This is a genomic window from Paraburkholderia nodosa, assembly GCF_001718195.1.
Taxonomy (GTDB): domain Bacteria; phylum Pseudomonadota; class Gammaproteobacteria; order Burkholderiales; family Burkholderiaceae; genus Paraburkholderia; species Paraburkholderia nodosa_A.
This window is the reverse complement of the sequence record NZ_MCNV01000004.1, coordinates 115,344-170,803: the sequence shown is the minus strand read 5'-3', so window position 1 is coordinate 170,803 and position 55,460 is coordinate 115,344. Positions and strand designations below refer to the sequence as shown.

General features: G+C 64.6%; 55 protein-coding genes (2 of these 55 cut by a window edge). 32 read left to right on the top strand and 23 right to left on the bottom strand.

Annotated elements, in window-relative coordinates:
* The 3 genes from BFD71_RS09990 to BFD71_RS09980 form a co-directional block, all read left to right on the top strand.
* Positions 1-805, top strand: partial view of a ligase-associated DNA damage response exonuclease gene (locus tag BFD71_RS09990; protein WP_069263519.1) — the 3' portion only. It extends 242 nt beyond the left edge of the window; 805 of the gene's 1,047 nt are visible here — the last part of the coding sequence; its start codon lies beyond the left edge, outside the window; the stop codon is at positions 803-805.
* A complete protein-coding gene (locus BFD71_RS09985) occupies positions 802-2,469 on the top strand; it encodes an ATP-dependent DNA ligase (protein WP_069263103.1) in 1,668 nt (555 codons plus the stop codon). The genes BFD71_RS09990 and BFD71_RS09985 overlap by 4 nt, the downstream gene beginning before the upstream one ends.
* Before the next feature lie 200 nt (positions 2,470-2,669).
* Positions 2,670-3,584: a DUF72 domain-containing protein gene (locus BFD71_RS09980; protein ID WP_069263102.1), complete on the top strand. Its 915-nt coding sequence runs from the start codon at positions 2,670-2,672 to the stop codon at positions 3,582-3,584.
* Here BFD71_RS09980 and BFD71_RS09975 read toward each other — a convergent pair.
* Entirely contained in the window at positions 3,569-4,078 is a 510-nt protein-coding gene (locus BFD71_RS09975) for a CinA family protein (RefSeq protein WP_069263101.1), read from the bottom strand. The two genes, BFD71_RS09980 and BFD71_RS09975, sit on opposite strands and share 16 nt — an antisense overlap.
* Before the next feature lie 351 nt (positions 4,079-4,429).
* Here BFD71_RS09975 and BFD71_RS09970 point away from each other — a divergent pair, with 351 nt between their 5' ends.
* Positions 4,430-5,095 (top strand): UdgX family uracil-DNA binding protein, encoded by a 666-nt coding sequence (locus tag BFD71_RS09970; RefSeq protein ID WP_083245162.1) that lies wholly within the window; start codon positions 4,430-4,432, stop codon positions 5,093-5,095.
* A gap of 9 nt (positions 5,096-5,104) precedes the next feature.
* Here BFD71_RS09970 and BFD71_RS09965 read toward each other — a convergent pair whose 3' ends face one another.
* Entirely contained in the window at positions 5,105-6,343 is a 1,239-nt protein-coding gene (locus tag BFD71_RS09965; RefSeq protein WP_256094610.1) for a DNA topoisomerase IB, read from the bottom strand.
* 351 nt (positions 6,344-6,694) lie between these two features.
* Between BFD71_RS09965 and BFD71_RS41380 the strand changes: the two genes are divergently transcribed.
* Positions 6,695-7,006 carry a phasin family protein gene (locus BFD71_RS41380; RefSeq protein ID WP_069263099.1) on the top strand — a complete coding sequence of 104 codons (312 nt, stop codon included), beginning with the start codon at positions 6,695-6,697 and terminating at the stop codon, positions 7,004-7,006.
* A gap of 139 nt (positions 7,007-7,145) precedes the next feature.
* On the opposite strand, the gene BFD71_RS09955 is transcribed toward BFD71_RS41380, so the two are convergent.
* Positions 7,146-7,688 (bottom strand): DUF4142 domain-containing protein, encoded by a 543-nt coding sequence (locus BFD71_RS09955; RefSeq protein ID WP_069263098.1) that lies wholly within the window; start codon positions 7,686-7,688, stop codon positions 7,146-7,148.
* Positions 7,689-7,868: 180 nt separating this feature from the next.
* On the opposite strand from BFD71_RS09955, the gene BFD71_RS09950 reads away from it, so the two are divergent.
* Positions 7,869-8,399: a hemerythrin domain-containing protein gene (locus BFD71_RS09950; RefSeq protein ID WP_069263097.1), complete on the top strand. Its 531-nt coding sequence runs from the start codon at positions 7,869-7,871 to the stop codon at positions 8,397-8,399.
* 70 nt (positions 8,400-8,469) lie between these two features.
* On the opposite strand, the gene BFD71_RS09945 is transcribed toward BFD71_RS09950, so the two are convergent.
* Both BFD71_RS09945 and BFD71_RS09940 read right to left on the bottom strand, forming a co-directional pair.
* Positions 8,470-8,955, bottom strand: coding sequence for a GNAT family N-acetyltransferase (locus tag BFD71_RS09945; RefSeq protein WP_069263096.1), 486 nt, complete (start codon positions 8,953-8,955; stop codon positions 8,470-8,472).
* A 310-nt stretch (positions 8,956-9,265) separates the two neighbouring features.
* The gene (locus BFD71_RS09940; RefSeq protein ID WP_069263095.1) at positions 9,266-9,520 is read right to left on the bottom strand and encodes a DUF6723 family protein; all 255 of its coding nucleotides are present in this window, start codon (positions 9,518-9,520) and stop codon (positions 9,266-9,268) included.
* A gap of 388 nt (positions 9,521-9,908) precedes the next feature.
* Here BFD71_RS09940 and BFD71_RS09935 point away from each other — a divergent pair, with 388 nt between their 5' ends.
* The 4 genes from BFD71_RS09935 (at position 9,909) to BFD71_RS09920 (ending at position 12,053) form a co-directional block, all read left to right on the top strand.
* The gene (locus BFD71_RS09935) at positions 9,909-10,106 is read left to right on the top strand and encodes a hypothetical protein (RefSeq protein WP_069263094.1); all 198 of its coding nucleotides are present in this window, start codon (positions 9,909-9,911) and stop codon (positions 10,104-10,106) included.
* Between the two features lie 63 nt (positions 10,107-10,169).
* Positions 10,170-10,373 carry a hypothetical protein gene (locus tag BFD71_RS09930; RefSeq protein ID WP_069263093.1) on the top strand — a complete coding sequence of 68 codons (204 nt, stop codon included), beginning with the start codon at positions 10,170-10,172 and terminating at the stop codon, positions 10,371-10,373.
* A gap of 254 nt (positions 10,374-10,627) precedes the next feature.
* The gene (locus BFD71_RS09925) at positions 10,628-10,879 is read left to right on the top strand and encodes a hypothetical protein (RefSeq protein WP_069263092.1); all 252 of its coding nucleotides are present in this window, start codon (positions 10,628-10,630) and stop codon (positions 10,877-10,879) included.
* A 409-nt stretch (positions 10,880-11,288) separates the two neighbouring features.
* The gene (locus BFD71_RS09920; protein WP_069263091.1) at positions 11,289-12,053 is read left to right on the top strand and encodes an inositol monophosphatase family protein; all 765 of its coding nucleotides are present in this window, start codon (positions 11,289-11,291) and stop codon (positions 12,051-12,053) included.
* A gap of 282 nt (positions 12,054-12,335) precedes the next feature.
* Here the strand turns inward: BFD71_RS09920 and BFD71_RS09915 are convergent, their stop codons facing one another.
* Together BFD71_RS09915 and BFD71_RS09910 are read right to left on the bottom strand one after the other, a co-directional pair.
* The gene (locus tag BFD71_RS09915) at positions 12,336-14,405 is read right to left on the bottom strand and encodes a hybrid sensor histidine kinase/response regulator (RefSeq protein WP_069263090.1); all 2,070 of its coding nucleotides are present in this window, start codon (positions 14,403-14,405) and stop codon (positions 12,336-12,338) included.
* On the bottom strand, positions 14,392-15,906 hold the full coding sequence (locus tag BFD71_RS09910) for an ATPase domain-containing protein (RefSeq protein ID WP_069263089.1): 1,515 nt from the start codon (positions 15,904-15,906) through the stop codon (positions 14,392-14,394). Before BFD71_RS09910 ends, BFD71_RS09915 begins: the two co-directional genes overlap by 14 nt.
* A gap of 274 nt (positions 15,907-16,180) precedes the next feature.
* On the opposite strand from BFD71_RS09910, the gene BFD71_RS09905 reads away from it, so the two are divergent.
* Positions 16,181-16,402 (top strand): dodecin family protein, encoded by a 222-nt coding sequence (locus BFD71_RS09905; RefSeq protein ID WP_069263088.1) that lies wholly within the window; start codon positions 16,181-16,183, stop codon positions 16,400-16,402.
* Positions 16,403-16,474: 72 nt separating this feature from the next.
* Here the strand turns inward: BFD71_RS09905 and BFD71_RS09900 are convergent, their stop codons facing one another.
* Positions 16,475-17,518 carry a lysylphosphatidylglycerol synthase domain-containing protein gene (locus BFD71_RS09900; RefSeq protein ID WP_069263087.1) on the bottom strand — a complete coding sequence of 348 codons (1,044 nt, stop codon included), beginning with the start codon at positions 17,516-17,518 and terminating at the stop codon, positions 16,475-16,477.
* 131 nt (positions 17,519-17,649) lie between these two features.
* Positions 17,650-18,255 carry a hypothetical protein gene (locus tag BFD71_RS09895; RefSeq protein ID WP_069263086.1) on the bottom strand — a complete coding sequence of 202 codons (606 nt, stop codon included), beginning with the start codon at positions 18,253-18,255 and terminating at the stop codon, positions 17,650-17,652.
* Between BFD71_RS09895 and BFD71_RS40395 the strand changes: the two genes are divergently transcribed.
* Positions 18,254-18,745: a hypothetical protein gene (locus BFD71_RS40395; protein ID WP_141710622.1), complete on the top strand. Its 492-nt coding sequence runs from the start codon at positions 18,254-18,256 to the stop codon at positions 18,743-18,745. The genes BFD71_RS09895 and BFD71_RS40395 overlap by 2 nt on opposite strands.
* Positions 18,746-18,842: 97 nt before the next feature.
* On the opposite strand, the gene BFD71_RS09885 is transcribed toward BFD71_RS40395, so the two are convergent.
* Positions 18,843-19,148, bottom strand: a complete 306-nt coding sequence (locus tag BFD71_RS09885) for a hypothetical protein (RefSeq protein WP_141710621.1) — start codon at positions 19,146-19,148, stop codon at positions 18,843-18,845.
* A gap of 153 nt (positions 19,149-19,301) precedes the next feature.
* The gene (locus BFD71_RS40390; protein ID WP_141710620.1) at positions 19,302-19,541 is read right to left on the bottom strand and encodes a hypothetical protein; all 240 of its coding nucleotides are present in this window, start codon (positions 19,539-19,541) and stop codon (positions 19,302-19,304) included.
* 169 nt (positions 19,542-19,710) lie between these two features.
* Here BFD71_RS40390 and BFD71_RS09880 point away from each other — a divergent pair, with 169 nt between their 5' ends.
* The 3 genes from BFD71_RS09880 (at position 19,711) to BFD71_RS09870 (ending at position 22,944) form a co-directional block, all read left to right on the top strand.
* Positions 19,711-20,544, top strand: coding sequence for an alpha/beta hydrolase (locus tag BFD71_RS09880; RefSeq protein WP_069263083.1), 834 nt, complete (start codon positions 19,711-19,713; stop codon positions 20,542-20,544).
* Positions 20,545-20,625: 81 nt separating this feature from the next.
* Positions 20,626-21,516 (top strand): alpha/beta fold hydrolase, encoded by an 891-nt coding sequence (locus BFD71_RS09875; RefSeq protein ID WP_256094586.1) that lies wholly within the window; start codon positions 20,626-20,628, stop codon positions 21,514-21,516.
* Between the two features lie 15 nt (positions 21,517-21,531).
* Positions 21,532-22,944, top strand: a complete 1,413-nt coding sequence (locus BFD71_RS09870) for a hypothetical protein (RefSeq protein WP_069263081.1) — start codon at positions 21,532-21,534, stop codon at positions 22,942-22,944.
* A gap of 38 nt (positions 22,945-22,982) precedes the next feature.
* Here BFD71_RS09870 and BFD71_RS09865 read toward each other — a convergent pair whose 3' ends face one another.
* Both BFD71_RS09865 and BFD71_RS09860 read right to left on the bottom strand, forming a co-directional pair.
* The gene (locus BFD71_RS09865) at positions 22,983-23,273 is read right to left on the bottom strand and encodes a DUF4148 domain-containing protein (RefSeq protein ID WP_069263080.1); all 291 of its coding nucleotides are present in this window, start codon (positions 23,271-23,273) and stop codon (positions 22,983-22,985) included.
* 142 nt (positions 23,274-23,415) lie between these two features.
* Positions 23,416-23,610, bottom strand: a complete 195-nt coding sequence (locus BFD71_RS09860) for a hypothetical protein (RefSeq protein ID WP_069263079.1) — start codon at positions 23,608-23,610, stop codon at positions 23,416-23,418.
* Between the two features lie 329 nt (positions 23,611-23,939).
* Between BFD71_RS09860 and BFD71_RS09855 the strand changes: the two genes are divergently transcribed.
* Positions 23,940-25,076 (top strand): glutathione-independent formaldehyde dehydrogenase, encoded by a 1,137-nt coding sequence (locus BFD71_RS09855; RefSeq protein ID WP_069263078.1) that lies wholly within the window; start codon positions 23,940-23,942, stop codon positions 25,074-25,076.
* Between the two features lie 88 nt (positions 25,077-25,164).
* Positions 25,165-26,028: an SDR family oxidoreductase gene (locus BFD71_RS09850; protein WP_069263077.1), complete on the top strand. Its 864-nt coding sequence runs from the start codon at positions 25,165-25,167 to the stop codon at positions 26,026-26,028.
* Positions 26,029-26,042: 14 nt separating this feature from the next.
* Here BFD71_RS09850 and BFD71_RS09845 read toward each other — a convergent pair whose 3' ends face one another.
* A complete protein-coding gene (locus BFD71_RS09845) occupies positions 26,043-28,733 on the bottom strand; it encodes an ATP-binding cassette domain-containing protein (protein ID WP_069263512.1) in 2,691 nt (896 codons plus the stop codon).
* Between the two features lie 381 nt (positions 28,734-29,114).
* Here BFD71_RS09845 and BFD71_RS09840 point away from each other — a divergent pair, with 381 nt between their 5' ends.
* The 9 genes from BFD71_RS09840 to BFD71_RS09800 are packed head-to-tail and all read left to right on the top strand — an operon-like array spanning position 29,115 to position 39,220.
* A complete protein-coding gene (locus BFD71_RS09840) occupies positions 29,115-30,404 on the top strand; it encodes a glycosyltransferase family 4 protein (RefSeq protein ID WP_069263076.1) in 1,290 nt (429 codons plus the stop codon).
* Positions 30,405-30,416: 12 nt separating this feature from the next.
* On the top strand, positions 30,417-31,073 hold the full coding sequence (locus BFD71_RS09835) for a D-glycero-alpha-D-manno-heptose-1,7-bisphosphate 7-phosphatase (RefSeq protein ID WP_069263075.1): 657 nt from the start codon (positions 30,417-30,419) through the stop codon (positions 31,071-31,073).
* Positions 31,070-32,269 (top strand): glycosyltransferase family 9 protein, encoded by a 1,200-nt coding sequence (locus tag BFD71_RS09830; RefSeq protein ID WP_069263074.1) that lies wholly within the window; start codon positions 31,070-31,072, stop codon positions 32,267-32,269. The genes BFD71_RS09835 and BFD71_RS09830 overlap by 4 nt, the downstream gene beginning before the upstream one ends.
* A 36-nt stretch (positions 32,270-32,305) precedes the next feature.
* A complete protein-coding gene (locus BFD71_RS09825) occupies positions 32,306-34,063 on the top strand; it encodes a carbamoyltransferase family protein (protein ID WP_069263073.1) in 1,758 nt (585 codons plus the stop codon).
* A complete protein-coding gene (locus BFD71_RS09820; protein ID WP_083245160.1) occupies positions 34,060-35,121 on the top strand; it encodes a glycosyltransferase family 2 protein in 1,062 nt (353 codons plus the stop codon). Before BFD71_RS09825 ends, BFD71_RS09820 begins: the two co-directional genes overlap by 4 nt.
* Before the next feature lie 11 nt (positions 35,122-35,132).
* Positions 35,133-36,263, top strand: coding sequence for a glycosyltransferase family 9 protein (locus BFD71_RS09815; protein ID WP_069263072.1), 1,131 nt, complete (start codon positions 35,133-35,135; stop codon positions 36,261-36,263).
* Positions 36,260-37,216: a glycosyltransferase family 4 protein gene (locus BFD71_RS09810; RefSeq protein ID WP_069263506.1), complete on the top strand. Its 957-nt coding sequence runs from the start codon at positions 36,260-36,262 to the stop codon at positions 37,214-37,216. The genes BFD71_RS09815 and BFD71_RS09810 overlap by 4 nt, the downstream gene beginning before the upstream one ends.
* A 37-nt stretch (positions 37,217-37,253) precedes the next feature.
* Positions 37,254-38,297, top strand: a complete 1,044-nt coding sequence (locus BFD71_RS09805) for a UDP-glucuronic acid decarboxylase family protein (protein ID WP_069263071.1) — start codon at positions 37,254-37,256, stop codon at positions 38,295-38,297.
* Positions 38,276-39,220, top strand: coding sequence for a glycosyltransferase family 2 protein (locus BFD71_RS09800; RefSeq protein ID WP_069263070.1), 945 nt, complete (start codon positions 38,276-38,278; stop codon positions 39,218-39,220). Before BFD71_RS09805 ends, BFD71_RS09800 begins: the two co-directional genes overlap by 22 nt.
* Positions 39,221-39,234: 14 nt before the next feature.
* Here BFD71_RS09800 and BFD71_RS09795 read toward each other — a convergent pair whose 3' ends face one another.
* On the bottom strand, positions 39,235-39,957 hold the full coding sequence (locus BFD71_RS09795; protein ID WP_176732853.1) for a PIG-L deacetylase family protein: 723 nt from the start codon (positions 39,955-39,957) through the stop codon (positions 39,235-39,237).
* A 133-nt stretch (positions 39,958-40,090) separates the two neighbouring features.
* Positions 40,091-41,134: a flavodoxin family protein gene (locus BFD71_RS09790; RefSeq protein ID WP_370684266.1), complete on the bottom strand. Its 1,044-nt coding sequence runs from the start codon at positions 41,132-41,134 to the stop codon at positions 40,091-40,093.
* Between the two features lie 273 nt (positions 41,135-41,407).
* On the opposite strand from BFD71_RS09790, the gene BFD71_RS09785 reads away from it, so the two are divergent.
* Entirely contained in the window at positions 41,408-42,025 is a 618-nt protein-coding gene (locus tag BFD71_RS09785) for an SAM-dependent methyltransferase (protein WP_069263069.1), read from the top strand.
* A 14-nt stretch (positions 42,026-42,039) separates the two neighbouring features.
* Here BFD71_RS09785 and BFD71_RS09780 read toward each other — a convergent pair whose 3' ends face one another.
* The gene (locus BFD71_RS09780; RefSeq protein ID WP_069263068.1) at positions 42,040-42,723 is read right to left on the bottom strand and encodes a glycosyltransferase; all 684 of its coding nucleotides are present in this window, start codon (positions 42,721-42,723) and stop codon (positions 42,040-42,042) included.
* A 386-nt stretch (positions 42,724-43,109) separates the two neighbouring features.
* On the opposite strand from BFD71_RS09780, the gene BFD71_RS09775 reads away from it, so the two are divergent.
* Positions 43,110-44,639 (top strand): FAD-dependent oxidoreductase, encoded by a 1,530-nt coding sequence (locus BFD71_RS09775; protein WP_176732852.1) that lies wholly within the window; start codon positions 43,110-43,112, stop codon positions 44,637-44,639.
* Between the two features lie 126 nt (positions 44,640-44,765).
* Here BFD71_RS09775 and BFD71_RS09770 read toward each other — a convergent pair whose 3' ends face one another.
* Positions 44,766-44,927: a DUF1328 domain-containing protein gene (locus BFD71_RS09770; RefSeq protein ID WP_069263066.1), complete on the bottom strand. Its 162-nt coding sequence runs from the start codon at positions 44,925-44,927 to the stop codon at positions 44,766-44,768.
* A gap of 157 nt (positions 44,928-45,084) precedes the next feature.
* Between BFD71_RS09770 and BFD71_RS09765 the strand changes: the two genes are divergently transcribed.
* Together BFD71_RS09765 and BFD71_RS09760 are read left to right on the top strand one after the other, a co-directional pair.
* Positions 45,085-45,552, top strand: a complete 468-nt coding sequence (locus BFD71_RS09765; protein ID WP_069263065.1) for a PRC-barrel domain-containing protein — start codon at positions 45,085-45,087, stop codon at positions 45,550-45,552.
* A 464-nt stretch (positions 45,553-46,016) separates the two neighbouring features.
* Positions 46,017-46,622, top strand: a complete 606-nt coding sequence (locus BFD71_RS09760) for a hypothetical protein (protein ID WP_069263064.1) — start codon at positions 46,017-46,019, stop codon at positions 46,620-46,622.
* Positions 46,623-46,633: 11 nt separating this feature from the next.
* On the opposite strand, the gene BFD71_RS09755 is transcribed toward BFD71_RS09760, so the two are convergent.
* The 5 genes from BFD71_RS09755 to BFD71_RS09735 all read right to left on the bottom strand — a co-directional run bounded on the left by BFD71_RS09755 (position 46,634) and on the right by BFD71_RS09735 (position 54,798).
* The gene (locus BFD71_RS09755; protein ID WP_069263063.1) at positions 46,634-48,973 is read right to left on the bottom strand and encodes a PAS domain S-box protein; all 2,340 of its coding nucleotides are present in this window, start codon (positions 48,971-48,973) and stop codon (positions 46,634-46,636) included.
* A gap of 334 nt (positions 48,974-49,307) precedes the next feature.
* Entirely contained in the window at positions 49,308-50,048 is a 741-nt protein-coding gene (locus BFD71_RS09750) for an endonuclease/exonuclease/phosphatase family protein (RefSeq protein ID WP_069263062.1), read from the bottom strand.
* Entirely contained in the window at positions 50,045-52,084 is a 2,040-nt protein-coding gene (locus BFD71_RS09745) for a VTT domain-containing protein (protein ID WP_256094582.1), read from the bottom strand. Before BFD71_RS09745 ends, BFD71_RS09750 begins: the two co-directional genes overlap by 4 nt.
* A gap of 338 nt (positions 52,085-52,422) precedes the next feature.
* Positions 52,423-53,661 carry a phosphatidylserine decarboxylase family protein gene (locus BFD71_RS09740; protein ID WP_141710618.1) on the bottom strand — a complete coding sequence of 413 codons (1,239 nt, stop codon included), beginning with the start codon at positions 53,659-53,661 and terminating at the stop codon, positions 52,423-52,425.
* Positions 53,662-53,796: 135 nt separating this feature from the next.
* Positions 53,797-54,798 carry an SDR family oxidoreductase gene (locus BFD71_RS09735; RefSeq protein WP_069263059.1) on the bottom strand — a complete coding sequence of 334 codons (1,002 nt, stop codon included), beginning with the start codon at positions 54,796-54,798 and terminating at the stop codon, positions 53,797-53,799.
* Between the two features lie 215 nt (positions 54,799-55,013).
* Between BFD71_RS09735 and BFD71_RS42085 the strand changes: the two genes are divergently transcribed.
* Positions 55,014-55,205: a hypothetical protein gene (locus tag BFD71_RS42085; protein WP_083245188.1), complete on the top strand. Its 192-nt coding sequence runs from the start codon at positions 55,014-55,016 to the stop codon at positions 55,203-55,205.
* A gap of 235 nt (positions 55,206-55,440) precedes the next feature.
* Positions 55,441-55,460, top strand: the start of a protein-coding gene (locus BFD71_RS09725) for a DUF421 domain-containing protein (RefSeq protein ID WP_069263057.1). Its footprint extends 493 nt past the window's final position; 20 of the gene's 513 nt are visible here — the first part of the coding sequence; it begins with the start codon at positions 55,441-55,443; the stop codon falls past the right edge of the window.

Below are 55,460 nucleotides of genomic sequence, written 5' to 3'. Positions count from 1 at the left end.
TGGCGTGCGCGTGTCATTGCATCCGGCAGGACACGTGCTCGGCTCGGCCCAGGTGCGGCTCGAGCATGCCGGGCGTGTATGGGTCGCATCGGGCGACTACAAGATCGAACCGGACCCGACATGCACGCCGTTCGAACCGGTCCGGTGCGACACGTTCATCACGGAATCGACTTTCGGCTTGCCTGTCTACCGGTGGGAACCGTCGCATGCCGTATTCGACGGCATCAACGCCTGGTGGCGGCATAACGCGGCCCAAGGGCTGGCGTCGGTGCTGTTTTGCTATTCCTTCGGCAAAGGGCAGCGTGTGCTCGCCGGCGTGGACCCTGGCATCGGCCCGATCTTCTGCCACGGTGCCGTCGAAACGTTGAATCGAATCTATCGTGATGCGGCAGTCGACTTGCCCGCGACGCGACGCGTCGGCGAAATCCCGATGCACGACAAGGCCGCATTCAGAAACGCGCTGATCATTGCGCCGCCCTCCGCGAAAGGCAGCGCGTGGACACGGCGTTTCGGCGAGCATCGCGACGCATTGGCATCTGGCTGGATGCGTTTGCGCGGTGCGAGACGCAGGCGCGGAGTCGACCGGGGATTCGTCTTATCGGATCATGCGGACTGGCCCGGTCTCAACGATGCCATCAAAGCAACTGGCGCTGAGCGCGTGATCGTCACGCACGGTTACATCGAGCCGATGGTGCGATGGCTTCTCGAACATGGATTCGATGCCGGCACCTTCGCAACCGAATATGGCGGCGACGCGATCGAGGCAGACGTCGATGCCGCCACGACGGAGGACGCGCCGAAATGAAACGGTTTGCGGCACTCTACGCAGCGCTCGACGCGACGACGTCAACCAACGACAAGCTCGAAGCATTGGTTGCCTATTTTTCCGGCGCCGAACCTGAAGACGCGGCATGGGCGGCGTACTTCCTCGCAGGTGGGAAGCCTCGCCAGTCGGTGCCTACGCGAATGCTGATCGAATGCGCACGCGATTGCGCCGGCCTGCCGCAATGGCTGTTCGACGAGTCATATCAGGCAGTCGGCGACCTCGCAGAGACGATCGCGCACGTGCTGCCGCCAGCGTCGCGTGAATCGGAACTGGGTCTGGCGCAATGGGTCGGGCAGCGCCTGCTGACGTTGCGAGGCAGCGAGCCGGACGCCGTACGCGAGCGTTTGACCGCCTACTGGGACGAACTGAACTGGAGCGAGCGGTTTTTGCTCACCAAGCTCATCGGCGGCGGTTTCCGCGTCGGCGTCTCACGGCAGCTCGTCGTGCGCGCGCTCGCGCAGGTCGCGGGCGTCGACCACAAACGCATCGCGCAGCGCTTCGTCGGTTGGACGCATTCGCACAAGACACCGACAGCCGCCGGGTATCTCCGGCTAATCACCGCTTCGGCCGATGGCGACGACACCGACACGCCGCAAGCCACCGACATCGGCTTGCCCTATCCGTTCTTTCTCGCGCATCCGTTGCAGGCCGACCCCACAACGCTCGGCCCGACCGCGGACTGGATCTTCGAATGGAAATGGGACGGCATTCGCGCACAACTCGTCAAACGCGCAGGACGCGTCTGGATCTGGTCGCGGGGCGAAGACCTCGTAACCGAACGTTTTCCGGAGCTGGAGGCGATGGCTGCTGCGTTGCCGAACGGCTCGGTCATAGACGGGGAAATTCTCGCGTGGGAACCGGGGGCGAGTGCACCATTGCCATTCGCGCGTCTGCAGCCGCGTATCACGCGCAAGTCGCTGACCAGAAAGGTGCTCAGCGAGTCGCCCGCGGCGATGGTCGCATACGACCTGCTCGAAGCCGAGGGTCGCGATCTGCGCACGCAACCGCTCGAAATACGACGCGCGCGACTCGACGCGCTTGTCCAGTCGTTGTCGCAATCGCCCGCGACCGAATTGCTGCGCGTATCGCCGGTCGTGGCCGCCGAAGACTGGAACGCGATCAGGCAATTGCGCGAGGAGAGCCGCGCGCGCAGCGTCGAAGGGTTGATGCTGAAACAGCGGACATCGATGTACGGCGTCGGACGTACCAAGGCATCGGGTACGTGGTGGAAATGGAAGATCGATCCGTTTTCGATCGACGCCGTGCTGCTGTACGCCCAACGTGGTCACGGCCGGCGGGCGAGCCTCTTCACGGACTACACGTTTGCGGTCTGGGACGAAGCAGACGGCGTGCGCACGCTGGTGCCGTTCGCCAAGGCGTACTCAGGACTCACCGACGAAGAAATCCGCAAAGTCGATGCAATCGTGCGCAAGACGACAATTGAGAAGTTCGGACCGGTGCACGGCGTCACACCAACCCTGGTGTTCGAGATCGGCTTCGAAGGAATTCAGGCAAGCTCGCGGCATAAGTCGGGCATCGCAGTGCGCTTTCCCCGGATGCTGCGTTGGCGCACCGACAAGTCAGTCGAGGACGCGGATACGCTCGGCATGCTCAAGGGCTTCTTGAGCGAGGCACAGACATGAGCGCGTTCGCACCTGGCGCCTGAGTGTTGCGAGCGAGCCGCTTTCGTTGCGACGACGCCGCGGCCGCCATTACGCATGACTCGTACCTGTCAGGTCTTCGTTGCGTGCGCGGGAACAGGCTGTGCTGAGTGTCAGCAAACACCCGACTGGGATGAACCGCGGCAGCGCTCCCCGTTCGCAAGATCGAAGAGGAAACCATCATGGGCAAAGTGCGGATCGGCATTTCCGGCTGGCGCTATGATGGTTGGCGCGGCACGTTCTATCCGCCCGGCTGGCCGCAAAAGCGCGAGCTCGACTTCGCGTCGCGCGCCGTGCAGACCATCGAAATTAACGGCACGCACTACAGTCTGCAATCGCCGGCATCGTTCGAGCACTGGCGCGACGAAACGCCGGAAGGTTTCGTCTTCAGCATCAAGGGCGCGCGCTATCTCACACACATGCTGCGCTTCCGCGACGAAACGGCAACCATTGCGTGCGCGAACTTCTTTGCGCAAGGGTTGCTCGCGCTGAACGACAAGTTGGGGCCTTTACTCTGGCAGTTCCCGCCAAATTACACCTTCCATGTCGAGCGCCTCGAACGCTTCCTCGCACTGCTGCCGCCCGACACGGAAGCCGCACTGCGTCTGGCGAGGCGCCACGACGCGCGGGTAAAGGCTCCGTGGCTCACCATCGACCAGAACCGGACCATGCGCCACGCCATCGAAATCCGTCATGCGAGTTTCGTTGTCCCTGCGTTCGTGGATCTGCTACGACGCTATCGGGTCGCGCTCGTGGTGTCCGACTCCACCGAGCCGTGGCCGTATGCCGAGGACGCCACGGCCGACTTCACCTACGCGCGGCTGCATGGCTCAACCGGAAGATATGCGGGCGCCTACAGCGACGCGTCGCTGGACAAATGGGAAGCCCGCTTCAGAGCATGGAGCGAGGGGAAATCCGCCGCGCACGCGCGACTCATCGCTCCGGAACTCGGTGCATCTGAGCGCAAGCCGCGCGACGTGTACTGCTATTTCGACAACGATCAGAAGACCGAAGCCCCTTTCGACGCTCGCCGGCTGATGACCCGGTTTGGTTGCGCGCAAGAAACGCCGCCACGTCGCGACTATACGGATTGCTGAGGAAGCCGGTTGAAGTAATGCTCAATACGCGAGAACGCGTATTGAGCGGCCGCGGCGCGAATCTCGTTGCGCGATCCCACAAAGCGCTCGGTTTCGGTGAAGGTCACGCATCGCCCATCTTCAAGACGCCATGACCAGCCGAAGCACTGGGTGCCGGCCGGCGGCCCATTGCCGTCGCAGACCGCGTCGGCAACCCCGGTATTGGAGACGGCTACATCCGCGCTGCACCCATCCGCCGCCAGCGCTCCTTCGGCCATTTCGCGCGCGACCTCTTCGCTCGTGAGCCCGTAACGCTCCATCGTTTCTTCGCGCACGCCGAGGAAACCGGCCTTTCCCGTGGGCGAGTACGCGACGAACCCGACGTCCAGGCACCCACCGCTTCCCGGCACGGCAGCCAGTGTGGCGGCCATCAGTCCGCCCGTGCATGACTCCGCGGTGGCGAGTTTGCGACCCACGGAGGTCAGAAATGAGACGACGTGCTGTTCGATACCCATCGCAAGTCTCCACGTTTTCCGGCACATCGCTCATTCCGGAACGACGGCGCTCACGGGCAACGTCCGCTTATGGCGCGTCGCTGCATGGAATCGCCGCATCATCAAACTCCCTTCGGATTTTTGAGCCGCGCTTTTCGCTCCCTCGCCTTCGTTCGCTCGGGTGCTGTCGTGTCCGCGCAAGCAGCGTGCCCTGGCTGCCGCCCGCGCGGTACGCCAGTTGCGCATCCTCCTGGACCGCAATAGCGATTCGCGTTTGTCGCGCGCGTCGCCCACCGTTTGGGGAGCAACGATGAAACTGGCCAGTCCGCGTTTCGTTCCAGTCAGCGCTCTCGCCGTGCGCGAGGCAACGCAGTGACATCGCGCACACCGCACGGCCATCGGGATCGCGACGAATCGCACCCCGCGCGCCGCACCGTTAGCCCGCAGGCCGATCCTCATCAGGAACCCGATTCGCTGGAAGCATGTCGGCGCTGCACGTTGTGGAAAGACGCCACCCACGGGGTGCCGGGCGCGGGCAACGCGCGCGCCACGCTGATGCTCGTCGGCGAGCAGCCCGGCGACAGCGAGGATCGCGCGGGTCTGCCGTTCGTCGGCCCGGCAGGCGCGCTGCTCGACACCGCGCTCGAAGAGGCGGGCATCGAACGGAAGGCCGTCTATGTGACCAATGCGGTTAAGCACTTCAAATGGGAACTGCGCGGCAAGCGCCGCCTGCACAAGACGCCTGCCCAGCGCGAGGTGGAAGCCTGCGCATACTGGCTCGAACGGGAACTTGCGCAAATCAGGCCGAAGGTCGTGGTCGCGCTCGGCGCAACCGCCTTGCGCGCGATTTTGCGCGACCCGAACGCGCGGCTGAAGGCCTACATGGAACACGCGGGTCGCATCGGCGATCTCGTCATCGTGGCAACCTGGCACCCTTCGTACGCGCTACGGGCGCCGAACGTCGAGGCGCGCGACAAAGCGCGCGCGCAGATCGTCGAGGCACTGCGTCTCGCAGACGCGCTTGCTGGCAAACGTTGACGAGCCGCGTCATGCAACGGTGTCGGCACGCGCGAATCGAGTCGAAGCAGACGAGCGCACGTGCCGCGACGCTGTCTTGCTCGTCTCCGGTTTCTGTGTCTTTGTCGCGCCGCCATTAGCGCGGTCCTTCGCCCCCTTCGCGCGTACTTTACGGCTCGTTTGCGCGAGCAGGCGGACGAGGCTCGCGTCGCTTGACTCGCCAGCGCGATCGCGGCGCGACATCTCACGCGTCCGCCGCTTCGCGTCGCGCTTCAGAAAGACGACGAGCGCCGCCTCGTCTGCCTTCAGTCCGCGCAGGCGCACTGCGGGTAGCGCCTGCGCGAGGGCGCCCGCCTCGAACGCTTCGATCACGGCCGGATGGATATAGCACTTGCGGCAAACCGCCGGCGTATTGCGCAGCATCTGGGAGATCTGCTTGACGGTGTCGGCGACGTGCTTGCGCGCCTGCGTCGCCGTTTGCCACTCCAGCTTGCGCAGCGCCGCAAACGCAAACACGCTGCCCGCCCACGTGCGGTAGTCTTTTGCGGTGAAATCGGCGCCCGTGACCTCATGCAAATAGTCGTTGATGTCCGAGGAGGTGACAGAATACCGCGCGCCATCGGCATCGAGATACTGAAAGAGGTCCTGGCCCGGCAGTTCCATACAGCGCCTGACGATGCGCGCAACCCGTGCGTCGCTGACCGCGACGTCGTGCTCGATGCCGCTCTTGCCGCGAAACCGGAAGCGCAGCCGGTCAGACGACACTTCCAGATGCCGCTTGCGCATCGTGGTCAGGCCGTACGAGCGGTTCTCCCGCGCGTACTCCTCGCTGCCCACGCGAATCAGTGTGCTATCGAGCAGGCGCACGACGGTCGCCAGCACTTTGTTTCGCGGCATGCCGTCGAGCGCGAGATCGCGCGCCAGCCGGGCGCGCAGTTTCGGCAGCGCGGTGCCGAACCCCAGCAAGCGCTCGTACTTGGTCGCGTCCCGTGTTTCACGCCAATACGGGTGATAGCGGTACTGCTTGCGACCCCGCGCGTCACGGCCCGTCGCCTGCAAGTGGCCACGCCCATCCGGGCAGATCCACACATCGGTATAGGCAGGCGGAACCGCCAATGCGTTGATACGGCGAATCTCGGCAGCGTCCTTGATGCGCTTGCCTCGCGTATCGAAGTAGACGAACGCTCCGTCGATCCGCTCGCGCGTGTACCCGCGATGCGAGTCATCGACATAGCGCAGGCCGCAAGGCCCGAGGTCAGTCGGCGATATGCCGCTCGCGCGCGCAGTACTTTTGCGGCCCGGCTTTCCTGAATTTGCGTGATTCTTTGCCACGGCTTGCCTCGGTCGGATTCCCTTGTTTGGGCACGAGGAGCAATAGCCATGCCGCCAACGCCGGAGCGTAATTCTCCGCCGAGGCAGCGCGCAGCCGAGCGTGCCGCCCTTCGGTGCGAACCACCGGCCGAATCGGGAACAGGCAATGCGGCGATGCAGCAAGACCGCGGAACCCTATCTGCCCGGTCAAACCTCAAATCGGAGCCGATGATGATTGAACCACCGATCGCACTACCCGACGCAGGCCCAGGCAACGCGCCTGAACGAGTTACGTCCCTGGGCACGGAAATGAACGAGCTGGCACGCCTGTGTGTTGAGACCGCTGGCCGCATCGCAGAACTGAATAGCCATGCGTTCAGTACAACCCTGGATGAGCAGCGCGCAATCGCAATCGAATCGGCTAGCGAACGTTCGCCATTTGACGCATGGCGCTTGAACGCAGGCTACGCTTTAGCGGGCACAGTAAAGACTGCAGCCTACTGGCGGCACATCAACGAGATCATGCTTGGCGCGATCGTCGATTGCGTTAGCGGTATCGAAAGCCGCCTGAACCGCGACTTAATGGCCTGGAGTAACGCGTTCGAGGGCACCACCTCGTAAGGGCATGCGGGGGGGGGGCCCGTGCGAGGGACACACGCCCCGCTCCCAACCGGTGCTGCGCGGGGTCAACAGAAGGCCTCGCGCGCACCGCCGCAATGTTTCCTGCTGCAACGGCTGCCCCCGGGACGAAGCCGTTCACTCAGGAATGCGTACCGACTTTCTGGGCCAGTGCCTGGGCCATCCGGTAATGTTCTTCGACGGTTGGCAACGCCTTGCGCGCCGCCGCCTTCAGGCTGTCGTTCTTGCCGTCGCTGATTTCCTTCTGGAACGCGGCCACCGCTTCCTTGTGGCCTTCTATCCCCACCTTCTGCGCGTATGCACTGTCAAATTGCTCATCCTTGAGCGGCCGTAACGAATCGAGAATCGACGTATCGGAATTGTCCTTCGGCACCGTGACACCGTGCGGCGCCGCGAGCTTTAATTGCGCTGCAAGCTTCATATGATCGGCGATCATGTGCTCTGCAAATTTGTGCACGTCCTTGTTCTTCGTGTTATGCATGGCGAGCTTCGCGGCGTCGATTTCCGTCGATCCAGACATCGATGCCGCCTGAACGAAATCGCGATCCACATCCGGCAGCGGATTTGCCGCGGTGGCGGAAGCCGCTTGGGATTCTTGTGCTGTGGCCGCGAGCGGAAGACTGCATGCCATGGCCAAACCGAGAATAGCGAAAAGGAGTTTCATGGTGGACATCCTTGGGTCGTTGAACGGTCGCGGGGCCCATATGGACCGCGCATGGGCCGTCGCGCACGGTGCGTGCCGCGGCGCATGCGGCCTCGCGCACCGCCCGGCCTGCCTTCATCGAGAGACCGGGAGCTGGGTACGCGCGCTGCGCAACACGGGCATGTCCCGTGGAGACCTGTCATGAACGAACCGAAACAGACCAGCGATGCGCTCGCGCTGCTGATCGCCGACCACCGCGCCGTCGATAAACTTTTCGATGCCTACCGGGGTGCCGGCGAGGCCACCGAAGATGCGCGCTTCACGATCGCCAAGCGAGCGTGCGAGCAACTCGCCGTGCATACGATGCTTGAGGAAGAGTTGCTCTACCCCGCAGCGAGCGAAGCACTACCCACAGAGGCGCTTGATGTGGACGAGGCTCGAGTCGAGCACTATCTCGTGAAAACGCTCATCCAGCGCTTCACCACGCTGACACCCGCGCATGCTGGTTTCGACGCGACGTTCCGTGTGCTGGCCGACCTGGTTCGCCACCATGTCGAAGAAGAAGAGAAAGAGCTATTCCCGCTCTTGCGCCGCAGTAATCTGGACCTCGAAGCGCTGGGCCGCCGTCTCGCGTCGCGCAAGACCGAGCTCGATGCAAAGCTCGAGGCCGCCGGGGTGAAGAGCACCGGCGACAAGACGTTGGTGCTCTCGCACCTCGATATGCCGCTTTGAGATACCGCCCGATGACGATGCTTCAAACACGGCGCAAATGAGAGGGATCACCGCGAAGAAGCGATGCCGCTCAAGGCTGCGGTTTGACTGGAAGCGCTTTCCCGAAGCATCGAGCGTCGCTCATGGTCGTGTATTCGCCGTACGGGTCGATGTGTTGGTAACCGTGGCGCCGATAAAAGGCGATTGCGCGCCGGTTCGCCTCACGTGTCTGCAAGATGACCCGGCGAAAGTCCATTGCGGCGGCGAGTTCTTCGAGATATCGCAGAATCGCAGCGCCGGCTCCATGGAATTCGGCGCGCCGGTATATCCGCTTGAACTCCGCCACTTCAAACGAGAAACGGCGCAGGGCCCCACAGCCTATCGCCTGGCCGTCGGTGGTACGGGCAATGACAAAGGCGCCGCGCGGCGTCATCGCATCCTGCTCGTTGAATCGGGATTGGGCGCCATCACCGCAGTACAGCGCGACCATGGCGCTCAGTTCGTCGAGCAGTAAGCCCGCGTCGCGCGTAGCGGGATCCTCCCGTCGCACAGTGACCACTACGGCCGATTCCTTCATCGCGCATTTCCTCCCGGATCAGGTATTACGCACTCGCGTTGTCGCGCCGCGAGGTCTAGCCGCGCGTTCAGCGGGCAGCGCCCAGCGTGTTTTCCATGAGGTCTGAGTGCTCATCGGGGCTCTCTTCCGCTCGGGGACGCGGCATCGCGCCCAGGCCCGATTCCGCATCGCTCATGCCCGGAACAGCCGCTGGCTCCGGTGTTGGTCGAAACCGCTTTTTCATGGCTTCCGTCGGCCAGGACAAACCCGGTGCATGAGCATCGGGGAGACCGAACCACCTCTGGATGTCGACCACTCCAGCGATGCGTCATCAATCCTCGGGACGCTCGACATCAAGCCGCACAAACTCTTTGGCGAGCTCGCGCACGGCGAGTCGGGCTTCGTCGGCAGTTGCGAATGGCCCAGGAACGAGACAGCCGTCGAACGGGTAGATCAACTTCCCATCAGCCTTTCGCCTGATCCTTAGGTCTCCGACATATTGGCCCATCGCATTGATCTTCTGTCGGCAAACCACCTCGTAGCCCACAATTTGAAGTGCGTCTTCGGCGCGATCGGGCTTACCCATGGTTTTTCTCCCCCAAATACCGTCATAACAATCCCGCTTGATGCGCTGAGTGTCCAAGCATTTCGCGCACCTGACCTTACAAATGTGTCGTGTGGGTGAGCGCTCCGTGCGCTCAGCCCATGGGGAAAGGGTTGTCCATAAGGATGCATTTACGGACACGCCTCCCTGATACTCGACAGGTGACGGCGGGCATATGCTCCTATGAGCCACCAGCAAGCTACTTCCGGCCAAAAAGAGCGATCCGACTGGCGCACTACCAGCTCGCCTCGCGCATGTCACGCGGAGGTCGATCACACGCCACACGAGGAGGTGTGCGCGGTCAGATGTCGTTTCGGCGGACAACTATCAGGGCGGCAAGACCGCTCGTTCGAGAATCCAGGAGACATAAGTGCTGAGCCCTCACGAATTTGCGACGCTCATGCTGGTCAAGTCATCGCCGGACCAGATCGACATGGGCCGCGAGGAACTCGACACACTGCTCGAGCAACAGCTCGTAGCACTCGAGAGCCTCGCCACCGGTATGCCGCGTCCGCGTATAACGGATGAAGGCGAATTCCTGCTCGAAACGATCATGCGAAAACGGTGACCGGCGCGCGGCACGCTCTTCGAAGAAGCCACCCGAAATGCGCCAGCCGGTTCCGAGGCAGCAGTGGCAGCACTCAGCTCGGCGATCACCGTGGCCAATGCGCTCTATGGGGCACTCGGGACCACCGGGCAGTCCGCGATCGAGGTTGCACAGGGCAAAGTCGATGTGATCGCCGACGCAGCGTCGAAAAAGCGCGAGGCGCGTGAACCCGCAACGAGAACAAACGGCCAGGGAATGACGAGTGTCGCCGGCGCGAGGGCAACGTGACCGGATGCCGACTTGTTGAATGAAGGATGTATCGACAAGACAAGTACCACGGATCTCAAATCGGGATGAGCGTGAAAACGCGAGCCGCGCCTGCCGTCGCAGGGATCTGACGAATGTCCTGCGTCGACAAGGCGGAGATAGCCCGGACTCCAGCGTCACCTGGGACGACATGACCGCTCACGCGTGACCAGACGAGAGGGGCATGGGAAACAAAAATCTTCCAGCCGGTTACGGGGGGCAACGAGTAAGCTGCGATGGACGACGAGACTGAGCTACAAGCCCTGATACTTGCGGACCGCCATATCCACGAGGCGGTCTGGCGTATACGTAAGCAGCGTGCCTTACTGACGATCATCCACAGCGACGAACAACGGAAAGTCGGCGCCGTATTGCTGGCCGCCTTGTACGACGGTCTCAGGGTAGAAATCGGACACCGCCGTCTCATCCGGCATACCTGGTTTACCAGGCATCCCCCCGGTCAGAATAGTCAGCAATACGAAACGTAAGGGGTCGAGCTGTCCGTGGATATTCGTCTCCGCCTGTGACACGGGCGCCCGAATGAACGGCGGCAGGAACAGAATATGCGCAGACGTTCACCGGGGTTAGGGTGAACGGTATGACTCACATACTTCACCTATCGATGCCGTTCATCAGTTCGCGATCTCCGCCTCAAGAAAAAGATCGGACAGCCTTCGCGGCCGTGGTCTCACTACGAAGCTAGAAAGCGAACTGTACGAACGGCTGGCATTCAGTATGCGGGCTTGCGTCAACATGAGTAGCGTACGAATCACCTTCCTGCGCGACGTCCCGAGGCGCGTTCAAGCCGGCAGGGAGCTTCGCAATGCACCGTCCTCGCGTGCCAGGCATGCACGGCGGACAGCGTCCAGGCGTTGCTGGGCTGTAAAGGAATCGAACATGTTGCCGACGGACGCCTGCGCGCTTCTCGAACTGCTCGGAGATGAGGCGCGAGCCGTTTCCCTGAAGTATTTCAGGACACAGCTCGACGTTACCGCAAAGTCCGACGATACGCCCGTCACGGTGGCGGACCGCGAGATTGAGCGACAGCTTCGGGAACGCATCCTGTCACGGTATCCTTCGCACAATATTGTGGGGGAGGAGGAAGGCGGAGACGTTGGGGATGGCATCACCTGGGTGATCGACCCCATCGACGGGACGAAAAGCTTCGTGGCAGGTCTGCCGCTGTTCGGCACACTCGTGGCAGTGCTTGAAGGGCGACGTCCCCGTTACGGCATGATTGAAGTCCCCGTACTCTGCGAGCGCTGGATCGGCAACGGCAATCGCACCGTTCTCAATGGGGTACCGTGCGAGGTCAGTGCGTGTAGGCAACTGCGAGATGCGCGGCTCTGCGCAACCGACCCCCAAACGTTCGCGGGCAAGGCGTCAACGGCCTTTTCAACCCTGTCGCGCGCTGTTTCAGTCACCCGGTTCGGCACCGACTGTTACGGCTACGCGTTGCTAGCCTCCGGACACGTTGACCTTGTTGTGGAAGCTGAACTGGAAATGTTTGACGTCATGGCGCTGATACCTGTCGTCCAGGGCGCGGGCGGCGTCGTGACGACATGGTCAGGTCGTCCAGTCGATAGACGTTTCGATGGCACGGTCGTCGCAGCGGCGACCCCAGAGCTCCACGCCGAAGCGCTTCGATTCCTCGTGCAATAGGCTTCGAGGTTCCGCTACGTGCACGCCGCGGTTGCGTGCGAGAAGTGAACACCATGCGTTGACCACCGGCATCGCGGGGACGCGCGGGACAATCGAACCGAATGGGCAGGCGTAGCATCGATCGTCAATGAAGGCGAGATTCGCTCAACGAGGGTGCAGTTCGATGTAGTCGCTGACGAGGAGGACCGACATAGCGTCAAGCAGGTTGGCGCCTGCTCGTCCAGCAATACGGCGGCGGTAGCGGCAGTCAACCAATACTGCCTGGAGACTGCCGTCGGACCCCTACCCGAAGGCCCTGGCCTTGGTGAGGGCCTTCGCTATTTCCGCGACGAGCTGATGTTGCTGATACGGCTTACGAAGCCTCTGAATTCCGACGTCGGCTCCCTGTGGAAGCTCTGCGTAGCCGGTAGCCAGGATCACAGGGAGTGTCGGGCGCAACTCGCGCGCGGCCAGCGCCAGCTCCAGGCCCGTCATCCGTGGCATCGAATAGTCGGTGAGCAGGAGGTCGATCCTGCGTCCCGCCTTCAGGATCTCGAGTGCGGCGGCGCCCGAGTCGGCTTCGATCACCTCATGTCCCATATCCTGAAGGAGGTACGCGGTGCTCGTTGCGATCAGGGCATCGTCATCGACGAGAAGAATGCTCGCCTGGATCGGATCGATTACGCTGCCCTCGGGCTGCGCATCGTGCTGCAGATCAGACGTCGTGACACGTTGCGAGGTAACGGGCAGCCATAACTCTACCCGCGTGCCTCGGCCTGCTTCGCTCTCGAGGCGCAGGGCACCGTTCAGCTGCAGCGCGAGTCCGTGAATCATGGAAAGACCCAACCCTGTTCCCTTGCCGAGTTCTTTCGTTGTAAAGAACGGCTCGGTTGCTTTCGCAAGGGTGTCCGCATCCATGCCTTTCCCGGTATCAGCGACGATGATTCGGACATATTCGCCCGCGGGCAGTCCGTTGTCGCCCCACGTTTGCACGTCATCGACCGCTATTGACAACGTCCCTCCCTCAGGCATCGCGTCGCGGGCGTTGACGACCAGATTCAGGATCGCGAGTTCGACCTGATTCCCATCGGCAAGGGTAAGCGGAATCCCCTCCGGCAATTTCAGCTCGAGCGCCACTCGCGGCCCTATCGACCGCTCCAGAAGATCGGTCATCCCCCGAACCACGGTCGGCAGGTGGGTCGGCTCGACCTTGAGATCCTGCTGCCGCGCGAAGGCCAGAAGGCGCTGCGTAAGGGCGGCGCCACGCTGGGCTCCCCTAAGCGCGCCGTCGATCAGTCGCGTTGCTCGAATGGCGTCCTGCGGCTGCTTGCGCAGCAGTTCGAGATTGGCCATGATGGCCATCAGCAGATTGTTGAAATCGTGGGCAACTCCGCCCGTCAACTGCCCGATCATTTCCATCTTCTGCACCTGGCGCAACAGCTCTTCTGCGCGCTCGCGCTGCCGCATCTCGTCCAGCACGAGTCGGTGGCTGCGCTCGAGCTCCGCAGTGCGCTGGGCAACCCTCGCCTCGAGCATGTCGTTGGCCTGTTGCAGGCTGTCTTCCGCCGCCTTGCGCATGGTGATATCGGATATCACCCCGACGAGCCGTGCGGTCTTTCGAGTGCCATCTCGAACCAGCCGCGCGCGCATGTCCGCCCAATGAACCGTCCCGTCCGGCCAGAGCGTACAGAGCTCGAGTGCGAAATCGCAGCCGGTTGCCAGGCTGCAGTCGATCGCGTCGGTCATCCGGGGCCTGTCGTCTCGACTGATGCCGGCCAGGAGATCGGAGTACGTGAAAGGCGCGCCTGACGCATGCCCGAAAATCGCGCGACACGCAGGCGAAACCACCAGTGCAAATGTCGACAGGTCCAGTTCCCATGAGCCCAGTTTCCCCGCTGTCAGGGCGGTGTGCAGGCGCGCTTCGCTTTCGCGCAGTTCGTCGATACGCAGGCGGGCTTCGAATTGCCGCGCCCGGCCGCGCAGTGCTGTGCCAACCGCGCTGACGAATGTCCGCGGATGAAACGGGCGCTCGATGAATGTCGCGTTTCCCAGCGTCGCCGCGAGTCGGCTCAGTTCGGGGTCCTGATCGGGCGCGCCCCGGCGCTGCGTAAGGATGATGAACGGAAAGTCGGACCATGTGGGCTGCGCTGACACCCAGTTTCCGAGTGGCTTGAGGTCGGCGTTTCGCAGGCCCTCGTCGGTCACGATCGCGCAACAGATTCCCTCGTCCAGCATGGCGACGAAATGCTCGAGATCGCGACATACGAGCGCAAGAGCGCCTGCCTCTTTCAGGAGAGCCGTGGCAACGACAGCGTCTCGCCCAATAGGTGTAAAAACCAGTGTGGGACAGCGATTGAAATCAGGTGCTTTCATTACCAGCGGCGCCCGTCGGCATAAGCGGCCCTGAGTTACCCACAAACGTGGGTACACCGCGCAGGATGCCCTGGAAACTGTCGAGCGGTGCCCCGACGTTCAGACCGAATCGCCCAATGCGAAATTCCCGGATCGTCTCTTCGTGACGCCCGGTGCGTTTCTTGATGATCGACACCGCCCGCCGCACGCTTCCCAGCGCCTCGAAATACCGCAGCAGGATGACCGTGTCGGCAAGGTACGTGACGTCGACGGGCGCTTTCATGTCGCCAACGAGCCCATGCTGCGCTACCGTCAGGAAAGTCGTCGCGCCTTGCCTGTTGAGGTATTGCAGCAATTCGTGGATATGAAGGACGAGCGCGTTCTCCTGCGGCATGGCAGCCTGGTAACCGTTGAGGCTGTCGATGGCCACCGTTTTGGCCTCGGCGTGGTCAACGCAATCGCGGACGCGCTGGGCAAACTCGCCAGGCGAGAGTTCCGCGGCATCGACCTGTTCGACATGCAACCGGCCGGTTTCGCGCATCGCTTCAAGGTCGAAACCCAACGCGCGGGTCCGGTCAAAGAACAGTCCAAGTTCTTCGTCGAAGGCGAACAGTGCCGCCTTCTCGCCTCGAGCGACCGCAGCCGAAATGAACTGAAGCACAAAAATGCTTTTGCCGGTGCCGGCCGGTCCTAACACCAGGGTGCTCGAGCCCTGTTCGATGCCGCCGCCGAGAAGCGCATCGAGTTCCGCCACGCCGCTCGTCATTTGCTCGCGCGCAAACCGGGTGCGATGTTCCGCAGCAACGAGCCGGGGAAACACGGAAACACCTCCGCGTTTGATGGTGAAGTCGTGATACCCACCACGGAACGCCTGCCCCCGGTACTTCGAAATCCTCAACCTGCGCCGCTCGGCTCCATAGTCGGGGGCAAGTTCTTCGAGCTTGATGACGCCGTGGGCGACGCTGTGTACGGTTTTGTCTGCGGCATCTGCAGTCAGGTCGTCGAGCAGCAGGACGGTCGCTCCTTGTCGTGAGAAGTAATGCTTGATGGCGAGCACCTGGCGGCGGTAACGCAGCGAGCTCTGCGCGAGCAGACGGATTTCCGAGAGGCTGTCCAGGACGACCCGCCTGGGCCGTACTCGCTCGAAAGCGTCAAAGATCAGGCGAGTCGTCTCGCCGAGCTCGAGATCGGACGAGTACAGCAGACTCTGCTGATGATCCGCATCGAGCAGGCTCTCCGGGGGCACCACTTCGAACACGGCGACGCGATCGCCCAGTTGCCAACCGTGGGACGCGGCGCCGTCGCGCAATTCCCGCTCCGTTTCGGACAGTGTGATGTAAAGGCCCTGATCGCCCGCCTCGGCACCTTCAAGCAGAAACCGCAGGGCGATGGTCGTTTTCCCCGTGCCGGGGCTGCCTTCGAGAAGGAAAAGGTTTCCCTGAGTCAGCCCTCCCGCCAGAACATCGTCCAGGCCGGGAACGCCAGTACGCACGATCGGCATGATTTTGGTCTCATCGTCCATCAGGCGCTCCTGACTGCTCGGTCTTTGACGCGATATTCCCGGATCGCGGGCGGTCTGCTCACTGTATCCGTCTCCATGCACTGACTGCGGCGCGCTACGTGCGCAAAACGCATGCCCGCCCTTCTTCCGCCGCCCCATGGAAGCTGCCGAAGGATATCTCGAAGCGAGCGCCAGCTTGCCGTGCAGCGGCCATGGAACGTGTCTGCCAGCATATCCGCGAGGCACGCGGAATGCGCGTGGCAAGTCCATCGCCCACTCAACACGGAGAAAGACCATGAGCAAAAGCACGGATTCCAGCGTCTATAAGGTGACGGAAATCATCGGCACGAGCACAACTTCCTGGGAGGAAGCCGCAAAAAATGCAGTGGAAACCGCAGCCGCGTCGTTGCGTGACCTGCGAATCGCCGAAGTCTGCAAACTCGACATCAAGATCGAAGACGGCAAGGTCGTTGAATATCGGACCCGGGTCTCCGTGTCCTTCAAATACGAGACCTGAGAAGATCGCAGGCGCACGATTGCGCCCCGGGCGTCGTGAGGCAATCCGGAAGTGGCGCGCGCTTCGGTCCTTCTACTGCGCTTTGCGACCGGAAGCGCTTTCGCCGGAGTTCGCTGTCTCGCCGCCTGTTGCGGAACTGGCCGGCGCGCGTCGCTTGTCGCGCCATTCCGCGACTTGCCATGCGACGAGCCCCGGCAAAAAGACGATGATGTCACGAAGCCTTCGCGCACCCGCAAGTGCGAGGCAAGTCTGCGGATTGAAGCCGAGTACCGTCCCGATCAGCAAGAATCCCCCCTCCTGAACACCGAGTCCGCCAGGCACAAAGAACGCGACACTACTGAGCGCCTGGATGAGCGACTGGAGTGCGATCGCTTGCAAAAAGCTTCCTTTCGCCCCGAGAAAATAGAGCGCGAGCCAGAGTTCCAGCGCGGTTGCGATGCATTGAAGTGACTGCCAGATGAGCAGATAACGAATGATCATGCCGCGCTGACGCCAGAGATCGCTGATCGACTGATCGATGCGAACCGACTCGCCGACGAGCGAGCGGAACTTGCCGCTCGTGATGCGATTGAAGAGTTTCGTCAGGCGAGCGAACGGACTCATGCGCTGCACGAACAAAAACGCGAGGAGCAGGACGGCAAGTATGGCGATACCTCCTCCGAGTCGCGCAGCGAGGTGCAACGCTCCGGCACCCGCATGTGCGATCAGATAGCCGATGGCTGCAATAGCAAAGAGCATCTCGCTGATCAGCGTTAGCTGAAGATCGACGACGAGGCTCGCCATCGCCGGGGCCGGCTGCATGCCCCATTTGCACATCATGCGGAACGTCACGACTTCACCGCCGACACGCGCAACGGGCAACGTACCGTTCACCGACTCCCGAATCCAGACGAGGCGCAGGACGCCCGACAGCGTTGGACGTCTCGCACCGCGCATCAACATTTGCCAGTTCCTTGCATTGGCGAGCATCGGCAGAACATGAGCGATCCCTGCAAGCGCGAGCCCGCCGCCGGCTGCGCGCATCAAACTGAGCACCGCTCGCGCATCGGCGTGCCAGACGAGCCAGACTGCGATGGCGAGGCCGGCGAGTGCGGCAATTCGGGGGAGATATTTCATGGGGACCTGTCACTGTGTCTGGCACGTCAGTGCGGCACAGCCGGGACGCGACGCTGCCCGAAGTCATGCGTCACGCGGGATCGTTCGGGTAAGAGCGCGAGCACTACGACGCGCCGCATCTCGACGATCCCCTACCGCAGGAGCTTCTCAGTGCCGCCGCCGCTCACAAGGGTTGCGTCCAGCCCGGAGACCAGTTCGTGGATCGAGCCAACTTCATGGATACGGGCGTCGGCGGATGTCTCCGCAGTCGACATCCGCTTGCCGCACTGCAGCATGAAGGTCGGCACCCACGGCGCGGCGCTGGCCATGCCGTCGATAGTGAGTGGGGCGTGCGACGCCCCGCGCTCCCGGTAAATGACAATCGCGCCGGCTTCCTGCGCCGCCATCACGCTTCGCAGCTCGAGGAGCGTGGTCGCTGAAATCGCGTGGTAGCCCTCCGCGCGAAGCAATACCGTCAACGATTTCCTGAGCAGTTCCGACTCGCTGAAAACGATGACGGTGATCGGACGACGACGCGTCGTTTGCCGGACTATCCCCCGGCTTCGTAGCCGAAGTTCGCACGAGAGCAAAATCACCCTGGCGATATCGTAGGCTTTGCGCGCTTCGTGGGCCTGAGCCGAATCGACCGAATGGCGGCGTATGGCGCGCTCGAGTGCAGCAGACCTCGCGTCGAGGATTTCCAGGGCAAGGTCATATTCTCTCTCGAGCGAGCCGCCTTCAGGCTGGGAACTTGCCATGTCATCTCCCGCGACCCATTTCTTCGTGAGTGGCTACCGTAATTTTAGTAAATATTGCGAGCGAGACTCGCGCTCCGGGCGGCTACAACGGCGCGAGATTTGGTGTATTCCCCAGGCATCATTTCTATCTCCTCGATTTAACATTGATGCAATGCATCATCGAGTTGACCATGATGAGGGGGACAGAAAAATGGTTTGCACGACCGACGATCTGCTGGTAGCCCTGCTGAATATCGATGCGGAGATCAAGGCGTGCATGGAGCGCCTTTCCGAGGTCGAACGCGGCACGGACCACCACGCGGCAGCGTGGTCGACCGAGATTCGAACCGCCTTGCGAACCGACCTGGTTTTAATGAAGGAACGCCGCGAAGAATATTTTCTCCGGCTGAATGGCGTGCAGCCCGACCCGGCGCCCAGATCTGCATCATCGGTAGGTATCGATTCCCGCCCTGCGCGGCTGAGCGGCGCAAGAACCTGCGAGTGTCTGTGAGACGCCCCTGACAACGTCGGCATCGACTGCCACATCGAGCGTGAATCCGTCGTATTCGTCACTTCGATGCCTATCCGGCTCTGCGCGTCGCGTGCGATTAATCTTTCCGCGGCCCACGGTCATGGGCTGATTCGGGAGTGGACAGCACTGTCAAATTGAGCGCAGTGACTGTCATTTCGAGAGGTACTTTTCCGAGCGCAATCGCGATGTCTTCCGTACGCGACGGATCGGCGTCGATAATGTCGACTGTCATGAAATCCATGCCGTCATTGCGATCGGCATGGACATTCCAGCGAACGACCCTGGCACCGCTCTGTGCCAGGCATCGCCACACCGGGATGATTCTGAGCTTGCCCGGGGCAGCCCGAATTGTGAGCCTTTGCACAACCATTTCAGTACTCATGGTGTCACTCATCCTGGCGGCGAAACGCTCGTATGTGGCTTGTATGAGCATATTCCAGCGGTGGCTCGCAAGTACAGAATGGACGCATGTCCGTAAATCCATCCTTAAGGGCAACCGTCCCAGGCGGGCGCGAATGTCTTTCTTGGTAGCGCCTTAGCGGCAACGACCACCCCGATGGTTGCGGTCAATCCAGTCAATCGCTTGCAGCCTTGCAAGCGCCGCCATTTCATCCGGAGCACCCCGCATCTGCAGATCACCGCTTGAGATGGGAATGCCGAGAGCCCTATGCGGATCGCTGGGCGTTAGCGTCCACTGCGCACCGAATGTATGACCGTCAACCGAAAATGGCGCAAAGTCGATTGTGAATCCGCGATAGATCAGTGAATAAGCCATTGCTCACACCTATGCGCATTTATCGAAAGGACGTTTGCAGAAGTCTGACTTCGGTTTCTGGAGCAGTGAATTATAGGTCGAACCCTGAATTAGCTTTTTGTACGAAATCCGTTCTTTCCGGACATCGTGGCGAAGCCGCGGGAATGTTCGGTGCGCGATGAACGAGACCATGACCGCACCGCTATACATCGCCCTCGCTGTTGCCGCCGCCTTACTGATCTACGGTTGCGCCATGGCCTTGCTGTACTGGCTGCAAGGCCGTCTGATCTACCCGTCGGAGCGGCTGCAGCGCGGGCCGCTACGCCCGGACGCGCAGGGCCGCATCCGCCACGTGCGCGTGCATACCGCCGACGGCAACGAACTGGTTTGCGGCCACGCTGCGCCGGCGGAGTCCGCCCGCGCCACGGTCGTACTCTTTCATGGCAACGGAGAGGACCTCACCCAGCGAACGCACATCGCGCATGCGCTGCTCGACGCAGGCTACGGCGTCCTGCTTGCGGGCTATCGTGGTTACGGCGGCGCGCCCGGGCGTCCCAGCGAAGCGGGGCTCTACGCCGACGGCCGCGCTGCCATCGCATTCGCCGCGCGGCACTCGCGCGACGTCGTCCTCCATGGTTATTCGCTCGGCTCGGCCGTGGCAGTGCAGATCGCGACCGAACGCCCTCTCGCCGCGCTGTTGCTCGAAGCCCCGTTCACCAGCATCGCCGATGTCGCCGCCGTGCGCATGCGCTGGCTGCCGCGCATCGTTCCCATGCGGTGGCTCGTGCGCGACCGCTATGACAATCTCGCCAAGATCGGCAGCGTGCGCGCCCCCATCCTCATTTACGGCGGCGACGCAGACCACGTCGTTCCCCCAGCGCAATTCTCACGGCTCTTCACGGCCGTCCGGGCGCCCCGGCGCTTTGCGATCATAGCGGGCGCCTCGCACGTCAATGCATGGGAGCGCGGAGGTCATGCTCACGTGTTGCGTTTTCTCGACGACGTGCTGGGCTCCCGGTCCTGATCCTGGTGGAACACGGTTTGCTGTTGTCACTGCGATAGCGCTCGGCGCCCGCAAGCGGTGAGCGCACAGGAGCGTGCTGCCGTGCTCATTTTTCTCATCGGCCTGTCGTGCGTCTGCGTTGTCGCCCTCGTGTCGATGACGCTTGCCTGGCGCAGGCTCAAGCAAACCGCTGCCATCGACCGAGGCAGCCGCCGCCGCGGCATCGAAGGCGCCTTCGTGCAGGCCGGGCCATACCGCATGTTCTATCGAGTCGCACGCTGCCACGCGCACGCCCCCCGCCGATTGCCAGTGGTGCTGGTCCACGGCCTCGTCGTCTCGAGCCGGTACATGGAACCGCTCGCGTACGCGCTCAAGCGCGACTTTGACGTGTTCGCGCCCGACCTGCCCGGCTTCGGCGAAAGCCCGCTCGCGCGGAGGCGCGACGCGCTGAGCCTCGCGCAACTCGCCGATGCGCTGCATTTGTGGCTCAACGCATGCGGCGTGAAACGAGCGATGTTCGTGGGCAACTCCTTCGGCTGCCAGGTCCTCGCCGATTTCGCAGTGCGCTACCCGCAGGCGGTGGATCGCCTCGTTCTGCAAGCACCCACACCGGACCCTCGCGCCCGCTCGCTGCCGCGCCAGGCGTGGCGCGACTGGATCAACGGACTGCGCGAGCGTCCCCACACGCCGGCGAAGGCCGGCCGGATCGACTACGCGAAGGCGGGATTGTGGCGCGCGTTTGCCACCATGCGGATGCTGGTGCGTGAGCCCGTCGACGAGCGGCTCCCGCGCATCGCTGCGCCCGCACTTGTCGTCGTGGGCACGCGCGACCCCGTCGCGCCGCTCGGGTGGGGCGCGGAGGCCGCGCGCAAACTGCAGCACGGCAGGCTGATGACGATAGAAGGCGGCACGCACACACTCAATTACGCCGCGCCCAATGCGTTCGCGTTTGCGATCACACCGTTTCTCAAGGCCGGTGCCGTTGGCGTATAGCAAGGGAGCACTTCAATGAACAAGCCGCCGCCGGGCATCGCCCGTTTCGATTCCGCCGCCGCCATGGCCCAGGCACTGGCGAGCATGTTGCACGGAAGACGTTTTTCGAGCCCCAGCCAGTCGCCCCTGCTCGACCGCCTCATGCCCGCAATCAATGCGCTGCCGAAACGCCAGCGCGAATGGGCCTATATCGTCGGCGGCATGAGCGAGGGCATCGATCCTCGCCGCGCGAAGAGCCTCGACGTCGAACGCATTGCGCAGTGGCTTGCCGACCTTTATCCGCAAGTCCCCCGCCGCTGCGCGTTTATCGGGTCGTCGAACGGTGCGATGATCCATCTCGCGGCCGCGCTGCGCGCACCCTGGCTGCCGCAAACCTTTCTATGCCCGGTCCGCGCGCCGTTCAGCGATCCCGATGATGCCCAGCGGGGCTTCGACACGAGCCGGCGCATCACGGAAGCCCTGCTCGCCGCCGACGATCGCATTGCCGTTCATCATATGCACGATCCCAACCAGGACCGTCTGATGTTGCATGGCATGCGCTATTTCCGGCTCAAGTTTCGACGCCTGCCGCTCGCGTTTCGCGAGTTCCTGCTCGGCAATCTGGAACGCGGCGGGACCCTCTACGTGGTGAACTGCACGCGCGATTGGGCAGTCACCCGCACGAGCGAGCGTTCGGTGTTCCAGTTCGGCGCCACGGGTGGCGCGAGCGAAGACGAATATCTGCACGGCGGCGAGCGCGTGCGCGCGTTTCTCGCGCACTACGGCAGCGTGCGCACACGGTGGGACCCCCCGGCTCCCGACGCGCGTGCCCCGGAAGCCGAGTGGGGCTTCGACGCGGCTCTGCGCGACGATCTCGCCGAGCTGGCCGGGCCAATGCAATGGCGCATCGTCGAGATCCGGTTTGAGGAACCCGAAGCGCTGAGCTTCGCGACCGCGGCTGTTTATCGGCGCTGGTATCAGGAAAGCGTGATCGAGACGCGCCGCCTTCTCGTCGACTCTTTCATGCTGATGGATCCCCTCACGACGCTCGAGATTCACGCCATACCGTTCTGGCTGCTGTTCGGTGTCGAGCCCTCGGCCGACGCCCTGCAGCGCTTCCTCGACAGCACGCCCGCATTCGAGGACATCGACATGACGCTGTTCTCCCACGGCACGCAAAGCATCGGGCTCGCGCCGATCTCGCGCTGGCGAGCGCTGCTCGCCCACGCCGCTCACGAGGGGCGCTTCGCGGGCGTCGATAGCGAGCGCTACCCACGCGATTTCGCCACATTCGAGCGATACGGGCGGGCACTCGCGCAGTTGAAGCCGCGGCTCGGGCCGCCCTCGCCGCTCGAACCCGCGCACTTCGAAGCCTTGCTCGCCGAATTTGGCGAACCTTTCGGTGTGCAGTGCGAAACGACCACGCGCCCCGTGAGCGCCGAAATGTGACCTGGGGCGCAGGACCACGTCCACGCCACGAGTGTCATCTATTGGCTCGCGCTACCAGGCGTCGCCGCCTTTCTTTCGGCGTTCTGAATATCGTTCGGATAATTTGGATCGTTTCCCGCAGCCGGGTTATATCCATTTTCTTCGAGCTTCTTCAGTTCCGCGTTTCTTTGCGCTCGCGCCTGCTTGCGTGCTTCCTTGCGTTGCGCCTTCGATGTGCTCCCATTCGCTGACGCGTCAGGCGCGCTCGTCTGCGCGGCAGCTATGCCGGGCGCTAACGCGATCGAAAGCACCGTCACTGCCGTGACTAGCATGGAATGCGGCTTTGCCATCTCACTCTCCCTGATAAAGATACTCGATTGGCGGACGTCCGCGAGGGCGCAACCATCGCACCGGCCGCCTCGATTACGCCTGCAAAGGCGTTCTGCGTGACCACGCCCATGGCCCGCGATCAGCGCGCGGCGCACGCGAATTTCAGGACGTCTTCTGCGTCGTTCCCGGTGGTATGGGATTCTTTTCCTGGGTGGACGGCAACTCGTTCTCAGACGCTTCGTGCTTGCTCTTCTCGCTCTCGTCGCGCTTCTCCTGTCTCGTGCGTGCAGGCGGCGCAGTGTCGCGCCGCCCGGCTTCAGGCGATTGCGCGGGGCGCGTACCGGATTCATCTTTCATTGTCGACCTCCTTTCAGTATGGTCGTCGTCCCGAACAGAAATTAGAGCGCTCTTCGGTCCGGTCGATCCAGTTCTCGTTCAGGCTCGCCGTGGCGACGTGGGTCAGGCTGTGTGCGCACCGGTTGTGCCTGGAGGCCGCTTCGCACCGTGGGGCGGGCGCCAGCGGCGTCGGAGCCCTCGCGCCCACCGCTGCCCCTTGACATCCCCGGCCGCCGGCTCATGGGAACGGTCAATGCGCCTGCAACGGGTGCACGCATTCGCGATGAGGCGAGACCTCGCGTGCGCCAGGCCAACTGCGCGCAGCTCGCGCGCTTCCCGAGGAGAGTCACGTGAAAGCTGTCGTCTACGAAGGTCCGCGTAAAGTCACCGTCAAAGCCATGCCGGACGCAAAGATAGAGCGCCCTACCGACGTGCTCGTCAAGATCACCAGCACCAATATCTGCGGCTCCGACCTCCATATGTACGAGGGACGCACCAGCATGGAAACCGGCCGCATCCTTGGCCACGAAAATCTGGGCGTGGTGATCGAGGTGGGTTCCGCCGTCGTGCGCGTGAAGGTGGGCGACCGCGTCTGCATGCCATTCAACATCGGCTGCGGGTTCTGCAAGAACTGCGAGCGCGGGCTCACCGGCTTTTGCCTGACGGCCAATCCGGGCATGGCGGGCGCGGCGTACGGCTTCGCCGACATGGGTCCGTACAGCGGCGGTCAGGCCGAACTGCTGCGCGTGCCGTTCGGCGACTTCAACTGCCTGCGCCTGCCGCCCGATGCCGAGGAAAAGGAGAACGACTACGTGCTCCTGTCCGACATCTTCCCGACCGGCTGGCATGCGACCGTGCTCGCGGGCGTGCAGCCCGGCGACAGTGTCGCCATTTATGGTGCGGGACCCGTCGGTCTCATGGCGGCGCTCTCGGCCCAGGTCCAGGGCGCAAGTAAAATCATGGTCGTCGATACCCACCCGGACCGTTTGCAACTGGCGGAAAAGCTCGGCGCGATTCCCGTCGACGACAGCGACGGCAACTCCGCCGAGCGCATCGTCGAAATGACCGGCGGAGAAGGCGCCGACCGTGGCTGCGAGTGCGTGGGGTATCAATGCACCTGCCACGGCCGCGAAGTGCCGAACCTGACGATGAACAATCTCGTGAAGGCTGTGCGGCCGACGGGCGGCATCGGCGTGGTGGGCGTATTCGTGCCGAAGGATCCGGGCGCACAGGACGAGTTGGCGAAGAAGGGGCAGTTGGCTTTCGACTTCGGCCAGTTGTGGATGAAGGGACAGCACATCGCTACGGGTCAGGCCAACGTGAAGGCGTATAACCGCAAGTTGCGCGATCTCATCGCGGCAGGCAAAGCGCGGCCCTCACAGATCATTTCGCATACCTTACCGATCGGGCAAGCGCCCGATGCTTACCAGCAGTTCGACGCGCGCAACGAGGGCTGGACCAAGGTCGTGCTCAAGCCCGCCGGCTGACCGGAGCCTCGCGGGGCGTGCGGCATATGTCTTGCGCTTCGCGCGGTACGCAGAAAACATGCAACGTCATTTCGAAGAGGTAAGGACCATGAACGAACATCGCCCCGCCCCGCCCATGCCCGATCAGCAGCAGGACCGCACGCCCGGGCGCACCGCACCTATGGACCCGCAACCCGATCACGGCGAAAAGAGTTATCGCGGGTCGGGACGGCTTGCCGGCAAGGTCGCCCTCGTCACGGGCGGCGACAGCGGCATCGGCCGCGCGGTATGCATCGCGTTTGCGCGCGAGGGCGCCGACGTGGCCATCGCGTACTACGACGAGCACGACGATGCGAAGGAAACGGCGCGCTGGGTGGAAGACGCCGGACGCCGCGCGCTCCTTCTGCCCGGCGACATCCGCGACCGTGCGTGGTGCCGCGAGCTCGTGAGCAAGACCGCGCGCGAGCTGGGCAAGCTCGACATACTCGTGAACAACGCCGCGTACCAGATGACGCACGAGTCGATCGAATCGATCAGCGACGAGGAATGGGATCGCACCTTCGATACCAATATCGGCGCCATGTTCCGCATTTCACGCGAGGCGGTCGCGCTCATGCAGCCGGGCGCTGCCATCATCAATACAGCGTCGATCAACGCGGACAAGCCCAAGCCCACACTGCTCGCCTATGCCGCCACGAAGGGCGCGATCCAGAACTTCACCGGCGGTCTCGCCCAACTCGTGGCCGGGCGCGGCATCCGTGTGAACTGCGTCGCGCCGGGGCCGATCTGGACACCGCTCATTCCGTCGACCATGCCGGCCGAAGACGTGCGCGACTTCGGCAAGGCGACGCCAATGGGGCGGCCAGGGCAACCTGCGGAGCTAGCCGGTGCGTATGTGCTGCTCGCGTCGCACGAGGGCAGCTACATCTCTGGCGCCACTGTTGCGGTGACGGGCGGCACGCCGCTCATCTAGACGGCGGGCCAGAGTCAGTGGCTGGCGCCGGCGCTTTCGTTACCGCCTTGCGTTGCCGCGACGATCGCGGCGAGCAGCGCCGGCACCGCAACTGGCTTGGTGAGCCGCGCGCCGAACAGTCTGCGTTCTTCGCCGGGGGAATCGGCGCGCGCAACCTGGCCCGTCATGGCGATGGCAGGAAGCGCTTTGCCTGCATAGTCGCCGCGCGCTTCCATGTCCCGTAGCGCTGCGACGATTTGCGTTCCGTCTTCGCCGTCTAGCTGCAAGTCGCACAGCAGTACATCTGGCCACCTGGCGCGCGGCGTCTCGCGCAACCCGGCGAGCCATCGCGCACCGCTGCTTTCGAGTTGCACGATCGCCCCATGCAATGTGAGCGCAGCTTCCAGCGCATCGCGCGTTTGCTCTTCGTCGTCGAGCACGGCTATGCGCAGTCCGGCGAGTTCGCCGCCGCGCTCCGGGGTGCGCTCGGGCAGCAGCGCATGCAGCGGCAGCGCCACGGCGTAGCGCACGCGGCGGCCTTCGGGATCTAGCGTGAGACTCGCGCCCGCCTTGCGCAGCAGCGCTTCGATACGCGCGAGGGCGCTGTCGTCGAGCGGTGCGGGCCGCGCGCCGCCCGCCACGCCGAGCAAAACCGTATTGGCGCTGCGCCGCGCGGCCAGTTGCACGCCGCGCGTTTCTCGCGTGGCCCCTGCCGAGGTAACAGAAGCCGCGATCGACGCCGCATTCTGCACTTCGTTCTCCACGAGCAGCGTGAGGGCCACCAGCAACGCGTCGCCGTTCGCGACAGTGGCATAGAGCCCGTCGTCGGGTTGCGTGACGAGCCGCGCCGCCGCTTCGCCCAGCGAATCACGAACACGCTCGGCCACCCGTGCAAGCAGGTTCGCCACGTTCACGGGCGTCGTCACGAGCCGCCGCTCAGCGTGCTCGAGATCGTCCTGCTGCCATTGCATCGCCCACATCTTCGCGTACACGCCCTGGCGGGCGAGCAGCGCGTCGTGCCGCCCCTGTTCGACGATTCGGCCGTGCTCCATCACGAGGATCAGATCCGCGTCGACGATCGTCGAAAGACGATGCGCGATCACGATCGTCGTGCGCCCGTGGGCGAGGCGCTGCAGCTCGTTCTGGATCGCTCGCTCCGAGCGCGTATCGAGCGCCGAGGTCGCTTCGTCGAACACCATGATGCGCGGGTTCTTGAGAATCGCGCGTGCGATTGCGATGCGCTGCCGCTCTCCGCCCGACAGGCGCACGCCGCGCTCGCCCACACGCGTTTCGTAGTGGTCGGGCAGACGCTCGATCAACTCGTCGAGCTGGGCCGCGCGCGCGGCGCGCACGACATCCGCCCGGGTGGCGTCGGGCTGGCCGTAGGCGATGTTGTACGCGATGGTCTCGTTGAACAGCACCGTGTCTTGCGGCACGATGCCGATCGCTTCGCGCAGGCTCGACTGCGTGGCGTGCGCAATATCGTGGCCGTCGATGGAGATGGTCCCGCGCTGAGGCTGATAGAAGCGGAACAGCAGCCGGATCAGCGTGGATTTGCCCGAGCCGCTGCCGCCCACCACGGCAACGGTGCGCCCTGGCTCGGCCAGGAACCCCACATCGTGCAGCACGGGCCGCCCCGCGTCGTAGCCGAAATCGACGTGCCGGAATGCCACCTCGCCTTCGCGCACGACCAGCGCGCGCGCTCCGGGCGTGTCCTCATCCTCGCCCGGCGTGCCGCGCGCACAGAGGATGGCGAAGAGCCGCTCGACATCGACGAACGCATCGTTGGCCTCGCGAAACACGAAGCCGAGTGTATTGAGCGGTGCGCACACCTGAATGATGTACGCGTTGATGAGGATGAGGTCGCCCACCGTCATCGCGCGAGTCAGCACGTTCTGCACGGCGATCACCATCACCGCCGCAATACCTGCCGCCACCACGCCGCTCTGGCCCACGTGCAGCACGGTCAGCGCGCGCTGATTCGCCGTGCGCGCGAGGACCCAGTCGTCGAGCACGGTGCGCAGCCGAGCGACCTCGTGCTGCTCCGTCGAAAAGTACTTCACCGTGTCGTGATTGAGCAGGCTGTCGACGAGCCGGCCGTCCGCCTGCGCCTCCAGCGAGTTCACCGCGCGCTGGAACGCGAGCCGGCGGCGGGTGTAAATCGCGGTCCATGTCCCATAGCACGCAAAGGTCCCGGCGATGGCGAGCACAAAGGCGTTGTCGTAGTGCGACGCGACGATCGCCACGACCACGGCGATTTCGAACATCGTTGGCAGCACTGAAAAGAGCGCGGTGCCAAGCAGGAAGCCCAGACCGTCCGCACCCTTCTGGACGTCCCGCACGATCGCACCCGTTTCACGCTGCGCATGAAAGCGCGCGCCCAGCCGGTGCAGCTGAGCGAACGTGCGTTCGCGCAGCGTGGCCACTGCGCGTTGCACGACGATGCTGAACGCCACATCGCGTGCCTCGCCGAGCGCGTCCGACAGGAAGCGCAGCAGCGCATAGACGATCGCGAGCAGCGCCGGCAGCGCCGCCAACGAGTGAATGTGGCCGAGATCGTCGATCAGATGCTTGAGTGCGATCGGCACCGAAATGGCACCGAGGCGCGCCAGAATCATCAATGACGCCGCCGCTGCGCTCGCGCTGCGGTGCCGCCACAGCGCCTCGCCGAGCGTGCGCAGGATGCGCGAGCGTACGGCGCGCCGGCTGGGCGTTGCTCCATTCATCGCGTGGCTGCCCCCAAAGTGATACTGAAGCGGATCGTTGCGCAATCGACGCTCCCGCGGCGCGCAGCCCGCCGACAACGCCCGGGGGCGTTGTCGAAACGTCTTGCCGCCTGGTGTAAAAGCGCGTCGCCTCTTTGGCAGATGCGTTTTGGTATTCGTCACGGCTGAGCGGCGCCGATGCGGAAGGTCCACAGATGCCCGTTTCGAGCAATACACGCGGGGTTCGCGCACCGCGCCGCCCCCAGTCCCTGTGCACGTCCAATCAACGGCACAGCAAATGCGCTTACGCCGTTGCACCGGGTGCAACATTCGAGCAGTTCTTTCCGCGCCCCCTTTGAACGCGACACACAGCTCGCCATCCACTTCTCGCGAGGACACGTCATGAAAATCGCACTCGTCAGTGAACACGCGTCGCCGCTCGCCGTGGCGGGCGGCGTCGATACCGGCGGACAGAACATCTACGTCGCGCATGTCGCGCGTCAACTCCAGCGCGCCGGACATCAGGTCGACGTCTTCACGCGGCGCGACCGCGCCTTGCTGCCGCCCGTTCTGGAGATGGACGGCGTACGCGTGATTCACGTCCCCGCCGGGCCGCCCATGCAGCTGCCCAAGGAACTACTGCTGCCCCACATGCCCCGGTTCGCCGAGTTTCTCGTGGACTTTTGCCGCGCCGAAAGGCGTCCCTACGACGTCATTCACGCCAACTTCTTCATGTCGGGCCTGGCGGCGCTCGCGGTCAAGGACGCGCTTCATGTGCCGCTCGTCATGACGTTCCATGCGCTCGGACGCGTGCGGCGCCTCCACCAGGGTGCGAACGACGGCTTTCCCGATGAGCGCTTCGCGATCGAAGACGAGCTCGTGCGACGCGCGGACCGTATCGTTGCCGAGTGTCCGGCCGATGAAGCCGATCTCGTCGAGCACTATCGCGCCGACCCCGCGCGGATTGCCGTCATTGCCTGCGGCTTCGATCCCGACGAGTTCTCGCCCGTGGACCGCCGGCAGGCGCGCCGCCGACTGGGCTGGCCCGCCGGCGAATTCTGCGTGCTGCAACTCGGCCGCCTCGTGGAGCGCAAGGGCATCGACAACGTCGTGCGCGGTGTGGCCGCGCTCGAGGCGCGCCACGGCGTGAAAGCCCGGCTCTACGTCGTGGGCGGCGACGCGCAAACGCCCAACGAAATCGCCACACCCGAGATCGCCCGCCTGCGCGGCATTGCGCACCGCTGCGGGATCGAGCCGCGCGTGACCTTCGTGGGCCGCCGCGAGCGCTCGCAGTTGCGCGACTTCTATAGCGCCGCCGACGTCTTCGTGACCACGCCGTGGTACGAGCCGTTCGGCATCACGCCCGTGGAGGCAATGGCGTGCGCCACGCCCGTAATCGGGGCGGATGTGGGTGGTATTCGCCATTCGGTGCGTCACGGCGAAACGGGCTGGCTCGTGCCGCCGCGCGACCCCCAGGCGCTCGCCGAGCGCCTGTTCGCCATTCATGGCGACCCCGCGCACGCCCGCGCGATGGGCGAAGCGGGACGCAAGCGAGCCCAGACGTACTTCACGTGGCGGCAGATCGGTCTCGAACTCGAAGACGTCTATGCGCAGCTTGCCGGAGTGCGCCTCGACACGCGCGAGGACGCGAGGGAAAGCACCCAGGGCCGCGTGCTGCGCGCCGTGGGTTGAGGAGCGAACCGTATGCTGAACCGAACCACCGGGCCCCGAGGGTTGCTCGCTACCCGCCCAGCGGTGTTCCTGGACAAGGACGGCACGCTGCTCGAAGACGTGCCGTACAACGTCGAGCCCTCGCGTATGCGTTTTGCCCCGGGCGCCGCGCAGGCGCTCACGCTGCTCGCGCGAACGCCACTACCGCTATTCGTGGTGAGCAACCAGCGCGGCGTTGCGCTGGGGCGCTTCGCGCACGCGGCGCTCGGCGACGTGGATGCGCAGTTGCGCCGCATGTTCGCCGGCTGCGGCGCCACGCTGCAGGCTGCGTACTGGTGCCCGCACGACCCGCTCGGCCATGTGGCGCCCTATGCGTGCAACTGCACCTGTCGCAAGCCTGCGCCCGGCATGCTGCTGCGCGCGAGCCGCGAGCATGGCATCGACCTCGCGCGCAGCTGGATGGTCGGGGACATCCTCGACGACGTGGAAGCGGGCAATCGCGCAGGTTGCCGCGCGATCCTCGCCGATTGCGGCAACGAGACCGAGTGGCAAAGCGCGCCGGCGCGCCTGCCCTACGCGATCGTCGCGGATCTGCGCGAGGCGGTGCAGGTGATCGTGGAGCGTTACGAGCACGAACGGCGCGTGCGGGCGGCAACGCGCCACGGTGCACAGGAGGAGGCGCTGCGATGAACGGAACCGCCTTTGCGATCGCGCCGCGCGATGCGCACGCGCGCTCGCCCCGCCGCCAGCCTGCAAGCGAGCCCTGGGGGGCCGAGGTCCAGCGCATTCTCTGCGTGCGCCTCGATCAACTAGGCGACGTGCTGATGACCACGCCCGCAATGCACGCGCTGCGCGAAAGCGCGCCGCGCCGTCATATCACGCTGCTGACTTCGGCCGCAGGCGCGGCCATGGCGCCCTGTCTGCCCGACGTGGACGACGTCATCGAATACGACGCGCCGTGGGCCAACGGCGCTCACGGATCGGCCAAAGGACACGCCGACGGCGCGGGCAACGAAGACGCCGTGCTCGCGCGCGTGCGCGCCGGACGCTTCGACGCCGCCGCGATCTTCACGGTCTACAGCCAGAATCCGCTGCCGGCCGCCACGCTGTGCTTCTTCGCGGGGATCGAGCGGCGTCTCGCGCATTGCCGCGAGAATCCTTACGCATTGCTGACTAACTGGCTGCCGGAGCGCGAGCCGCAGACGGATGTGCGCCACGAAGTCGAGCGGCAGCTCGCGCTCGTGCGCAGCGTGGGCGCCGATCTCGCCGACCCGGCCGATTCACGCATGCGCATGAGCGTGGACCCCGCCGCGCGCATCACGCTCGCGCAGAAGCTGCGCATGTATGGCGTCGATCCTGCCGAGCCTTGCATCGTCGTGCATGCGGGCGCGAGCGCGCCTTCCCGGCGGTATCCCCCGGCGCTCTTCGCCGAAGCGCTCGATCTGCTCGCGCCCACAGTGCGTTGCCCGTTCCTGCTCACCGGAAGCCTCGGGGAAAGCGCGTTGACGCGCGACGTGATGCGTTTCTCGCGTTCTCCGGGCAGCACGCGTCTGGTCGATCTCGCGGGAGCGCTCACGCTCGCCGAATTGATCGCATTGCTCGACCAGGCTTCACTGCTCATCGCCAACAACAGCGGGCCGGCGCATCTGGCCGCCGCGCTCGGCAAACCCGTGGTCGATCTCTACGCGCTCACGAATCCGCAGCACTCGCCGTGGATGACGCCGCACCGCCTGCTCTATCGCGACGTGGCGTGCCGATGGTGCTATCGCGGCGAGTGCCCCGAAGGCCACCACGCCTGCCTGCGCGGCGTGCCCCCGGGCGACGTCGCGCGAGCGGCGCGCGAACTGCTCGAGGAAGCCGGCGCGCTCGTGCCGCAGCCCGCCTGACCCCTGCAACCCACCGCCCGCAACGGGAGCCCGTTCATGTACACACTCGGAATCAATGCCGTTTATCACGACAGCGCCGCGGCGCTGGTCCATGACGGCGTGGTGATCGCCGCCGCCGAAGACGAGCGCTTCACGCACGTCAAGCACGCCAAGCGTCCCGTGCCGTTCTCGACATGGCAACTGCCGTTCGACGCCATCGACGCCTGCCTCAGGGAAGCCGGCATCACGCTAGCCGACGTCGATCACGTTGCCTACTCCTACGACCCGGCTCTCTTTCCGGATATGCCGACCCGGCCCGGCGCGACCATCGCGTTGCCGCTCGACCCCTCGCGCGCGCGCATGGAAGCCAACGCGTCGCCATGGGACCCGCTCTTTCTCAGCTATATCGTGAACGCGAAGGCGCAGTTGCTGGACGGCGCGCCGCATCATCTGCGCAAGCGCTTTGCGGGCGTGGACCGCGAAAACGGCTTCGTCTGGCATAACGTCGAGCACCACCTCGCTCACGAAGCGAGCGCGTTTCTCGCAAGCCCCTTCGACGCATGCGCCGTTCTGACCATGGACGGTCGCGGCGAAGGCGTCACCACGAGCCTCGGCGAATTTCGCGACGGCAAGTACAAGCGCATCACCCAGGTGGAGTTGCCGCATTCGCTCGGACTCCTCTACGAAGCCGTGACAGGCTGGCTCGGCTTCCTGCATTCTTCCGACGAGTACAAGGTCATGGCCCTCGCCTCGTTTGGCGAACCGGCCTATGCCGACCAGTTCCGCGAAATCGTGCAGTACAACGGCAATGGCCACTACACCGTCGCCGACCCGCGCCTCGTGGACCGCTTCGGCGTGCCGCGCGAACGCGGCGGCCCGCTGGAGCAGCGGCATTTCGATATCGCCGCCTCGCTGCAACTCGTGCTGGAAGAAACGGTGCTGGAGATGGCGCGCTGGCTCCATACGCGCACGGGACTGCCGAAGCTGTGCATGGCGGGCGGCATAGCGCTGAACTGCGTGATGAACTCGTATGTGCGAGATAACGGCCCGTTCGACGACATCTGGGTGCAGCCCGCCGCGGGCGACGCAGGCACCGCGCTCGGCGCGGCGCTCTGGACCGACTACCGCTTGCGCAGCGAAGCGGCGCAAGCCGCAGGCGAACGCGCGGAACGCCGCTGGCAGATGGACCACGCCTACCTCGGTCCGGCGTTCGACGACGAGACCATCGAGCAGTTCCTGCGCTGGTCGAAAACGCCCTACCGGCGGCTCGACAACATCGCCGAGGAAGCCGCGCAACTGCTCGCCGACGGCGATGTGATCGGCTGGTATCAGGGCCGCACGGAGTTCGGCCCGCGTGCGCTCGGCGCCCGTTCGATACTCGCTTCGCCCGTCGATCCCGGCATGCAGGCGAAGCTCAACGAGATCAAGGACCGCGAGGACTTTCGGCCGGTCGCGCCGGTCGTGCTGGAAGAGCGCGCCGCGCAATGGTTCGTGGGCGCGAGGCGCGCGCCGTTCATGCTGTTCATCTTCGACGTGCAGCCCGGGAAGGCCGAACGCATTCCCGCCGTGCGCCACGTGGACGGCACCGCGCGCATTCAGACCGTAAACCGCGACCAGCATCCGCTCTACTACGACCTGATCGCGGCGTTCGAACGGCGCACCGGCGTGCCGGTGCTCGTCAACACGTCGTTCAATACCCGCGGCGAGCCGATGGTCAACTCGCCGCGCGACGCGCTCGAATCGTTCTGGACCTCGCCGCTCGATGCGCTCGTGATCGGCCCCTTCCTCGTGCGCAAGAGCGAGGCACGCGCATGAGACCCGCCGACGTCGAGTTGCGCGAGCCGCGGCCCATCGGCGCGGAGGAGCCCCAGTTCGATGGCTATGCGGGCGCATTGCTCGAACACCTGCGCATTGCCGTGGTCGTGCCGACGTACCAGCGCGCGACGCTGCTCGGACAGTGCCTCACCGCACTGTGCGCGCAGGATCTCTCGCCTGACGACTATGAAATCGTCGTGTGCGACGACGGACCGGACGACGAGACGCGCGCGACGGTGGAACGCATGGCGGCGATGCAAGCCCCCCGCGGTCTGGCGATCCGTTACGTGCCAGTGCGCGCCACCCAAGGGCCGGCCGCGGCGCGCAATGCGGGCTGGCGCGCGGCGCGCGCGCCGCTCATCGCGTTCACCGACGACGACACGATTGCCGACCCCGGCTGGCTGCGCGCGGGGCTCGCCGCGCTCGCGCACGCGCAAGCCGCCGCGGGCCGCATCGTCGTACCGCTGGGCGTGGCACCGAGCGATTATGAGCGCGACGCAAGCGGCCTTGCGCACGCCGAATTCGCTACGGCCAATGCGTTCGTGCAGCGCGCGACGCTCTCGCAGATCGGCGGCTTCGACGAGCGCTTCACAGCGGCGTGGCGCGAGGATTCGGACCTGCAGTTCGCATTGCTGCAGGCGGGCGCGAGTGTAGTACGCGCCGACGATGCCGTGGTCGTGCACCCTGTGCGTCCCGCGCGCTGGGGTGTGAGTCTCGCGCAGCAGCGCAAGAGCCGCTTCGAGGCGCTGTTGTTCCGCAAGCATCCGGCGCTGTATCGCGAGCGCATCGGGGCGGGGCCGCCGCTCCTTTACTACGCGGTGCTGATCAGCGTACTCGTGCTGCTAGCTTCTCTCGCCTGGGGTCAGCCGAGGGTCGCCCTGGCTGCGTTCGCCGCATGGATCGCCTGCACCGCTGCGTTCTGCGTACGCCGCTTGCGCGGGACGCGTCGCGACGCGCTCCATGTAGCCGAAATGATCTGGACGTCGCTGTGGATTCCGTTTCTTTCGATTTTCTGGCGGCTCCAGGGAGCCGCCAGTTACCGCGTGTGGTTCCTCTAACGGATGTGCCCATGCCGACTCTGCTCGACGCCCTCGCCCCCCGCCGCATCGTGATCTTCCGCGCGCTGCAGCTCGGCGACATGCTCTGCAGCGTGCCCGCGTTGCGCGCGTTGCGTGCAGCCTGCCCCCGCGCGCACATCGCCCTCGTCGGTCTGCCGTGGTCAGCCGATTTCGTGGCGCGCTACCCCACGCTGGTCGATGAGCACATTGTCTTTCCCGGCGCGCGCGGCTTTCCCGAACAGGCCGAGGACGAGCGCGGCCTGCCTGCGTTTCTCGACGCGATGCGCATGCGCCGCTTCGATCTCGCGATCCAGCTCCATGGCAGCGGAGGCGTGGCAAACGTGCTGGTCGACGAGTTCGGCGCGCGCGCGCTCGGAGGCTTTAGCCAGCCCGGCGAAGCGCCGCCGCCCGGCTGCTACGTGCCGTGGCCCGATGCGCTGCCCGAGCCGCAGCGCTACCTCGCGCTGATGCACGCGCTGGGCGCGCGAGGCCATGCGCTGCGCGACGACACCCTCTGGTTTCCGCTCTACGACGCGGACTACGCTGCGTGCGACGACCTCGTCGAGCGCTTTGGACTCGAAGCCGGGCGGCTCGTGCTCGTGCATCCGGGTGCGCAGCTGCCCTCGCGGCGCTGGCCGGCCCAGCGCTTTGCCGCCGTTGCCGACGCGCTCGCCTTCGACGGCTGGCAGATCGCCGTGACCGGCACCGCAGGCGAACGCGAGTTGACCGCGAGCGTACTGGGCGGCATGACGCAGACGGCTCATCATCTCGCGGGCGAAACCACGCTCGGTGCGCTGGCGGCGCTCGTGCGCCAGGCCCGGCTCGTGCTCTGCAACGACACAGGCATTTCGCATGTGGCGGCCGCCATGCGCACGCCGAGCGTGGTCGTCGCCTCAGGCAGCGACACGCGGCGCTGGGCGCCGCTCGACCGCGTCCGGCACCGCGTGCTCGCCGACTGGCCCGCTTGCCGCCCCTGCTCGTTCCACGCCTGCCCGTATGGCCACCCTTGCGCGCTCAACGTGAGCGCGGAGCAGGTCGCGGCCGTTGCGCAAGCGCACTTGCTCGATACCCACCGCATGCCCGGCTTCGCAGCCCGGGGAAGCGTTGCCCCCATGCCGATGAGGAGGACCCCGCCATGCTGATGCGAAACACGCGGCCCTTGCGTGTGCTCACCTGGCACGTACACGGCAACTATCTTTATTACCTTACGCAGGCGCCGCACGACTTCCATGTCGTGACCAAACCGGGGCGCCCGTCGGGCTACGCGGGCCGCGCGGGTGTGCTTCCCTGGGGCGCGAACGTCCATGAGGTCGTGGCCGAGGACGTCGCCTCGAATGAGTTCGACGTAGTCGTGTACCAGCAGCGCAGCCATTGGGAGCATGACCGGTTCGATCTGCTGAGCGACGCGCAGCGCCGCTTGCCGCGCGTGTATATCGAGCACGACCCGCCGCAGGAGGCGCCGTTTGCGCAGCGGCACTGGGTAGACGACGGCGGCGCGTTGCTCGTGCACGTCACGCCGTTCAACGCGCTCATGTGGGACAGCGGCGCGACGCCCACGCGCGTGATCGAGCATGGCGTGCTCGTGCCTGAAGGCGCGCGCTACACGGGCACGACGCCGCGCGGCATCGTCGTCGTCAATCATCTGCGCGAACGGGGGCGGCGGCTCGGCGCGGACGTGTTCGCGCAGGTTCGTCACAAGGTGCCGCTCGATCTCGTGGGCATGGAGGCGCAAAGCCTCGGCGGCATCGGCGAGATTTCGAATGTCGAGCTCGCGCAGTTCGTGTCGCGCTACCGCTTCTTCTTCAATCCGATCCGCTGGACGAGCCTCGGTCTGGCCATTGTCGAGGCGATGATGGTCGGACTGCCCATTGTCGGGCTCGCCACGACGGAACTCGCAAGCGTGATACGCGACGGCGAGAACGGCTTCGTCGATACGCGCATCGATCGCCTGGTCGACTGCATGCGCACGCTCATCCGGGAACCTGCACTCGCACGGCGCCTCGGCGAAGGCGCGCGGCGCGGCGCGCTCGAACGCTTTTCCATCGATCGCTTCGCGCACGACTGGGATCTCGCGTTGCGAGAAGTGACCGCATAAACGTGTGGCTTGCAGCGCTTTTCAAAGGACGGCAAACGTGAAAGAACTCATCCGCAAACGCATTCTCGTCACCGGCGGCGCAGGCTTTCTCGGCTCGCATTTGTGCGAGCGGCTAGTGGCGCTGGGCCACGACGTGCTGTGCGTCGATAACTTCTATACCGGCTCCAAGCGCAACGTGGCGCATCTGCTCGACAACGCCAACTTTGAACTGATGCGCCACGACGTCACCTTTCCGCTCTACGTGGAAGTGGACGAGATCTACAACCTCGCCTGCCCCGCCTCGCCGGTGCACTACCAGCACGATCCGGTGCAAACGACCAAGACGAGCGTGCACGGCGCGATCAACATGCTCGGGCTCGCCAAGCGCGTGCGGGCGAAACTGCTGCAGGCCTCCACCAGCGAAGTCTACGGCGACGCGCGCCGCCATCCGCAAACCGAGGACTACTGGGGCCACGTGAATCCCATTGGCCCGCGCTCGTGCTACGACGAAGGCAAGCGCTGCGCCGAAACGCTGTGCATGGACTACATGCGCCAGCATGGCCTCGACATTCGCATTGCGCGGATCTTCAATACGTACGGACCGCGCATGCATCCCCGCGACGGCCGCGTCATCTCGAACTTCGTCATGCAGGCGCTGGGCGGCGAGCCGCTGACCGTCTATGGCGACGGATCGCAAACGCGCTGTTTCTGCTACGTGGACGATCTGATCGACGCCCTCGTACTGCTGATGAGTCGCGCAACGCCCCCGGACGGCCCCGTGAATATCGGCAACCCGCAGGAAATCTCGATGCTCGACACGGCCCGCCGCGTGATCGCCGCCGCGCAGTCGAGCTCGGAAATCGCCTTTGCGCCGCTGCCCGTGGACGATCCGTGCCGCCGTTGCCCTTCCATCGAACGCGCGCGCGCGCTGCTCGGCTGGTCGCCGCACACATCGTTCGATGCCGGCTTGAGCGCGACCATCGCGTATTTCCAGCGCGAGATCGCAAGCGCTGATCCAGGAGGCTTGCTCGCGAGCACCGCCGCGGCAGCGGCGAAGACAAACCGTGTGGAGACGCAGGTATGCAAGGTCTCTTCTTCCTGAACCGCCGCATCAGCGTGGTCGTGCTCACGCACAACCGGCGCGCCGAAGTCATGCGCACGGTCGCCTCGCTGTTGCGTCTGCCGGAGCGGCCCGAAGTCATCGTGGTGGATAACGGCTCGACCGACGGCACGCCAAACCTGCTCGCGCAGACGTATCCGGGTTTGCGCGTGCTGCGCTGCGAAGCTAACCTCGGCGCAGCCGCGCGCAATGCGGGCGCCGCCCGCGTGACGACGGACTATGTGGCGTTCAGTGACGACGACACCGACTGGCAGCCGGGGTCGCTTACGCGCGCTGTCGAATTGCTGGACCGCCATGCGCGCATTGGCGTGCTCACGGCATCCGTGCACGTGGGTGAGGAAGACACACTCGATCCAGCCTGCGCATTGATGGCCGCGAGCCCATTGGCGCATGCGGCTCATCCTCTGCCGAATCTGGTCGGCTTCATGGCAGGTGCATGCGTGTTCCGCACCGCGCTCTTCAACGCGCTGGGCGGTTATGAACCGCGTCTTTTCATCGGCGGCGAGGAAGCATTGCTTTCGCTCGATGTCTTGCAAGGCGGCCACGATATTGCTTATGCGAGCGAACTCGAAGTGCACCATCGGCCTTCGCTCGCGCGTGACAGCGCGCTGCGCCGCCGAATGCTGGCGCGCAATGCCGCGCTCGTTGCGTGGCTGCGTCTGCCCTGTGGCGAAGCGCTGACGGCGACGTGGCGGGCACTCGGCGGCGCGTGCCGTGCGGGACGGCCAGGCGAGGATCTTCGTGAGCTTTGGCGGGGCATAGGCTGGGCCCTGCGCCGCCGACGGCCCGTTGCTGCGCGCGTGCTGCGCATGCGCGCGGCCGTGCGGGAGGCAGAAAAAAACCGTGGCGATCGCGCGCCGCGGGGGGCCGTCGAGCACGCGGACACGTCGGCTTCAGATTGGTAGTGGAGGCGCTGTGCCTACGTGGGCAATGCAGGCCGCTCCACCTGCCAGTAACGCTCGGGCCGCTCCACATCCGGCGGAAACGGCCCAAATGCACGCATCTGGCTCGGATACGCCCCTACTGCGCGCCGCTTGATCGCCGCGAGCCGCCGAGCCGGATACCGGCCGAACGCCTGCGCGCGCATCGGGCTCACCCGCAAGCGCTCTGCTTCGAGGCGCTGGAAGCCTGCATCGAGCACACCGGGCATTGCGCGGTAAATCGCGTCCTCATAGGCGATATATCGTTTAATGCGCTCCGTTTGCAGCAGCGAACGGCACGCGGCGCCCACGAGTTGATGATCGGAATGCCACAGGCCGAACGGGCACACGGGCAGCCAGGCGCCGAAACGCGCGAACTGCTCGGCCAACGCGTGCGCAACGTCCGCGACGTCGGGCGTCGCGCCGTACTGTCCATCCAGAAAATCCAGCCACAACGGCGTCGCGCCACACAGCGCAAGCGCGCGCTCGTCCTCCCGCTTGCGCGCGCGCACGGCTTCGTGCGCATCGGCAAAGCCGCTGGCTTCATCCCATTGCGTATGCATCGGCGTGGCGGGTTCGCCCGCGAACACCGTGCAAACGATCGAACCAGGGCACCTTGCGATGAGACCTGCGCAGCCGAGCACCGCGTCGTCCAGATGTGGCGAAACCACAATCAGCCGCGGCGCGCCGTCGCTCATGTCGTGAGGCAGAGCAATCGACATCGTTTCTCCTTTTGGGCTCCAGACGCCCAATGGCATGCACGTGATATGGCGCGGTGGTGCCCCGGATCGTATCGCTTGCAGCGCTTGCACGTAGCTTCTACAACTGCATATGGCTGTGCAATGCCGATCAGATTCATTTCGCACGCGGCGGCTCGATACCTTCGTCGGCGCGATGCAGCTTGCCCGCGCGGAGCGCGACCACCGCTTTTCCCACCGCGCGCGCCACGTTGGCCACCTCCTGCTGGAAGCGCACGTCGGCGTCGAGTGCGTCATGTGAGCTCGCGTAGGGTTCGTAGTAGCCCACCATGCGATCGATGCGCGCCGACGCGCCCGCGTCGACCCATCCCATCCAGTCGAGCCAGTCGGCAAGCGCGCGGCGCGTGTCCTCGATGCCTGCCACATCGCCATGCACGATCGCGCCGTACGCTCGTCCCGCAAGATGCCTGGGATAATGCCAGCCCGCCAGTTCAAGCGCTTTCGCTTCGTCCGGATGCTTGCCGTGAGTCGAGGAAGGATCGGGATTGCCGCCGTCCGCGCATACGAGCCGGTCCATCATCAGCTTGAGCGGGCTACTCACCTGATACCAGTACACCGGCGTCACGAAAATCGCGCCGTGGCAGGCCGCGAAGCGCTCGTAAATCTCCGCCATCCAGTCGTTGACCTGACCGAGCGAATGGTTCGGATAGCAGCTGCACGGCCAGTGGCATAGCGGCATTGCCGTGGAAACACAGCCCTTGCACGGATAAATGTGAAGGTCGGGTTCGGCAGCGAGGCGCGAGAGGTCGAGCATGTCGGCTTCGATGCCGGCCTGCGTCAGTTCATGCTCGCAGAGCTGCGCGAGCCGAAAACTCTTCGACATCTCTCCCGGGCACGTATAGTCATTGCGCGACGACGCATTCACCACGATCACGCGGGAGCGCGTGCCGCTCTCCCGCTGGCGCCGCTGCGCGGCTTCAAGGCGCTGGTGCGTGAGGCGCCATTCGGTGGAGAGGTCATAGTCGGGGTCGGCGTAACCCTCTCCCGCCTTCGCGGTCAGCGGCGCCTTGCGTCCTTCGCTATAGGCATCCCAGGCAATCGTTTCGAGGCGCGCGAGTGCGGCGTCTTCGGCACGAAACGCGGGATCGTGATAGCGGGCCATAAAACGCGCCCGAAACGCTTCGCGCGACAGACCTTGCATCATCTGTCCTTTTCGCACCCGCGGCGTGCGTACTTCCGCCGGCTTCTGTTTCATGATGGATCCCTTGTCGATACGGCTTGTCGAACGCCTCTCCCGCGCAATTGGCGTTCCGGCTCGGCCCGTTGCCATGGCGCGCCGACGCGGGCGCGCGGGTTGCGGAACGGTGTTTGCGTGCACACCTGGGCGCCGCCGCTGTGCCGCGACCGCCGGCGCGGTCCTCGGGTCCGGCGAAGACTGGCGGCAGCGCTAAAACCCGCGATCGCAAGGATAACGATGGACCGTCCCCCCACATCGCTCGCCAGCTATTTCGACAGCAAGTTCGCCGCGAACCCCGATCCATGGCACTACCGCGACAGCTGGTACGAGGCGCGCAAGCGCGCGCTGCTGCTCGCGTCGCTGCCGCGCGAGCGTTATCGCATGGCCTTCGAGCCGGCTTGCGCAATCGGAGCCTTGTCCGCCGACCTGGCGCGGCGTTGCGAGCATCTGGTCTGCGCGGACTTCTCGCCTCGCGCCGTCGCGGCGGCACAAGAGCGCCTTGCCGCGTTCGCGAACGTGGACGTGCACGCGCTCGCCATGCCGCGCGACTGGCCCGCCGGACAGTTCGACTTGATCGTGATGAGCGAATTCGCGTACTACCTGAACGCAAGCGACTGCACTTCGCTCGCCACGCTAGCCGCCTCCTCGCTCGCCGCCGATGGCACGCTGGCATGCTGCCACTGGCGTCACGGCGGCGAGACGTGGATGCTGCAAAGCGCCCAGGTGCATGGCATCTTCGCGCAGGCGGCGGCAAACGCCGCGCTGCATGCCGTCGTTCAGATCGAAGACACGGATTTCCTGCTCGATGTCTGGAGCCGCGATCGGCTCAGTGTCGCGCGCCGCGAACGCGCGTGAAGACACGCTGAGACTCAAGGCGCAACCGACTGCTCGCTATCGTCCACGCCGTCCGCCCACGCGGCGAGCGTGTCGCCGAAGCCGCCGCGCGTACGCGCGTCGCGCCGCCCGCTGGTCACCACGCGCGGCGCCGCGCTCCACGCGAGCGTGGCGCCTGTCGCGATCAGCAGATCGACCAGCGCGACGTCTTCGCTGCAGGCAAGCGGTGGAAAACCGCCAGCGCGCAAATACGCGTGCGCCGCGACGCCCAGGTTTGCGCCATGAATGTGGCGATGCCCGTCCGCGTCGCGGTAGCGCCGCTCCCAGGTCGCGCGGGCGCAAGGCGCCAGCGCGCTCCAGTCGTCCACGCTCACGGGCCCGCACACGGCGTCCGCGGCAAGCGCGAGCTGCGCGGCAAGCCAGTCGGGCGCCACGTGACTGTCCGCGTCGGTGAAGGCCAGCCAGCGCGCGCCGCAGGCGAGCAAGGCCTCAGCACCGGCAGCGCGGGCGACGCCAACGTTGCGCGCTTCTATGCATAGGGCCTCGAACCCGAAGTCCGAGACGATCTCAGCCGATGCGTCCGTGCAGGCGTCGAGCACCACGAGCGGCCGAACCGCTTCGCCTCGCAGCGAAGGATGCGTCGCGGCGCACCGCACCGAGGCAAGACACGCGGCGATCAGGCCCGCTTCGTTGTGCGCAGGAATAATGACCCCGATCATTCGAACTCCATGGTATTGGCGTGACATTGCGTCATGCCACCCGAAGTTCCATCGTGGCGTACGCAGCAAAGGCCAGACTGCATGCGCACGCATTTCGCGCTCGAGCGGCGCAGTCTCATCCCCTGCAGCGCACGCCGGATGCCTGCGCCGACCGCCCCTATACCGGCGCCTGCGCGGCCTTCGACACCCGGGGTCGCAATGTCGACGCGTACGTACCGTTCTCGTCCACTCCTTCGCCGATGCCTCAGTCGAACCTTTTGGCAGCGTTGCGCCGGCGCCGCTCGCGCCTTGGCGCGGCATTGGCGCACGCGTCTCGCGGCACATCGATTGCGCTTGGGGTCCCACAGAAGAGACCGGAGCACGCTATGGCTGGATGGATCAAGGCAATGGATGTGGCAGCAGTGCCCCCGACGGCCATGCGGCGCATCGAGCTGGAAGGGGTCGCCGTGCTGCTCGTGAACGCGGGCGATCGCATCCGCGCATTCAGCGCGGACTGCCCGCATGCGGGCGCGCCACTCGAACAGGGCGCGCTTTGCGCAGGCCGCATCGTGTGCCCATGGCACAAGGGCGTGTTCTCGATCGAAAGCGGCGCGTGTCTCGAACCGCCTGCGCTGGAGGGGCTGACGTCGTACCCGGTGCGTATCGAAGGGGACGCCGTCCTCGTCGAACTCACGCCACTGCGTGCCGCCGCGCCTCGCACGCCCTCCGCGCACGCCAGGTCCGCCCGTCGTTTCGCGGTGATCGGCGGCGGTGCGGCGGGCGCAGCGGCCGTCGCCACGCTGCTGGAAAGCGAATTCGCGGGCGAGGTGACGATATTCGCCGCCGAGCCGCAAGTGCCCTACGACCGTACCTGTCTCAGCAAATTCGTGCCCGCCGGCGAGATGACGCCCGACGAGGTCCCGCCGATCCTGCCCGAAAGCGTGGCCCACGACAAGCGCTTGCGCGTCGACCACAGAGCGGTCAAACACTGCGACGTCCAGACAAGACACGTCACACTAGCCGATGGCGACATGCATACCTTCGACGCCGTGCTCATCGCAAGCGGCTCGGTGGCAAAACGACCCGATATACCGGGCGCCGAACTTGGCAACCTGTTCACGCTGCGCAACCTGGCAGACGCCACAGCCATACTCCACGCGCTCGCGCCAACCGAGCGCGCCGTGGTGCTGGGTGACAGCTTCATCGGCCTGGAAACGGCCTCGGCATTGCGCAGACGCGGCGTCGAAGTCACCATCGTCTCCCCCGCAGGTGTGCCGCTGCAACGCGTGCTTGGCGAGCGTATCGGCGGGATGTTCCGCGACTGGCACGAATCCCACGGCGTGGTGTTTCGGCGCGCGAAGGCGCTGCGCTTCAGCGGCGCGCTCGAGGTCGAAGCGGTCGAACTCGACGACGGCAGCGCGCTGCGCGCGAAGGCCGTGATCGTCGGCATTGGCGTGCGACCGGCTACGCACTTTGTCAGCGGCGCCGAGATCGGCGAGGACGGCGGACTCGATGTGGATGCGACGATGCGGGTCTGCGGCGAAACCTACGCGGCGGGAGATATCGCGCGATTCACGCTCAGCAGCGCGTTGGAAACGCCGCAGCGCACACGCATCGAACATTGGCGCGTTGCACAGCAACAAGGGCGCATCGCGGCGCTCAACATGCTGGGCCAGACGGCAAGCTACGACGGCGTGCCGTTCTTCTGGACCCAGCACTACGACAAGCGCGTCGACTACCTGGGACATGCCGGACATTGGGACGATCTGGTGATTGCCGGCCGCGCCGGGGACGATCGCTTTGGAGTCCTCTACGCTGAGTCGGGCCGCCTTGTGGCCGCACTCGCCTGCGGCTACGATCGCGAGATGGCGCTCATGAGCGAGCGCATGCGCAGGCCCCTACCCGTCGACGCAGCGCGCGGAATTCTGGGCTTTTGATCAGGCGAGCTGCACATCGGCCATAAGCGCCGCGCCATCGTCTTTGCCGGACCCCGTTTCGTAACTTTCTCTGCGTGCCGGAAGAACAGAATGCGATGCGGACCCATGACTCGAGGCGCTGATTCTTTAACGCCTGGTAAGTCCGAACAGCAAGCTCGCCAAAAAGAGGATCACGAAAATGACGAACAGAATTTTGGCGATACTCGCCGCGCCTGCGGCGATCCCACCAAACCCGAAGACAGCTGCGATGATGGCTATCACGAAAAAAACGATCGCGTAGTAAAGCATTGCCCGCTCCTTGAAGTATGCCAACGAGAGCGCACCCTCTGTGCCTGGGCGCGCACCGCGAGGAACTGGCTGTCAAACGGAGTGTTTGCGTGAAATGGGATTGCGCGGCATGCGGGATGCTGTTCAGTGATCGCCTCTAACCACCCTGGAGCACGAAATGACTACCTCTGATCCCCTCTCGCCCAACGCTGGCGCCAAGATCACCGGAGGCGGTATCGGCGATGGGCCGGGCCCTGAAGTCATGGCCGCCGCCACGCTCGACGGCAACAAGGTTTATTCGTCCGACGGCGAACACGTGGGCAAGATCTCCGACATCATGCTTGATGTGCGAAGCGCCCGCGTTGCTTACGCCGTGCTGTCCGAAGGCGGATTTCTCGGTATGGGAACCACCCTTCACGCGATCCCGTGGAGCGCGCTGACGCTGGACACTGCCGAAAAATGTTTCCGCGTCGACCAGACGGCCCAGCGCATCAAGGACGACCCCGGCTTCGACAAGGATCACTGGCCTTCGATGGCCGACGTTTCGTGGGGTACGCAATTGCATGACTACTACAACCGACGCCCGTACTGGAGCGCGAGCGGATCGCCTGTCGCGCGCAGTGGATCGGAGGACCCACTGCTCTGAGAGCCAGCGGCGGAGGTTTGGCAGTCATGCCTCCCTACGGCTATGAATGTCCGCGCTGTGGCCTCTTCGAGGCCCGGCGCGCGATCGCCCAGCGAGACCACGAACGCGCTTGCACGGCTTCATGAGAACGCTATGCAGCGACGGCAGCGCCGGGCGGCTGCATGCCATTCTCCCAATGATGGTCTGACTATTCGCGATGAGCCATCCTGTTAACCATACCCAACCTCACTATCTCCACGGTTCGCATCGCGATGCATGCTCTATTGTGGCCGGAGCCCCATATTTTCTTTTAATTCGTTTCCCATCGAATTCAGAATTAATATTTGTGCTCCGGGCCTGAAGGCTTGGCTTCGAATTCGCAAGGTCCGGAAAAGCTTCCGGAATAAATGCCAATTTCTCACGACTGATCGTCTGAAGGCGTGGCGCCCCTATGTCCTTCCTTATGTATCTCACGTGAAATCTCCATGCTGAAGCCCGACGACGCGCTCGCATTCGGTACTGCGGTGGCCGAGCTGAAAAGAGCGACGCAGGACCTGGAACGCCTTGAGCACGATCCAGCGACGTCCCCCGCTGGGCTTGCGAGGGCGCAGGATCGCTATTATCTGTCTCGACTGGAGTGGCTGCGCAGCGAGTGCCAGCTGCGCAGGTCAGCCGCCCATGGCGTACCGAAACCAGCGCCGGTATCCGGACCGATTGTGATTGTTGGGCACGACAAGTGGGTCCGGGATTCGTTAGCCGTTTTGCTCGACGTGAAGGGTTACGGGCGGGGTTACGGGCGCTCGAAGGCGCGTGCCTTCGATACCTGGCACGAAGTCTGGCTCGAACCATCGCAACTGATCGTCGTCGATGTCTCGCTGTTTTCTCGCGGCGCCTCCACGTTGCTGATAGAGGGCTTTGATACCTGCATCGAAAGACCACCTATCATCGCACTGGTGTGGCCGCAGGACGCGCCGGCTTTCACCGGCAAGGTCGACGAGATCATCCACAAACCACTGGCGCTCAATGAGCTGCTAAACGCGATCGACAGGATCGGCGACTGCCATGTCGAGCGCATCACAGACGACCACTGACCGCGTGCCGATCATGCTCCCGTACGGGCCGACTCAATGAGATCGCGCAACTGCTCTGCCGAAAACGGTTTGCGCACGGAGGCGAACTCAAAGCCCACATCGTGGGCGGGCGGCGCCTCGGTGCCCGAAGCAAAGATGACTTTCAGTGTCGGCACCCGCTGAAGTGCAATCCGGGCGAGTTCGATGCCCGACCCGTCGGGCAGCGCGATATCAGTGACAAGGATCTGCACACTTTCACTCACCTCGCGCAGGGCGCACTCCAGATTGCCGGCCTCCCGGACTGCGTAGCCCATCTGCGACAGTAGTTCGCTCACTGCTTCGCGGGAAGCAGCGTCATCGTCGACTACAAGTATGGAAACTTGCGGCGCGCCCGCGTTGGGTGCACTTCGCGCAGCGGGACGAACCGAACCGGGCCGATGTGCCAGCATGCGCCGTATTTTCCTTGCCAGCTGTTCACGGCTGTACGGCTTGCTGAGCAGATGCACCCCCGGGTCAAGCCGTCCTCCATGGACGATGGCGTTCTGTGTGTAGCCCGAAGTAAAGAGCACCTTCAGGCCCGACAAGACACGCACCGCCATTTTTGCCATTTCGGTGCTGCGCATCGGCCCCGGCATCACCACGTCGGAAAACAGCAGATCAATCCTGGCGCCGCTCCGGATGATCACCATCGCGCCTTGTGCGTCATCCGCCTTCAGCACGACGTAACCAAGTTCGGTGAGCATCTCGATCACGGTGGACTGAACACGCTTGTCGTCTTCGACCACGAGAATGGTTTCTGAGCCGCCCGGAACTCGTGGCATCGGTAAAGGCTCCGGCTCGACAACCTCTTCCGTCGATCGCGGCAGGTAGATCTTGACCGTGGTCCCGTGTTCGACTTCGCTGTAGATCCGCATGTGGCCTCTACTCTGCTTGACGAAGCCGTAGGCCATGCTCAATCCCAGTCCCGTCCCTTCCCCTTCGGCCTTGGTGCTGAAATACGGTTCGAACGCATGCTCCATCACTTCCGGCGGCATGCCCGTGCCTGTGTCCGTAATCGCAAGCAGCACATACTGCCCCTCGGCGACATCGTCAGGAAGCGCGTGATAGTGGCTGTCGAGCGTTGTGTTCGACAACTCAAGCGTCAGCCGACCGCCCCGGGGCATCGCGTCGCGGCTGTTGATGGCGAGATTCAGCACGACATTCTCCAGGTGATTGGGGTCGACGAGCGTGTTCCAGAGACCACCCGAGACCACCGTTTCCACCTGAATCATTTCGCCGAGCGCCCGACGCAGCATGTCGTTCATATTCCTGAGCATGACCGCAAGGTTGACCACTGCGGGCTGCAATGCTTGCCGCCGACCGAAGGCGAGCAGTTGTGAAGCGAGGGTTGCGCCTTGCTCGGTCGCCTCGATTGCCTTTTCGAGGCGCTCGCGGGACCAGGAATCGCGGTGGCGGCGCTCCAGCAGCTCGAGATTGCCACGCAGCACCTGAAGGACGTTGTTGAAGTCGTGCGCGACTCCGCCGGTCAGCTTGCCGATGGCTTCCATTTTCTGCGACTGCAGCAATGCGGCCCGCGCCTTCTCCAGCTGTTCCTGGGCAACCTTGCGCTCGGTCACGTCGCGCGTGATCTTGGCGAAGCCAACGAGTTCGCCGTGCTCATCCCGAATCGCATCAATGATGGCGTTGGCCCAGAAACGACTTCCGTCTTTCCTGACGCGCCATCCTTCCGCTTCGAAGCGGCCCTCACGCGCAGCGATCTCCAGACCGCGTTCGGGTAGCCCCTTCGCAGCGTCTTCGGGCGTATAGAACCACCGCAGGTGAGTCCCGACGATTTCGTCCGCCTCGTAGCCCTTGATTCTGGCAGCGCCGACGTTCCAGTTCGTGACAATGCCCTCTGGCGAGAGCATGAAGAGCGCGTAGTCGGTAACGCCCTGGACGAGCAGCCTGAAATTGCGCTCGCTTTCGAGCACTGCTTCGTGGGCAAGCCGCTTGTCCGTGACATCCCGGACGATGTTTGCGAACCCGCTCAAATTTCCGTCCGGTGCCGAAAGCGGTATAACCAGGACGTTCGCCCAAAAACGTGAGCCGTCCTTGCGCAAGCGCCACGCCTCGGCCTCGCAGTGCCCGTGCTCACGGGCAGACTGCAGCATCGCCTCCGGCACGCCGGCTTGCCTGTCCTCGGCGGCGTGGAAAACGGAGAAGTGCTTGCCGATTATCTCCGCGGCATCGTAACCGCTGATGCGCGCCGCGCCTGGGTTCCAGGTGGCGACGATTCCCGCATCCGTCAGACGGAAGATCCCGTACTCGGAGACGCGAGCGATCAGCGCCATTTCCCAGGCCATCGCTGGGTCGGTGGATGGAGACTGGGACATGCGCTGCTCCATTATCGCGACTCGCTGCGCGACTCCCGGCGCTTCCCGCAAACCGCGGCGTCGAAAACGGCGTCAACAATGACTTTCAGCATTGGCCCTCCCGATGGAATCCTGAACAGCACACCCCAGAGTGGACGTAGAGAGCAATTTCTGAGCCTTGGGTGAATTCGTCCCGAGCCCGACATTGGAACAAGCCGTATTTCCGTGAACGAGTCCATCCGCGGCGGGCATACGGACAGTGGCGATATCCTTCACACAAATAATCTGCCAGTTTGGAGGGATGCCTCGGCGCCTGTTATGTCGCTTTCCCACGCATTTGGCTGAGATAGCTCACCTATCGCGCCCCTGCCGAGATGTGTGCGACGACCGGCAGATGATCCGAGGCCACCGGTGCCTCGCCGTGGCTCCAGGCCTGCACGCTCGCCAGGCGCGACGCTGGATGCATCCACACGCGATCGAGCGCGAGCATGGGCCAGCGCGAGGGAAATGTGGCTGGAGCCGGCGCTGCCCGGAAATGCCCGGCCAGCATGCGCAATGCGCGGCCCCATAGCAACCACTCGTTGATGTCGCCCGCAAGTATGACGGGAAGCCCCGGCCGGTCGAATGCTGTCAGCAACTGGGCAATCTGTGCGCGCCGCTCACGCGGCCGCAAACCGAGATGCGTCGCGACCACACGCAGCGCCTCGCCGTTGCACAGGAGGTCGACGTCGAGTGCGCCGCGTGGCTCGCGCCCGCCAAAGGAGAGGTCGAGCGTGCGCGCCTCGGTCACAGGCCACCGTGTGAGCACCGCGTTGCCAAACCGGCGCTGAGGCGTATCAAGCGTCGGGCCCGCTACGGCCCGGCGGTTCGTGGCGCGGGCGAGTCCCGCCAAAACATCGGCGCTCGCCGCAGCCGCGCCGCCGAGTGGCACTTCCTGCAGCGCAACGATGTCGGCATCGATTTCGATAAGCACGCGCGCAATGCGCTCCGGTGCGCGCGCGCCGTCCGTTCCCACTGCGCCGTGAATGTTCCAGGTGACAAGCGTCAGCTCGCCGCCCCGCCCGCCTTGCACCTCCTTCACGAGACCGGCTGTCACTTCGGGCCGCCTTTCGCCGCAGCGTTTCCTTGCGATGCACGCGCTCCGAAAAAGCGCTGCAGCGCTGCGGACAGTGCCACCAGCACGGCACCGATTGCCACAAGCAATGCCACCGACCCGACTCCCGGATGGTGCACAGCGGCGGCAAGCTGTTGCGCGAAGGTGGCACCGAGGATAATGCCAGGCCCCATGCCAATGAGCGTGCCCAGCAGATAGTCGCGCAGTCCGATGTGCGAAGCGCCCGCCGCCAGATTGACGAGCACGAAAGGGGCCAACGGGAGAATGCGCAGCACGACCACCGCGGCCACGCCTTGTTTGCCAAGCCGCGCCGAAAGCAGGTTCAGGCACGAACCGGCGTGCCGCCGCACCGCGTCGCGGCCAGCCCATCGGCCGATCGAATAGGTGATCAGTGCGGCGAGCAGCGATCCAGCCAACGCATAGAGACTACCCGCGAACGCGCCGAACAGCACCCCCGCGCAGACGATCAGAACCGTGACAGGCACCGAAGCGACTGCCGCAAGTGCATAAGCGCCCACCACGAGCACGGGCCCGAAGCGCGCGGCCGCGAGCGCCCGGGCCGCGTTGCCGATACTGGCGAGGTTCGCATAGCGAGCGAGCCCTGTGTAGTGCCATGCCAGCGTCATCAAAACGGCAAAGAGCGCGCCCAGGCCGAGCAGCATGAGCCGTCCGGTAATCGAGCGTCCCCCGCGGCCGGGCACGAACTCGCGCACGACTTCGTCCGGCACGGCAGGTTGCTCCGGATCGACTACGGCGCTTTCGGGAACCCATTGGTCGAGCATCGCACTCACCTTCGGCTCGAGCACGTGCAGACCGCGCGCGCCGCCTGCAAAAGCACCGATCACGCGGTGGATGTCGCCCTCGAATCGCACGAAAGCGGCGTCGACCTGCGCGCGATCCACGCCCAGATGCTCCGCAAGCAGCGCATTGCGTATCGCCGCGATCGCGGCGCGCACACGTTGGTCGCCGGCGGCTTCCAGCACGACGTTGCATTCTGTATCGAGCACCATCGATCGATTGTTGAGGTTCGCACTCCCAACGATTAGCAGCGTATCGTCGACGATCATGAGCTTGCTGTGGACGTTTATGGATATGTCACCTGAGTCGCCGCTCCAAGGCGAGTACAGTCGTAGCCGCGCATACCGGTCCATATCACGCAGTCTACGATAGAGTCGCGCGCGCAGCGTGCCCATGGTCGCGGCTTGCAGCCAGCCGGTCTGTTCGCGCGGCATGACGGCGGCGACCGCGGGCGGATCGGGCTGCGAAAGCCGCTGCGCGAGTGCGTCGCCCACGGCACTCGCCGTAAAGTACTGATTCTCGATGTAGAGGGTTCGGCGCGCAGCGTCAATCGCGGCGCGATAGAGGGCGCCGATCTGCTGGACCCCTTCGCGGTGGTCATGGGGAGCGCACGTAAGCGCAATCCCCAGCTTCACGTCCTCGATATCGGGCGCGTAGCCCGGGGGCCAGGGATCGACGCTTGCAGATGGGGATGCCGGCGAGCGGACCGGCTCAGTCGCAGGCCACGGGGACACTTCCTGCGCGCGCGGGGCCCGCCGCGAGACCCTCTGCGCCATATGCCACCGCTCGTTCGCTATCGCCGCTACAGTGCGGGCGGCCTCGCCGTCGAACATGGCCTGTATGTCATGGGTCGGTCCATAGTACTGGCGCGGACCGTTGCTCCGGCGCGGCTCATATGGCGCGTGCGCGGACGAATCCCAACGTGAGCGGGCAAGATCAATGCCTCCTACGAAGGCCAGCCGGTCGTCCACGACCACCATCTTCTGGTGATGCGAGGCACCCGGTGGGTGATGGCTGTCCAGCCGCACGTCCATGCGCTTGCCGCTGCGCCAGCCCAGCTTGTATGCGGGCAACCATTCGCGCTCGAGCGCATACAGCATGGCAAAATCCCACGCCAGAATCCGAACGTGCAACAGAGGACGGCTGGCGACCACGGCGGCAAGAAAATCGCCGAGCGGCTCGGGGAATCCATCGCCCGCGCCCGCGGGCACAAGCGTCATGCGGCTGTCAATGTCCCAGCCGACAATGATCACGCTGCGGCGCGCCCGGACTATCGCTACACGTAGCGCCGCGAAATAGTCCGCCGCATCGATCAGCAGACGGAATCGCGCGGCATGACGAACGCATTCGCAGGTCTGGCCAGGCTGGAGCAAGTTTGGGGAACCGGCGCGCGGGTCGTCGAGCGCACCGCTTGTACGCCTCTTGATCTGCGGGTTCATGCGTGGACCGGCGCAATTCGCGGTCCCGAATCACTTAGCCTGCATACGACCGGATCAGACCACGGCGGGTCTCGGCGCAAGTGGCCCCGTGTAGATAACGGCTGCCACTGTGTTCCCGTTCAAGCGCCGCTGCGCGCGAAAGCCAACGCCGAATTGACGCGGAGTGGCGGCACGTCGTCATGCCACGGTGGTCGCGGCGCGAAGCGCTCGACGACGCCCGGCTGGAAAATCAGGCAGTAGGTGCTTCCCCCGTACTGAAACCACCCGAGCTCGTCGCCCTTTCCAAGCTCATCGCCTGGGCGTACGCATATCTGGCATGACGAAACCTCGGCCATGCCCACGAAGACGCACGCAACTTCCCCAATGACAGGGTTGTCGCTTTCGATGACGATCACTGCGCGAGCGGCAACGGCAGTGGTGTAGCCCTGGGAGTCGTTAAGTCCACTCGGGTCTTCGCCCTCCGCTTCGGCATCCGAATAGTAGGTGCCGTCGACGTTGTAGGCTTCGCGGACCCTGCCGTCGACAGGAGCGTGCCACCGATGGTAGTTGTACGCGCTCAGATAGCCCTGGTACACCGTGCCACCGACAAAGCGTCGGGCAAGCGCCTCGTCGCTCGACGTCAGTATCTCCTTGAGCGAATAGGGCTGCGACTTGATCCAGAAGCGGTCGATCAGCTGCACGCCCTCGCGCACGTCGAAGGGCGACGCTTCGCATGCGTTCACGATCACGGCAGGATCGTCCGGGCTCGCCACCGGCCGGGCGCCGGGACGCAGATGGCGCGTAAAGAAACCGTTCCACGAATCGAAGCCCCAATGCGCTCGCGTACGATCATGGACGAAGTCGTCCATCCCGAGCTTCTCCAACGCGGGAGGGCTGAACCAGCCCTTCGGCGCATCGTTGAGCCATACGCGTGACCGTGGGCCGCTGAGAAACGCGCACCACGTATTGAGGACGCGACGCAACTGCGCATTGAACGCCGGATCCCGGAAAACCGCATAGCCGGACGGCATGCACATTGGCCATTCAAGAACGGTATTGAGTGGCGTGGCCATCGGTGCATCGCTGTCGAATGGCGGGCTGTATGTCGTCAGATAGTCAATGATGGCGAGCAGCTCGTGGATATCCGAATACCCCAGCTGCTTACCCTGCTCAAGCGCCTCGCTTATCGCTCGCGCGAGGTTCATCCGTAGCACCGGATCGCCGTCAATGAGTTTTCCGAGATCCTGCACGACGCTGGACAGCGCTGCACGCGCTCGGGCCTGCCGCGCGATTTCCAGCCTGAACGCTGCGCTTTTTTGCTCCTCGCCTGGCATCCAGTTACCGAGGCGCCGGCGCACTGCTCCCGTTTCCATACTCATTGCCCTCCTCCACGCAATGTCGAAGTCCCAGCAATCCGCACGCCCGCTACGTTGGCGAGCCGCGTTCACGAACAGCCGTCCTGCCACTGAGCGAAGCATAGAGAGTGGCAACACGACGACCATTCGTCGCGATACTCACGGGTTGCCCGCTCCACCCGAGGCGCCGTAGATCTGTCCGGTAATGTACGAGGCCTGCGCCGATGCGAGTTCGACATAGATCGGCGCGATTTCTGCCGGCTGACCCGGCCTGCCCATCGGCACCTGCTCGCCGAACTTCTGCACGTTCTCCATGGTCTGGCCACCACTCACTTGCAGTGCGGTCCAGAAAGGTCCTGGCGCCACACCATTGACCCGGATTCCCCGCTTGATCATTTGCTTCGCGAGCCCCTTGGTGAAGTTCGCTATTGCCGCCTTGCTCATGGCGTAGTCGAGCAAGTTAGCAGACGGGTCGTAGGCGTTAACGGAAGTCGTGTTGATAATTGCGGCGCCTGCCTGCATGTGCGGAATGGCCGCCCTGGTGATCCAGAACATCGCATACAGGTTGGTCTTGAGGGTCCAGTCGAACTGCTCGGTGCTGATGTCGAGGATCGAGTCGTGACTTTGCTGTCGTCCCGCATTGTTCACGAGGACTTCGAGGCCGCCTAGCCCTGACACCGCGCGTTCCACCAGCGATTGACACGCCGCTTCGCTGCGGATGTCGACTGCCAGCGGAACCGCCTTGCGGCCTGCAGACTGAATCAACTGTACAACTTCGCGGGCATCCGGCTCCTCCTGCGGCAGGTAGGCGATCGCGACATCGGCGCCCTCCCGCGCGAACGCGATGGCGGCTGCGCGGCCAATGCCCGAGTCGCCGCCCGTTACGAGCGCCTTGCGGCCGCTTAGACGCCCAGTGCCGCGATAGCTCGTTTCCCCGTGGTCGGGCCGCGGCGTCATGCGTCCCGCGAGTCCGGGCCAGGGTTGCTGCTGGGCAGGAAATGGCGGATGCGGATACGCGGCGCGGGGATCTTCCTGCGGCGTCGGACCACTCGCGGCACCCTGCTCCTGCGCCATCGCGGCGGGCGCTCCTGCGGCAAGGACACCTGCCGAGGCGGCTTGCATCCAGTTGCGACGGGACGCCGATATTTCGCGGGAAGGCATGCTGGACTCCAATAGGGATGGGCAACGGAAAGGCGAACCTGTTTGTTTGTGCCCGCCTTCTGCGCATTCACCGTACCCACGGCCTCGGCCGGTACGCCGTCGCGGTCGGCGCTGCGGGAGGGTCTTCGCGGGCTGGGCATGGCGACTGCGCTCAATCCTGCCTGATCGTCAGGCCTGAAAACGCCAGACGGGCATTCACTTTCAAGGGGCTAGCCATGCAACGTACAAAGCCGGAATCCGGCCAGAATGAAATTCCATTGAATCCGGGTGACGAAGGCCAACCGGGCGCGCCAGGCGTAGGCGAGGACCTGTGCGGAGCCTGCCACGGCACCGGGCTGGTGCAGGGCAAGCGCTGTGCCGTTTGCGGAGGCACGGGAAAGGTCATGCAAGGAATCGGCGGCGGCTGAGCCGCCATCGCTGCGCGCGCCGCTTACGCTCACATCGTGCGAGGCACGGCACAATGACTTTGCCTCGACGTCTGCTTGCTGGCTGTTGCGGTCCTGATCGCGCTGCTGGTTCATTGCATGCCGGGTATCGTTCCCGCGCCACGCACGGTTGATGCGTGGGAACGGGGCGGCGAGGTCCAGGCGCTCGCGTCGCCTCGCCCCCCGGTGCTCGAAGCAAGGACTGGAGGTGCGAAAAATGAACACACTGAACGCGGT

Bases quoted from the DNA above. Each gene is read 5' to 3' on its own strand.
- BFD71_RS09985 (WP_069263103.1), top strand. From the start codon at position 802: ATGAAACGGTTTGCGGCACTCTACGCAGCGCTCGACGCGACGACGTCA.
- BFD71_RS09980 (WP_069263102.1), top strand. From the start codon at position 2,670: ATGGGCAAAGTGCGGATCGGCATTTCCGGCTGGCGCTATGATGGTTGG.
- BFD71_RS09975 (WP_069263101.1), bottom strand. From the start codon at position 4,078: ATGGGTATCGAACAGCACGTCGTCTCATTTCTGACCTCCGTGGGTCGC.
- BFD71_RS41380 (WP_069263099.1), top strand. From the start codon at position 6,695: ATGAACGAGCTGGCACGCCTGTGTGTTGAGACCGCTGGCCGCATCGCA.
- BFD71_RS09955 (WP_069263098.1), bottom strand. From the start codon at position 7,688: ATGAAACTCCTTTTCGCTATTCTCGGTTTGGCCATGGCATGCAGTCTT.
- BFD71_RS09950 (WP_069263097.1), top strand. From the start codon at position 7,869: ATGAACGAACCGAAACAGACCAGCGATGCGCTCGCGCTGCTGATCGCC.
- BFD71_RS09945 (WP_069263096.1), bottom strand. From the start codon at position 8,955: ATGAAGGAATCGGCCGTAGTGGTCACTGTGCGACGGGAGGATCCCGCT.
- BFD71_RS09940 (WP_069263095.1), bottom strand. From the start codon at position 9,520: ATGGGTAAGCCCGATCGCGCCGAAGACGCACTTCAAATTGTGGGCTAC.
- BFD71_RS09925 (WP_069263092.1), top strand. From the start codon at position 10,628: ATGGACGACGAGACTGAGCTACAAGCCCTGATACTTGCGGACCGCCAT.
- BFD71_RS09920 (WP_069263091.1), top strand. From the start codon at position 11,289: ATGTTGCCGACGGACGCCTGCGCGCTTCTCGAACTGCTCGGAGATGAG.
- BFD71_RS09915 (WP_069263090.1), bottom strand. From the start codon at position 14,405: ATGAAAGCACCTGATTTCAATCGCTGTCCCACACTGGTTTTTACACCT.
- BFD71_RS09910 (WP_069263089.1), bottom strand. From the start codon at position 15,906: ATGGACGATGAGACCAAAATCATGCCGATCGTGCGTACTGGCGTTCCC.
- BFD71_RS09905 (WP_069263088.1), top strand. From the start codon at position 16,181: ATGAGCAAAAGCACGGATTCCAGCGTCTATAAGGTGACGGAAATCATC.
- BFD71_RS09900 (WP_069263087.1), bottom strand. From the start codon at position 17,518: ATGAAATATCTCCCCCGAATTGCCGCACTCGCCGGCCTCGCCATCGCA.
- BFD71_RS40395 (WP_141710622.1), top strand. From the start codon at position 18,254: ATGTCATCTCCCGCGACCCATTTCTTCGTGAGTGGCTACCGTAATTTT.
- BFD71_RS09895 (WP_069263086.1), bottom strand. From the start codon at position 18,255: ATGGCAAGTTCCCAGCCTGAAGGCGGCTCGCTCGAGAGAGAATATGAC.
- BFD71_RS09885 (WP_141710621.1), bottom strand. From the start codon at position 19,148: ATGAGTACTGAAATGGTTGTGCAAAGGCTCACAATTCGGGCTGCCCCG.
- BFD71_RS40390 (WP_141710620.1), bottom strand. From the start codon at position 19,541: ATGGCTTATTCACTGATCTATCGCGGATTCACAATCGACTTTGCGCCA.
- BFD71_RS09880 (WP_069263083.1), top strand. From the start codon at position 19,711: ATGACCGCACCGCTATACATCGCCCTCGCTGTTGCCGCCGCCTTACTG.
- BFD71_RS09870 (WP_069263081.1), top strand. From the start codon at position 21,532: ATGAACAAGCCGCCGCCGGGCATCGCCCGTTTCGATTCCGCCGCCGCC.
- BFD71_RS09865 (WP_069263080.1), bottom strand. From the start codon at position 23,273: ATGGCAAAGCCGCATTCCATGCTAGTCACGGCAGTGACGGTGCTTTCG.
- BFD71_RS09860 (WP_069263079.1), bottom strand. From the start codon at position 23,610: ATGAAAGATGAATCCGGTACGCGCCCCGCGCAATCGCCTGAAGCCGGG.
- BFD71_RS09850 (WP_069263077.1), top strand. From the start codon at position 25,165: ATGAACGAACATCGCCCCGCCCCGCCCATGCCCGATCAGCAGCAGGAC.
- BFD71_RS09845 (WP_069263512.1), bottom strand. From the start codon at position 28,733: ATGAATGGAGCAACGCCCAGCCGGCGCGCCGTACGCTCGCGCATCCTG.
- BFD71_RS09840 (WP_069263076.1), top strand. From the start codon at position 29,115: ATGAAAATCGCACTCGTCAGTGAACACGCGTCGCCGCTCGCCGTGGCG.
- BFD71_RS09835 (WP_069263075.1), top strand. From the start codon at position 30,417: ATGCTGAACCGAACCACCGGGCCCCGAGGGTTGCTCGCTACCCGCCCA.
- BFD71_RS09830 (WP_069263074.1), top strand. From the start codon at position 31,070: ATGAACGGAACCGCCTTTGCGATCGCGCCGCGCGATGCGCACGCGCGC.
- BFD71_RS09825 (WP_069263073.1), top strand. From the start codon at position 32,306: ATGTACACACTCGGAATCAATGCCGTTTATCACGACAGCGCCGCGGCG.
- BFD71_RS09820 (WP_083245160.1), top strand. From the start codon at position 34,060: ATGAGACCCGCCGACGTCGAGTTGCGCGAGCCGCGGCCCATCGGCGCG.
- BFD71_RS09815 (WP_069263072.1), top strand. From the start codon at position 35,133: ATGCCGACTCTGCTCGACGCCCTCGCCCCCCGCCGCATCGTGATCTTC.
- BFD71_RS09800 (WP_069263070.1), top strand. From the start codon at position 38,276: ATGCAAGGTCTCTTCTTCCTGAACCGCCGCATCAGCGTGGTCGTGCTC.
- BFD71_RS09795 (WP_176732853.1), bottom strand. From the start codon at position 39,957: ATGTCGATTGCTCTGCCTCACGACATGAGCGACGGCGCGCCGCGGCTG.
- BFD71_RS09790 (WP_370684266.1), bottom strand. From the start codon at position 41,134: ATGCAAGGTCTGTCGCGCGAAGCGTTTCGGGCGCGTTTTATGGCCCGC.
- BFD71_RS09785 (WP_069263069.1), top strand. From the start codon at position 41,408: ATGGACCGTCCCCCCACATCGCTCGCCAGCTATTTCGACAGCAAGTTC.
- BFD71_RS09780 (WP_069263068.1), bottom strand. From the start codon at position 42,723: ATGATCGGGGTCATTATTCCTGCGCACAACGAAGCGGGCCTGATCGCC.
- BFD71_RS09775 (WP_176732852.1), top strand. From the start codon at position 43,110: ATGGATGTGGCAGCAGTGCCCCCGACGGCCATGCGGCGCATCGAGCTG.
- BFD71_RS09770 (WP_069263066.1), bottom strand. From the start codon at position 44,927: ATGCTTTACTACGCGATCGTTTTTTTCGTGATAGCCATCATCGCAGCT.
- BFD71_RS09765 (WP_069263065.1), top strand. From the start codon at position 45,085: ATGACTACCTCTGATCCCCTCTCGCCCAACGCTGGCGCCAAGATCACC.
- BFD71_RS09760 (WP_069263064.1), top strand. From the start codon at position 46,017: ATGCTGAAGCCCGACGACGCGCTCGCATTCGGTACTGCGGTGGCCGAG.
- BFD71_RS09755 (WP_069263063.1), bottom strand. From the start codon at position 48,973: ATGTCCCAGTCTCCATCCACCGACCCAGCGATGGCCTGGGAAATGGCG.
- BFD71_RS09745 (WP_256094582.1), bottom strand. From the start codon at position 52,084: ATGACGCTTGTGCCCGCGGGCGCGGGCGATGGATTCCCCGAGCCGCTC.
- BFD71_RS09740 (WP_141710618.1), bottom strand. From the start codon at position 53,661: ATGAGTATGGAAACGGGAGCAGTGCGCCGGCGCCTCGGTAACTGGATG.
- BFD71_RS09735 (WP_069263059.1), bottom strand. From the start codon at position 54,798: ATGCCTTCCCGCGAAATATCGGCGTCCCGTCGCAACTGGATGCAAGCC.
- BFD71_RS42085 (WP_083245188.1), top strand. From the start codon at position 55,014: ATGCAACGTACAAAGCCGGAATCCGGCCAGAATGAAATTCCATTGAAT.